Annotated in this window: 52 protein-coding genes; 20 read left to right on the top strand and 32 right to left on the bottom strand. The window is 72.4% G+C overall.

The genetic code is table 11. The annotated features are described in order from the left end of the window. Positions 1-5 precede the first annotated feature (5 nt). Together ACFV0Q_RS05270 and ACFV0Q_RS05265 are read left to right on the top strand one after the other, a co-directional pair. The gene (locus ACFV0Q_RS05270) at positions 6-1,130 is read left to right on the top strand and encodes an LLM class flavin-dependent oxidoreductase (RefSeq protein ID WP_385000672.1); all 1,125 of its coding nucleotides are present in this window, start codon (positions 6-8) and stop codon (positions 1,128-1,130) included. A gap of 88 nt (positions 1,131-1,218) precedes the next feature. Next, positions 1,219-1,515 (top strand): WhiB family transcriptional regulator, encoded by a 297-nt coding sequence (locus ACFV0Q_RS05265; protein ID WP_385000669.1) that lies wholly within the window; start codon positions 1,219-1,221, stop codon positions 1,513-1,515. A gap of 9 nt (positions 1,516-1,524) precedes the next feature. On the opposite strand, the gene ACFV0Q_RS05260 is transcribed toward ACFV0Q_RS05265, so the two are convergent. The 3 genes from ACFV0Q_RS05260 to ACFV0Q_RS05250 all read right to left on the bottom strand — a co-directional run bounded on the left by ACFV0Q_RS05260 (position 1,525) and on the right by ACFV0Q_RS05250 (position 8,201). Beyond that, entirely contained in the window at positions 1,525-6,216 is a 4,692-nt protein-coding gene (locus ACFV0Q_RS05260; protein ID WP_385000666.1) for a hypothetical protein, read from the bottom strand. Positions 6,217-6,277: 61 nt separating this feature from the next. Continuing rightward, positions 6,278-6,733 (bottom strand): Lrp/AsnC family transcriptional regulator, encoded by a 456-nt coding sequence (locus tag ACFV0Q_RS05255; RefSeq protein WP_007262967.1) that lies wholly within the window; start codon positions 6,731-6,733, stop codon positions 6,278-6,280. 10 nt (positions 6,734-6,743) lie between these two features. Then, positions 6,744-8,201: an amino acid transporter gene (locus tag ACFV0Q_RS05250; protein ID WP_385000663.1), complete on the bottom strand. Its 1,458-nt coding sequence runs from the start codon at positions 8,199-8,201 to the stop codon at positions 6,744-6,746. Between the two features lie 352 nt (positions 8,202-8,553). Here ACFV0Q_RS05250 and ACFV0Q_RS05245 point away from each other — a divergent pair, with 352 nt between their 5' ends. The 7 genes from ACFV0Q_RS05245 (at position 8,554) to ACFV0Q_RS05215 (ending at position 18,072) form a co-directional block, all read left to right on the top strand. Next, positions 8,554-9,576, top strand: coding sequence for a GDSL-type esterase/lipase family protein (locus ACFV0Q_RS05245; RefSeq protein WP_385000660.1), 1,023 nt, complete (start codon positions 8,554-8,556; stop codon positions 9,574-9,576). Between the two features lie 117 nt (positions 9,577-9,693). Continuing rightward, positions 9,694-10,635: an SCO0930 family lipoprotein gene (locus ACFV0Q_RS05240; protein WP_385000657.1), complete on the top strand. Its 942-nt coding sequence runs from the start codon at positions 9,694-9,696 to the stop codon at positions 10,633-10,635. Positions 10,636-10,738: 103 nt separating this feature from the next. Further along, entirely contained in the window at positions 10,739-11,620 is an 882-nt protein-coding gene (locus tag ACFV0Q_RS05235; protein WP_385000654.1) for a LytR/AlgR family response regulator transcription factor, read from the top strand. Between the two features lie 188 nt (positions 11,621-11,808). Next, the gene (locus tag ACFV0Q_RS05230; protein ID WP_385000651.1) at positions 11,809-12,084 is read left to right on the top strand and encodes a hypothetical protein; all 276 of its coding nucleotides are present in this window, start codon (positions 11,809-11,811) and stop codon (positions 12,082-12,084) included. A 113-nt stretch (positions 12,085-12,197) separates the two neighbouring features. Next, complete coding sequence (locus ACFV0Q_RS05225) at positions 12,198-13,925, top strand: cation acetate symporter (RefSeq protein ID WP_385000648.1); 1,728 nt, start codon at positions 12,198-12,200, stop codon at positions 13,923-13,925. Continuing rightward, the gene (locus ACFV0Q_RS05220; protein ID WP_385000645.1) at positions 13,922-15,196 is read left to right on the top strand and encodes a sensor histidine kinase; all 1,275 of its coding nucleotides are present in this window, start codon (positions 13,922-13,924) and stop codon (positions 15,194-15,196) included. The genes ACFV0Q_RS05225 and ACFV0Q_RS05220 overlap by 4 nt, the downstream gene beginning before the upstream one ends. After that, on the top strand, positions 15,193-18,072 hold the full coding sequence (locus ACFV0Q_RS05215) for a LuxR C-terminal-related transcriptional regulator (protein ID WP_385000642.1): 2,880 nt from the start codon (positions 15,193-15,195) through the stop codon (positions 18,070-18,072). The genes ACFV0Q_RS05220 and ACFV0Q_RS05215 overlap by 4 nt, the downstream gene beginning before the upstream one ends. On the opposite strand, the gene ACFV0Q_RS05210 is transcribed toward ACFV0Q_RS05215, so the two are convergent. After that, positions 18,048-18,599, bottom strand: coding sequence for a sigma-70 family RNA polymerase sigma factor (locus ACFV0Q_RS05210; protein ID WP_385000639.1), 552 nt, complete (start codon positions 18,597-18,599; stop codon positions 18,048-18,050). The genes ACFV0Q_RS05215 and ACFV0Q_RS05210 overlap by 25 nt on opposite strands. A gap of 260 nt (positions 18,600-18,859) precedes the next feature. Here ACFV0Q_RS05210 and ACFV0Q_RS05205 point away from each other — a divergent pair, with 260 nt between their 5' ends. From ACFV0Q_RS05205 to ACFV0Q_RS05180, 6 genes are all read left to right on the top strand, one after another. Further along, positions 18,860-19,126, top strand: coding sequence for a hypothetical protein (locus ACFV0Q_RS05205; protein WP_385000687.1), 267 nt, complete (start codon positions 18,860-18,862; stop codon positions 19,124-19,126). Continuing rightward, entirely contained in the window at positions 19,107-19,625 is a 519-nt protein-coding gene (locus ACFV0Q_RS05200) for a DUF6879 family protein (RefSeq protein WP_385000636.1), read from the top strand. The genes ACFV0Q_RS05205 and ACFV0Q_RS05200 overlap by 20 nt, the downstream gene beginning before the upstream one ends. Before the next feature lie 11 nt (positions 19,626-19,636). Continuing rightward, a complete protein-coding gene (locus tag ACFV0Q_RS05195) occupies positions 19,637-20,485 on the top strand; it encodes a helix-turn-helix domain-containing protein (RefSeq protein ID WP_385000633.1) in 849 nt (282 codons plus the stop codon). Between the two features lie 379 nt (positions 20,486-20,864). Further along, complete coding sequence (locus ACFV0Q_RS05190; RefSeq protein ID WP_385000630.1) at positions 20,865-21,074, top strand: DUF397 domain-containing protein; 210 nt, start codon at positions 20,865-20,867, stop codon at positions 21,072-21,074. A 518-nt stretch (positions 21,075-21,592) separates the two neighbouring features. Then, positions 21,593-22,006: a recombinase family protein gene (locus ACFV0Q_RS05185; RefSeq protein ID WP_385000627.1), complete on the top strand. Its 414-nt coding sequence runs from the start codon at positions 21,593-21,595 to the stop codon at positions 22,004-22,006. After that, positions 21,999-23,639, top strand: coding sequence for an IS200/IS605 family accessory protein TnpB-related protein (locus tag ACFV0Q_RS05180; RefSeq protein ID WP_385000624.1), 1,641 nt, complete (start codon positions 21,999-22,001; stop codon positions 23,637-23,639). The genes ACFV0Q_RS05185 and ACFV0Q_RS05180 overlap by 8 nt, the downstream gene beginning before the upstream one ends. Positions 23,640-23,645: 6 nt before the next feature. Here the strand turns inward: ACFV0Q_RS05180 and ACFV0Q_RS05175 are convergent, their stop codons facing one another. The 28 genes from ACFV0Q_RS05175 to ACFV0Q_RS05040 all read right to left on the bottom strand — a co-directional run bounded on the left by ACFV0Q_RS05175 (position 23,646) and on the right by ACFV0Q_RS05040 (position 52,172). Next, positions 23,646-25,088, bottom strand: coding sequence for a GuaB1 family IMP dehydrogenase-related protein (locus ACFV0Q_RS05175; RefSeq protein ID WP_385000621.1), 1,443 nt, complete (start codon positions 25,086-25,088; stop codon positions 23,646-23,648). Between the two features lie 137 nt (positions 25,089-25,225). Further along, complete coding sequence (locus tag ACFV0Q_RS05170; protein ID WP_385000618.1) at positions 25,226-26,383, bottom strand: XdhC family protein; 1,158 nt, start codon at positions 26,381-26,383, stop codon at positions 25,226-25,228. Then, on the bottom strand, positions 26,383-27,678 hold the full coding sequence (locus tag ACFV0Q_RS05165) for an IS701 family transposase (RefSeq protein ID WP_385000615.1): 1,296 nt from the start codon (positions 27,676-27,678) through the stop codon (positions 26,383-26,385). Before ACFV0Q_RS05165 ends, ACFV0Q_RS05170 begins: the two co-directional genes overlap by 1 nt. A gap of 72 nt (positions 27,679-27,750) precedes the next feature. After that, entirely contained in the window at positions 27,751-28,395 is a 645-nt protein-coding gene (locus ACFV0Q_RS05160) for a TMEM175 family protein (protein WP_385000612.1), read from the bottom strand. A gap of 92 nt (positions 28,396-28,487) precedes the next feature. Then, positions 28,488-28,829 carry a nuclear transport factor 2 family protein gene (locus ACFV0Q_RS05155; RefSeq protein WP_267090358.1) on the bottom strand — a complete coding sequence of 114 codons (342 nt, stop codon included), beginning with the start codon at positions 28,827-28,829 and terminating at the stop codon, positions 28,488-28,490. A gap of 88 nt (positions 28,830-28,917) precedes the next feature. Beyond that, a complete protein-coding gene (locus tag ACFV0Q_RS05150; protein WP_385000609.1) occupies positions 28,918-30,387 on the bottom strand; it encodes an ATP-binding protein in 1,470 nt (489 codons plus the stop codon). Continuing rightward, on the bottom strand, positions 30,384-31,658 hold the full coding sequence (locus ACFV0Q_RS05145) for an MFS transporter (RefSeq protein WP_385000606.1): 1,275 nt from the start codon (positions 31,656-31,658) through the stop codon (positions 30,384-30,386). Before ACFV0Q_RS05145 ends, ACFV0Q_RS05150 begins: the two co-directional genes overlap by 4 nt. Before the next feature lie 37 nt (positions 31,659-31,695). Further along, positions 31,696-32,517, bottom strand: a complete 822-nt coding sequence (locus ACFV0Q_RS05140) for an FAD binding domain-containing protein (protein WP_385000603.1) — start codon at positions 32,515-32,517, stop codon at positions 31,696-31,698. Next, positions 32,514-35,009 (bottom strand): xanthine dehydrogenase family protein molybdopterin-binding subunit, encoded by a 2,496-nt coding sequence (locus ACFV0Q_RS05135; RefSeq protein ID WP_385000599.1) that lies wholly within the window; start codon positions 35,007-35,009, stop codon positions 32,514-32,516. The genes ACFV0Q_RS05140 and ACFV0Q_RS05135 overlap by 4 nt, the downstream gene beginning before the upstream one ends. Before the next feature lie 5 nt (positions 35,010-35,014). Further along, on the bottom strand, positions 35,015-35,539 hold the full coding sequence (locus ACFV0Q_RS05130; RefSeq protein ID WP_385000596.1) for a (2Fe-2S)-binding protein: 525 nt from the start codon (positions 35,537-35,539) through the stop codon (positions 35,015-35,017). Next, positions 35,530-36,150, bottom strand: coding sequence for an NADPH-dependent F420 reductase (locus tag ACFV0Q_RS05125; RefSeq protein WP_385000593.1), 621 nt, complete (start codon positions 36,148-36,150; stop codon positions 35,530-35,532). Before ACFV0Q_RS05125 ends, ACFV0Q_RS05130 begins: the two co-directional genes overlap by 10 nt. Positions 36,151-36,186: 36 nt before the next feature. Continuing rightward, complete coding sequence (locus ACFV0Q_RS05120; RefSeq protein ID WP_385000590.1) at positions 36,187-37,671, bottom strand: aldehyde dehydrogenase family protein; 1,485 nt, start codon at positions 37,669-37,671, stop codon at positions 36,187-36,189. A 26-nt stretch (positions 37,672-37,697) separates the two neighbouring features. Further along, positions 37,698-38,438, bottom strand: coding sequence for a type 1 glutamine amidotransferase domain-containing protein (locus ACFV0Q_RS05115; RefSeq protein ID WP_385000588.1), 741 nt, complete (start codon positions 38,436-38,438; stop codon positions 37,698-37,700). A 69-nt stretch (positions 38,439-38,507) separates the two neighbouring features. Beyond that, complete coding sequence (locus tag ACFV0Q_RS05110; protein ID WP_385000585.1) at positions 38,508-39,254, bottom strand: MinD/ParA family protein; 747 nt, start codon at positions 39,252-39,254, stop codon at positions 38,508-38,510. Beyond that, positions 39,254-40,513, bottom strand: coding sequence for a PP2C family protein-serine/threonine phosphatase (locus ACFV0Q_RS05105; protein ID WP_385000582.1), 1,260 nt, complete (start codon positions 40,511-40,513; stop codon positions 39,254-39,256). The genes ACFV0Q_RS05110 and ACFV0Q_RS05105 overlap by 1 nt, the downstream gene beginning before the upstream one ends. Continuing rightward, positions 40,495-40,950, bottom strand: a complete 456-nt coding sequence (locus tag ACFV0Q_RS05100; RefSeq protein WP_385000684.1) for an ATP-binding protein — start codon at positions 40,948-40,950, stop codon at positions 40,495-40,497. The genes ACFV0Q_RS05105 and ACFV0Q_RS05100 overlap by 19 nt, the downstream gene beginning before the upstream one ends. Before the next feature lie 29 nt (positions 40,951-40,979). Further along, on the bottom strand, positions 40,980-41,291 hold the full coding sequence (locus ACFV0Q_RS05095) for an STAS domain-containing protein (protein WP_385000579.1): 312 nt from the start codon (positions 41,289-41,291) through the stop codon (positions 40,980-40,982). Positions 41,292-41,317: 26 nt separating this feature from the next. Next, positions 41,318-43,462, bottom strand: a complete 2,145-nt coding sequence (gene glgX / locus ACFV0Q_RS05090; RefSeq protein WP_385000576.1) for a glycogen debranching protein GlgX — start codon at positions 43,460-43,462, stop codon at positions 41,318-41,320. Beyond that, positions 43,459-43,803: an STAS domain-containing protein gene (locus ACFV0Q_RS05085; RefSeq protein ID WP_266578292.1), complete on the bottom strand. Its 345-nt coding sequence runs from the start codon at positions 43,801-43,803 to the stop codon at positions 43,459-43,461. Before ACFV0Q_RS05085 ends, glgX begins: the two co-directional genes overlap by 4 nt. Positions 43,804-43,840: 37 nt before the next feature. Further along, positions 43,841-45,664 carry an AGE family epimerase/isomerase gene (locus ACFV0Q_RS05080; protein ID WP_385000572.1) on the bottom strand — a complete coding sequence of 608 codons (1,824 nt, stop codon included), beginning with the start codon at positions 45,662-45,664 and terminating at the stop codon, positions 43,841-43,843. Between the two features lies 1 nt (position 45,665). Continuing rightward, the gene (locus tag ACFV0Q_RS05075; protein WP_385000569.1) at positions 45,666-46,088 is read right to left on the bottom strand and encodes a VOC family protein; all 423 of its coding nucleotides are present in this window, start codon (positions 46,086-46,088) and stop codon (positions 45,666-45,668) included. An 11-nt stretch (positions 46,089-46,099) separates the two neighbouring features. Further along, positions 46,100-46,711 (bottom strand): DJ-1/PfpI family protein, encoded by a 612-nt coding sequence (locus ACFV0Q_RS05070; RefSeq protein ID WP_385000566.1) that lies wholly within the window; start codon positions 46,709-46,711, stop codon positions 46,100-46,102. Beyond that, positions 46,704-48,323, bottom strand: a complete 1,620-nt coding sequence (locus ACFV0Q_RS05065) for a GMC family oxidoreductase (protein ID WP_385000563.1) — start codon at positions 48,321-48,323, stop codon at positions 46,704-46,706. Before ACFV0Q_RS05065 ends, ACFV0Q_RS05070 begins: the two co-directional genes overlap by 8 nt. Positions 48,324-48,339: 16 nt before the next feature. Further along, a complete protein-coding gene (locus tag ACFV0Q_RS05060; RefSeq protein WP_385000560.1) occupies positions 48,340-48,729 on the bottom strand; it encodes a nuclear transport factor 2 family protein in 390 nt (129 codons plus the stop codon). Between the two features lie 4 nt (positions 48,730-48,733). Further along, positions 48,734-49,189, bottom strand: coding sequence for a nuclear transport factor 2 family protein (locus ACFV0Q_RS05055; protein ID WP_385000557.1), 456 nt, complete (start codon positions 49,187-49,189; stop codon positions 48,734-48,736). 13 nt (positions 49,190-49,202) lie between these two features. Beyond that, a complete protein-coding gene (locus ACFV0Q_RS05050) occupies positions 49,203-49,634 on the bottom strand; it encodes a nuclear transport factor 2 family protein (RefSeq protein WP_385000554.1) in 432 nt (143 codons plus the stop codon). A 36-nt stretch (positions 49,635-49,670) separates the two neighbouring features. Then, entirely contained in the window at positions 49,671-51,314 is a 1,644-nt protein-coding gene (locus ACFV0Q_RS05045; RefSeq protein WP_385000551.1) for a thiamine pyrophosphate-binding protein, read from the bottom strand. A 33-nt stretch (positions 51,315-51,347) separates the two neighbouring features. Next, positions 51,348-52,172, bottom strand: coding sequence for a type 1 glutamine amidotransferase domain-containing protein (locus ACFV0Q_RS05040; protein WP_385000548.1), 825 nt, complete (start codon positions 52,170-52,172; stop codon positions 51,348-51,350). Positions 52,173-52,449: 277 nt separating this feature from the next. Between ACFV0Q_RS05040 and ACFV0Q_RS05035 the strand changes: the two genes are divergently transcribed. From ACFV0Q_RS05035 to ACFV0Q_RS05015, 5 genes are all read left to right on the top strand, one after another. After that, complete coding sequence (locus ACFV0Q_RS05035) at positions 52,450-52,722, top strand: UBP-type zinc finger domain-containing protein (protein ID WP_385000545.1); 273 nt, start codon at positions 52,450-52,452, stop codon at positions 52,720-52,722. A gap of 104 nt (positions 52,723-52,826) precedes the next feature. Further along, positions 52,827-54,476 carry an FAD-dependent oxidoreductase gene (locus ACFV0Q_RS05030; protein WP_385000681.1) on the top strand — a complete coding sequence of 550 codons (1,650 nt, stop codon included), beginning with the start codon at positions 52,827-52,829 and terminating at the stop codon, positions 54,474-54,476. 59 nt (positions 54,477-54,535) lie between these two features. Then, positions 54,536-55,027 carry a hypothetical protein gene (locus tag ACFV0Q_RS05025; protein ID WP_385000542.1) on the top strand — a complete coding sequence of 164 codons (492 nt, stop codon included), beginning with the start codon at positions 54,536-54,538 and terminating at the stop codon, positions 55,025-55,027. 77 nt (positions 55,028-55,104) lie between these two features. Continuing rightward, a complete protein-coding gene (locus ACFV0Q_RS05020) occupies positions 55,105-55,434 on the top strand; it encodes an antibiotic biosynthesis monooxygenase (protein ID WP_351827171.1) in 330 nt (109 codons plus the stop codon). Further along, positions 55,431-55,904 carry a group II truncated hemoglobin gene (locus tag ACFV0Q_RS05015; RefSeq protein ID WP_385000539.1) on the top strand — a complete coding sequence of 158 codons (474 nt, stop codon included), beginning with the start codon at positions 55,431-55,433 and terminating at the stop codon, positions 55,902-55,904. Before ACFV0Q_RS05020 ends, ACFV0Q_RS05015 begins: the two co-directional genes overlap by 4 nt. Positions 55,905-56,028 lie beyond the last annotated feature (124 nt).

Raw genomic sequence — 56,028 nt, 5'->3', positions numbered from 1 at the left:
GCACCGTGTCCCGCACACCCCTCGGGGTCCTCGACCTCGTCCCGGTCCCGTCCGGCTCGACCGCCGCCGAGGCCCTGCACCACAGCGTCGACCTGGCCCGGCGGACCGAGCGGTTCGGCTACGCCCGCTACTGGTTCGCCGAGCACCACCTGAACCCGGGGGTCGCCGGAACCTCCCCCGCCGTCCTGCTGGCCCTGACCGCCGCCGCCACCTCCACGATCCGCATCGGGTCGGGTGCGGTGCAGCTGGGCCACCGCACCGCGCTGTCCACGGTGGAGGAGTTCGGCCTGATCGACGCCCTGCACCCGGGCCGCCTCGACCTGGGCCTGGGCCGCTCGGCGGGCCGCCCGCCCGCCCGGACGGGGCCGCAGCCGCCGCCCTTCGAGGGGTGGACGGCGAACGGGCTGCGGATCCCGCCCCGGTTCTCCTTCGAGCACCTCCTGGGCCACCCGCGCCTCGCCCTCCAGCAGCGGCTGCTGAACCTGCCCGGGGCCCGCCCGCAGGACTACGCCGAGCAGGTCGCCGACGTCCTGGCCCTGCTGCGCGGGGAGTTCCGCTCCCCGGAGGGGGTGGAGGCGCACGCCGTCCCCGGTGAGGGCGCCGACGTACAGGTGTGGATCCTGGGCAGCAGCGGCGGGGTGAGCGCGGAGACGGCCGGCGCGAACGGGCTGCCCTTCGCCGCGAACTACCACGTCAGCCCGGCGAGCGTGCTGGAGGCGGCGGACGGCTACCGGGCCGCCTTCAAGCCGTCCGCCGTGCTGGACCGGCCGTACCTGACGGTGTCCGCGGACGTGGTGGTGGCCCCGGACGACGCCGGGGCCCGGGAGCTGGCCGCCGGGTACGCGCCCTGGGTGCGCAGCATCCGTACGGCCGAGGGCGCGATCCCGTTCCCCTCGCCCGGGGAGGCGCGCGAGCTGGTGGCCGGGTGGACGGCGGCCGATCACGCGCTGGTCGCCGACCGGGTGGAGACTCAGTTCGTCGGCTCGCCGGCCACCGTCGCCGACCATCTGGAGCGGCTGCGGGAGGCCACCGGGGCGGACGAGCTGCTGATCACGACGATCACGCACGCGCACGCCGACCGGGTGCGCTCGTACCGGCTGCTCGCCGAAGAGTGGGCGCGGCGGACGTAGCGGCAGGAGGCAGGCGGGTCCCGGGTTTCGGCGGGCCCTCCCCGGTCACACGCGGGAGGAGCCAGGGAACCTACCGAAGGGAACTGCCATGACCGACGTCTCCCGCCTGCCCGGCGCCGCGCACCACCACTGGCAGTGGCAGACACGGGCCGCCTGCCGGGGCCTGGGCCCCGGGCGGTTCTTCCACCCCGCCGGGGAGCGGGGCGAGGACCGCGAGGACCGGGACGAGGCCGCGAAGCGGGTCTGCGCGCACTGCCCGGTGCGGGCGGCCTGCCTGGAGCACGCGCTGCGCACCCGCGAGCCCTTCGGGGTGTGGGGCGGGCTGACGGAGGAGGAGCGGCGCCGGATGCTCTCCGGCGCCGCCCGCCGTCGCCTGGCGGTGTGACCCCCGTGGTTACGGCCGGGCGGCCTCCCAGGCCCGGGCGAACAGTTCGTGCGGGGGCAGCGGCGCCAGCAGCCTCAGCAGCGGGGAGTACAGGCTCTTGCCCGCGGCCCACGCCAGGTGGCCGTCCAGTTTGGCGGTCTCCAGCGGCAGGTGCGGGGCCTTCAGGTCGGTCCACTCCCCGGGGAGGAACGCGGTGCGGCCCGCCCGGGCCCGCTTGTCGCCCACCACGGCCCCGGCCGCCTCCAGTTCGGCCTGGGCCGCCTTGTGCCGGGCCGGCGTCCAGCCGTTCCAGCGGCGTACGTTGCGGTCGGTGGGCCGGGCCAGGGCGAGCAGCTGCAGGTGGAGCGCGGCGGCGTCGGCACCGACCCCGAGGGTGCCCGCGACCTGCGCGACCAGGTCGGGCGCGCTGAGCGAGGGGGCGGTCTCGTACCCGCCCGGGGGCACGGGGGTGCCGGCCGCCCGGGCCGCCATCCGGCCGAGCCCGTCCAGGAGCCGGACGGTGCGCAGCAGATCCCTGAGGATCCAGGGCCGGCCCCGGTCGGCGCACAGCCCGGCGGCCCGTTCCGGCCCGCCGGGGGCGGTCAGAACGGCCGCCCGGACGAAGGTGTCGCCCGAGGGCGCCGCCACGATGAATGCCCCGTCGTCGTGGACGGTGGCCGGTACGACGTCCGCCCCCAGCGGCTGCGGGCAGGGCAGCACCGTCCCCCGGTACGGGGTGAAGGCCGGGTCCTCGGCCACCGCCCGCCCCAGCTCGGGCAGGGTCCCTACGGGGATCAGCGCGCCGGGCCCCGCGAGCTGCTCCCGCAGCCGCCGGTGGAGGGCCAGGGCTCCCCGGGCGGCGAGGTCCCCGACGGGGCGCTCGGTCAGTGCCCAGGCGATCACGGTGGCGGCCGTGCGGTGGGCGGGCGCGGTGGAGGGCACCCACGGCCCGGCGGTGCCGTCCGGTGTGGCGTGCCGCAGTTGCAGGCCTCCGCTGCGGTCGCCGACGAGCACGAAGCCGTCCTCGCCGAGGGGTGCGGGGGCGCGTCCGGCGGGCAGGCTTCGGGCCCAGCTCTCGTCCAGCCCGAACTCGGCCTCCAGGGCGGCGGCGAGTTCCTCGTCGGTGTGCTCCTGGGCGCCGAGCAGCCCGTTCCAGGCGGCGGCCATCCGCTCGGCCGCCGCGGTCATGCCCGCGGGCTCCCACAGCTCGGCGGGGTCGTGCGGGAGCCCGGCGGCGAGGACGGCGCGCCGCCCGGCGGCGCCCAGCCGGCGGAAGTGCTCGTCGTACTGGGCCACCATGCCCTTGGTCGCCTTGTACGGGGCCTTGCCGAGCAGGCTCAGGTGCTCGCCGTAGTGGTCGCGGGCGGGGAACCCGGCCAGGACCAGGGCCGCGACGGGGCCGCGTACGCCGGTCAGCCGGGCGAAGGCGTCCCGGGCGGCGGGCGGTACGGCCAGCGGGCCCCGGTCGGCCAGCAGGTCCAGCAGCCGGGGCAGGCGCGCGGCGTCGTCCTCGGGGAGGGTGACGGTCGCGCAGTCCTCGGCGCCGGCGGGCGCGGGGCCGTCCGCCCGCTGGAGGAACCAGACCCGGCCGGCGTCGGCGGTGCCCGAGGCGAGGGCGTGTCCGGCGGCGCGGACGGCGGCCAGGGCGGCCGGTGCCGCCCGGCCGGTGCGCCAGGCGCCGCCCGGCTCGGCGAAGGGCTGCGCGCTCCAGGTCTCCAGCAGCGCCGCGAGGGCCGCCCGCTCCCCGTCGGCGGTGGTGGCCGCGCAGGCCCGCCAGGCGACGGCGCCGATCCGGCCCACCAGGGGCTGCCAGGGGGCGGGCTCGGCGGGCAGGGCCAGGACGCGGGTCTCCTCGTCGATCTCCCCGCGCAGGTGGCGTCCGTCGGCGGCGACGGCGGTGAGCACCGCGGGCTGCGGCTGCGGCACCGGCCCCTGGTAGCGGCGGTGGTCGGGGAGCAGTCCGTACAGGGCCGGGGTGAGCTCGGTGTCGGGCACCTCGGTGCGCAGCGACACCGCCGGTTCGGCGCGCATGACGGCGACGCGGCGCGACAGGGCGTGGCGGCGGCGCAGGACGTCGGCGGCGAGGCGGGCGGCGCGGGCGACCCCTGCGGCGATCCGGGGTTCGAGCGCCCCGGGCAGGCCCGGCTCCGGTTCGGCGCGCAGGGCGGCGTCGAGCAGGTCCCGTACGGCGGGGTCGCCGACGGTGCGCAGGGTCTTGGAGGAGGCCTCGTCGCGGGGGGTCAGGAAGTGCCAGAAGGCGGGCGGCGGGACGGGGCCCGCGCCGTCGCCGAAGCCGGGGGTGCGGCGGTTTCCGGAGCCGGGGAAGCCCTGGGCCTGCCAGAGCAGGGAGTTGTCCTCGGCGGAGTGGCAGCGGATGGTCTCCTGGCCGGCGAGGACCGCGTCCTCGCCGCCCTGGGGCATCCGCAGGACGGCCCAGGGCCGGCGCCCGAGGCGGCGGCTGCGGTAGGTGGCGCTGCGGCCGTCGGTGCCCTGGAGGAGGAACTCGCGGGGTGAGGGGCCGGGGTAGGGGGTGCGGTTGAGGACGCGGAAGCCGGTGAGGCGGCCGTCCTGGCCGAGCGGGGAGGCGGGTGCGTCCGGGGGCAGCGCGGCGAGGGTCTGTACGTCCCCGAACAGCTCGTAGCCGGGCGGGAGTCCGGCGGCGGTGTGGAAGGCGGGCGGGGTGCGGTCGGTGCCGGGCTCGCCGGTGGCGGGGTCGACGCGGGTCCAGCTGCCCCAGCGGCAGAAGGTGTCGGCGCTCCAGAAGCGGTGGCCGTCGCTCATCTGGACGTCGTGGGAGCCGATGCCGGTCTGGTCGCCGGGGCGCAGGACGCGCTGGCCGTCGTGGCGGCCGCCGCCGTCCGGGGTGGCGAAGTGGTAGCCGAGGCCGCCCTGGATCATGCCGCCGTAGCGGCGCATGCCGAGCTTCTCGTCGGGCTCGAAGACCTCGTCGGGGTTGCCGGTCCAGAAGGCGCGGTCCGGGAAGGTGTTCTTGGGGGCGGTGCTCCAGGCGACGAGGAACTGCCCGCCGACGTGGTGCACCGCGAGCGCGGGCGCCGCCGGGGGCGCCGTGTCGGGCGCCGCACCGGCAGCCGTCTCGCGCGTCGTGCCGGCCACCGTGCCGACTGCCGCACCGGCTGCGCCACTCCCTCCGGTCCCGGCGACGGGCACCTGGAAGGTGCGGGAGGCGACCACGCCCGCGTGGTCGACGGCGAAGGCGCGGTCGTGGCCGTACACGGTGAGGACGGGCCAGGTGCTGGTCACTCCGACGACCCGGTCGGGGCCGCCGAGGGCCGCCACGGCCTCTTCCAGGGCGGGCCAGGCCCATTCCTCGGGGAGTCCGGCGCGCAGGGCGCGGCCGAGGGGGCCGGTGAGGTCGAGGGCGGCGAGGGCTTCCTCGATGCCGTCCAGGGCGCGGGCGGTGGGGCGGTCGAGCAGGCCGTGGAGTTCGTCGACGGCTTCGTCGGCCGCGGCGAGGCCGCCGCCGCGCAGGGCGGCGAGGAGGCTCTCGACGCGGGCGTGCACCTCGGCGGCGATGCCCGCGTTGTGCGGGAGGCGGGTGATGGCGGTGCCGCCGCCGCGCAGGGCCCCGTGGACGGTGCCTTCCAGGCGGGGGCCGAAGACGGGGTCGGCGGCCAGGGCCTTGAGGTCGCGCCGGGAGCGGCCGTCCCAGAAGACGAGCTCCACGGCGGGTCCGGGGTCCTCGACGGCGATGCCCTCGGCGAGGCAGGCGTCGAGCAGGTCGGCGTCGAGCCCGGGGTAGCGGTAGCGGTCCTCGTGCAGCCGCAGCGGGGTGACGGTGGCCGCGGCGCGCAGTCGGGGGGCCCAGCGGGCCAGCAGCTCGAAGAGTTCGGCGGGCATGGGCTGGCGCATGACGCCGCTGCCGGAGCGGCCGTGCCCGAAGCGGTGGGTGTAGCGGGCGAACCAGCCGGCGGGGCCGCCTTCGGGGGCGATCCGCCCGGCCGCGGCGGCGTCGGCGGCGCCGCAGTTCAGGAGCAGCCGCAGCCAGGCGCTCGCGTCGCCGCGGCTCTCGGGGAACAGGTCGAGGAGCTGGGCGGCGGTGTCGTCGGCCGGGCGGTGTTCGGTGAGCAGCGGGGTGGCGGCGTCGAGGAGCCGGTCGGGGACGTCCTTGCCGTGGGCGGCGGCGAGCAGGGCGCCGAGCACCCGGGCCTCCTCGGCGGCGGCGAGTCCGGCGGCGCGGGCGGACAGCCGCAGGCGGCGGGCCAGGTCGGCGGGCGGTTCCCCGGGCGAGGCGGCCCAGGCCTCCAGGACCCGTACGTACTCCTCGTGCGCGGGGAGGGGGTCCAGGGTGGCGGCGAGCCAGGCCTGGTGGCCGCTGATCTCGGCGGCGGGGAGGGCTCCGGCGCGGGCGAAGAGCAGCAGGTTGGCCCGGTGCCAGTCGGGGTCGACGGGCAGTCCGTGGCCGCGCTCGGCCTTGCGGGCCAGGGTGTAGGCGCGGGCGGCGGAGCGCCGGTGCCAGGAGATGAGGCGGTGTCCGACGGTGTCCCAGAACCAGGGCAGGTGGGCGGGGTCCAGGGTCCGGGCGCGCCGCTCCAGGCCGTCCACGTAGCGGCCGGGCTTGTCGTAGGCGGTGTGGATGGTGGTGCGGGCCACCTCGAAGGCGGCGAGGGCGTCCGCCGCCCGGGCGGGATCGTGTGCGGCGGCCCAGTCCGGGTAGACGGTCGAGGCCTGCGGATCGGCCGGCGGCCGGATCTGGATCTTCATGCGACCGATCCTGACACGCCCCTCTGACAGCCCGTCGCCCGCTGGAGTGCCCCCGCGGGGGTCAGGCCGGGGCGCCGGAGGTGAAGCGGCGCAGGAGGGGCGAGAGGACCAGGACCGACTTGGTGCGTTCCACGAACGGCTCGCCCGCGATGCGTTCCAGGACTCGCTCGAAGTGGCGCATGTCGGAGGCGAAGACCTGGACGAGGGCGTCCGCGTCGCCGGTGACGGTCGACGCGGACACCACCTCGGGGTAGCGCTCCAGTCCTCGCCGGATGTCGTCCGGCGAGGTGTTGTGGCGACAGTAGATCTCGATGAAGCCCTCGGTCTCCCAGCCCATCGCGGCGGGGTCCACGCGGACCGTGAAGCCGGTGATGGCTCCTTCGGCGCGGAGCCGGTCGACGCGCCGCTTCACGGCGGGGGCGGAGAGTCCGACCTCGGAGCCGATGTCCGCGTAGGAGCGGCGGGCGTCCTCGGCGAGGGCGTGCACGATGCGTTCGTCGAGATCGTTCAGTCGCACTGCGGGTGGATCACTTCTCTGCTGTGGCCAATGTGGAGCGGCGGATGCCGTACAGGAAGTAGACCACGAGGCCGACGGCCATCCAGCCACCGAAAGCGACCCACGTGGCGACCGGCAGGCTGTACATCATGTAGCCGCAGGCGAGGAAGCCGAGGATGGGCGGGACCGGGAACCACGACACCTTGAAGGTGCGCGGCATGTCGGGCTTGGTGCGGCGCAGGATCACGACGGCGATGTTGACGAGGGCGAAGGCGAAGAGCGTGCCGATGCTGGTGGCGTTGGCCAGCTCGCCCAGGGGGATGAAGGCGGCGAGCGCGCCGCAGAAGAGGGAGACGATCACCACGTTGGCGCGGGGGGCGCCGGACTTCTCGTCGACCTTGGCGAAGACCTTGGGGACGAGGCCGTCGCGGGACATCGCGAAGAGGATGCGGGTCTGTCCGTAGAGGACGGCGAAGACGACGGAGGCGATGGCGACGACGGCGCCGGCGGCGAGGACGACGCCCCAGAAGCTGTGGCCGGTGACGTCGGTCATGATCTGGGCGAGCGCGGCCTCGGTGCCCTCGAAGTCCTGCCAGGGCATGGCGCCGACGGCGACGAAGGCGACGAGGACGTAGAGGACGGTGACGATGCCCAGCGAGAGCATGATCGCGCGGGGGAGGTCCTTCTTCGGGTTCTTGGCTTCCTCACCGGCGGTGGAGGCGGCGTCGAAGCCGATGTAGGAGAAGAAGAGGGTGGAGGCGGCGGCGCTGATGCCGGTGATGCCGAGCGGGGCGAGCGGGGCGTAGTTGCCGGACTTGATGCCCATGACGCCGATGCCGATGAAGAGCGCGAGGGTGACGATCTTCACCACGACCATGATCGTGTTGATCCGGGCGCTCTCCTTGGCGCCGCGCATCAGGAAGACCATGGCGAGCAGGACCACGACCAGCGACGGCAGGTTGATCCAGCCGCCCTCGCCCAGCGGGGCGGCGGAGAGCTTCTCGGGGAGCGTGACGCCTATGGTCCCGTCGAGCAGCTCGTTGAGGTACTGGCCCCAGCCGACGGCCACGGCCGAGACCGAGACGGCGTACTCCAGGACCAGGCACCAGCCGCAGATCCAGGCGATGAACTCGCCCATGGTCGCGTACGAGTACGAGTACGAGGAGCCGGAGACCGGCACGGAGCCGGCCAGCTCGGCGTAGGACAGGGCCGAGAACAGGGCGGTCAGGCCCGCGATGATGAAGGAGATCGTGACGGCCGGGCCCGCCTTGGGGGCGGCCTCGCCGAGGACGACGAAGATGCCGGTGCCCAGGGTGGCGCCGATGCTGATCATCGTCAGCTGCCACATGGTGAGCGAGCGGCGCAGCGAGCCGCCCTCGCCCTGGCCGCCCTCGGCGACCAGCTGCTCGACCGGCTTGCGGCGCAGCAGGGGGTGGGCGGGCTTGCGGGGCTCGGACGTGAGCGGTGGCGCCTGGCCGTGATCGAGCACGAAGGGACTCCTTTGACACTGCGGATGGGGACTGTCAGGCGTCGACCGCAGCGGTCCGGAGCAGTTCACAGGCAGGGGTGAACCCTGTCTGGGCATGGGGGGACCGCCGAGCAGGCGGTCCGCGCCACTCCACGTACAGCGAGTGAGCCTACGAGCTGAGTGATACCGCCCGTAATGCACCATCCTTGCACATTGGCGGACGATCGTTGCGCGGATCTGTCCGGGATGGCCGTTTGTTGCGCACGGATGATCGATCACTGCGCAGCCCTCCTCCGACCCCCTTTCTTGACAGCACGTCAGATCTGGCGCAGCGTGCCCCTGCGTTCCCGTACCCGACGAGCGGAGGCGACGCGTGCGACGAGTGATCCCGACGGAATCCGGCGAGCGGTGGCAGGATCCCGAACCGTTCCTGCGCGGGGTCGCCTGGCTGGACGGGGGCCGGCCCGTGCGCGCCGACCCGGCCGACACCATGCGGCTGCCCTGGGACACCGGCGAGCGCGCCACCCTCCCCATAGGCGTCCGGCTGGAGTTCACCACCGAGGCGGCGCACGCCGTGGAGATCCGCTACCGGGCCACCGTCCCCGGCCCCACCGACGCGCTGCGCGACCTCTCGCACGGCTTCGCCCTGTGGAACCGGCACGGACTGCTCACCGAGGTGTTCACCGAGCCCGCCGCGGAGTCCGTCGTACACCTCGGGCTGCCCCCGCGCGGCGGACCCTTCACCCTGCACCCGCCCGAGGCGCAGTCCCCGCTGATCCTGGGCCTGCGCGGGATAGGCGGCTCCCTGGCCCCCGCCCCCCGGGCCCCGCGCTGGGTGGTGCACGGCGACTCCATCACCGAGGGCTGGTGGTCCACCCGGCCCGCGCACGGCTGGCCCGCCGTCGCCGGGCGGGCGCTGGGCTGGGACACCGTGAACCTCGGCTACGCGGGAGCCGCCCGCGGGGAGCTCGCCACCGCCGAACAGCTCGCCACCCTGCCCGCCGACGTCCTGACCCTCGCCTTCGGCACCAACTGCTGGTCCCGCGTGCCCTTCACCGCCCCGCTGCTCTACGAGACCACCCGCACATTCCTCGACATCGTCCGCCAGGGCCACCCCCGCACCCCCCTGCTGCTCCTCTCCCCCGTGCTGCGCCCGGACGCGGAGCGCACCCCCAACCGCCTCGGCGCCACCCTGGGAACCCTGCGCGACGCCATGGAGCGGGCCACCCGCGACCGGATCTCCGCCGGGGACGGCCGCCTCGCCCTGCTGCCGGGCCGGGACCTGCTGGGACCCGAGCACCTCGCGGACGGACTGCACCCCGACGACACGGGACACCAGGTCCTCGGCCTCGCTGTGGTCACGGCCGCACGGCGGGCCGGGTTCGACGCGGGGTGAGTGAAACAGCTCATACCGGTCCCGCTGAACAGACCGCGCCCACGGCCCCGTGTTCTGCACAAGTTGCCGAGCTTCCGGCGACGGAAGCGGCACACACCACACGTGGGAGAGATCAACATGGGTATCAAGCGCGGAACTTCCCTGGCTGCGGTCGCGGTCGTCGTCGCTCTCGCGGCGACGGCCTGCGGCGGGGACGACAAGGCGGACGCGACCAAGCCCGCCGGGGCCGTCTCCGACGCCCAGGCTCCCGCCGCCGACCCCTACGGCAGCGACAAGCCCGCCCAGGACGCCGCGGCCACCGGCGCCAAGTCCGCCGGGCAGCTGACGATCGCCGCCACCGACCAGCTCGGCTCGGTCCTCACCGACGGCGCCGGCTTCACCCTCTACCGCTTCGACAAGGACACCGCCAAGCCGCCCACCTCGAACTGCGACGGCGACTGCGCGAAGACCTGGCCGGTGGTCCCGGCGGGCGACGCGACCGCGGCGGCGGGCATGGACCCGGCCCTGCTCGGCGAGGTGGTCCGCAAGGACGGCAGCAAGCAGCTGACGGTGGCCGGCTGGCCCGCGTACCGCTTCGCCAAGGACACCAAGGCGGGAGACCTGAACGGGCAGGGCGTCGGCGGCACTTGGTTCGCCCTCGCCCCCGACGGCAAGAAGGCCGCGAAGGCGGCCCCGGCCCCGGCCGGCGCCGGGCAGACCGCGGGCGCCCTGACCGTCGCCAAGGACGCCAAGCTCGGCGACCACATCGTCGACGGCAACGGGATGACCGTCTACCGGTTCAAGCCCGACACCGCCTGGCCGATGGTCTCCAAGTGCGAGGGCGACTGCGTGGCGAAGTGGCCGGTCGTACCGCCGGTGGACAAGGCCAACGCCAAGGGCATCATCGAGAAGAACTACCTGGTCCTCGACCGCCCGGACGGCAAGAAGCAGCAGACGGTGAACTGCTGGCCCGTCTACACCTTCACCGGCGACAAGAAGGCCGGTGACATCAACGGCCAGGGCGTGGGCGGCACCTGGTACGCCGTCGCCCCCGACGGCAAGCTCATCACCGTCCAGTAGGCCCTCCCCCGGCCCACCGGTCCGCGCGGCCCCCGCCCCCCTCCCCCCGGGCGGGGGCCGCGCACCGTTTCCCGGGACGGCGCCGTTGCCTACAGTGGCCCCCATGCTGCGCGTACTGGCCGTCGACGACGAGAAGCCGCTCCTGGAGGAACTCCTCTACCTGCTGCGCTCCGACCCCCGGGTGCGCAGCGCGGAGGGCGCCTCGGACGCGACCGAGGCGCTGCGCCGGATCACCCGGGCCCTGGAGAGCGGCCCCGACGGGCCCGACGGCATCGACGTGGTGTTCCTGGACATCCAGATGGCCGGGCTGACCGGCCTGGACATCGCCCGGCTGCTGGCCGGGTTCGCCCGGCCCCCGCTCATCGTGTTCGTCACCGCCCACGAGGGCTTCGCCGTCCAGGCGTTCGACCTCAAGGCGGTGGACTACGTCCTCAAGCCCGTACGCCCGGAGCGGCTGGCGGAGGCGGTCCGCCGGGCGCGCGCGCTGCTGGGACGGTCCGACGGGGCGGAGGCGGCGGAGCCCGCGATGGCGGCCGCCGGGCCCACCGTACCGGCGCGGCGCGGGCCCGTACCCGAGGCGGGCGCCGACCTGGGCGTCACCACCGGTGCCGGTGCCGCGGCCGGTGCCGCCGCCCGTTCCGGCGAGCGCGTACCGGAGCAGATCGCGGTCGAACTGGGCGGCGTCACCCGGTTCGTGGCCATCGCGGACATCGCGTACGTGGAGGCCCAGGGCGACTACGCCCGGCTGCACACCGACGAGGGCAGCCACCTGGTGCGGATCCCGCTGTCCACGCTGGAGGAACGATGGGCGGCCCGCGGGTTCGTCCGCATCCACCGGCGCCACCTGGTCGCGCTGGGCCGGATCGACGAACTGCGGATGGACGCGGGCGCCACGAGCGTGCGGGTGGGCTCGGCGGAACTCCAGGTCAGCCGCCGCCACGCGCGCGAACTGCGGGACCTGTTGATGCGTCAGGCCACCGGCTGAACCGTCCGGCGCCCCGGGACCGCCGGTCCGCCGCCGCGGCCGACCGCCCGGCGTACCGACGCGCCGTTCGTCGCGCCACAGCGGGCGTACGGCGATCCTTCGGGCCCGTCGGCCGCAGCGGCGGCGGATCCGCCCGCCCCGGGCCCGGGCCGCGCGTATCGTGGATCTTCCGGCCCGGGAGGAGCGAGATGTCCGAGATCCAGGCGCTGCTGGACGCGCTGACCGGACTGCCCCGGACCCGGGCCGCCGGGCCCGCCGAGGCCGAGGCCCTGCTCGCCCGGCTGCGCAGCGCGGCCGCCCGCTGGGCGGAGGTCCTGTACGAGGCCCGGGAGGGCACCCGCGAGCAGTTGCCGCCCCGCGCGGAGGCGGCCCTGACGCTGGCCTTCCGGCGCGCGGAGGAGTCGTACGTGGAGCTGGAGATCGCCCTGCGCGACTGCGCGGAACACCGCGACCCGGCCGTCTGACGGAGCGCTGACCGCCCGCTGAGCACCCCTGCGGGTGCCCGGTTCGCGCCTGTTGCCGGGGTGGGGGGCCTGCGTACACTCCGGAGACCCCACCCCCTGGCGAAGGACCCCCGGTGAACCAGACGTACGCGCTGACCGCGGTCACCGTCGTCGTCCTGGTCACCGTCCTCGTCGGGGCGCTCGGCCTGCGGATATCGCGGACCACCTCCGACTTCTACGTCGCCTCGCGGACCGTGGGCCCGCGCCTCAACGCGGCCGCCATCAGCGGGGAGTACCTCTCCGCCGCCTCCTTCCTGGGGGTCGCGGGACTGGTGCTGCTGCAGGGGCCGGAGATGCTCTGGTACCCGGTCGGATACACCGCCGGATATCTGGTGCTGCTGGTGCTGGTCGCGGCCCCGCTGCGGCGCTCGGGCGCGTACACGCTGCCCGACTTCGCGGAGGCCAGGCTCCAGTCGCGGGGGGTGCGGCGGATCGCGGTGCTGTTCGTGCTGGGCGTCGGCTGGCTGTACCTGCTCCCGCAGCTGCAGGGGGCCGGGCTGACGCTGGAGGTGCTGACGGGGGCCCCGCACTGGGTGGGCGGGGTGGTCGTGGCCTTCGTGGTCACGGCGGCCGTGGCTGCGGGCGGCATGCGCAGCATCACCTTCGTGCAGGCCTTCCAGTACTGGCTCAAGCTCACCGCCCTGCTCGTGCCCGCCTTCTTCCTGATCGCCGCCTGGACCGGGGACGGCGCGCCCCGGGCCTCCTTCGACGCCCCGGCCGTCTTCCGCGAGCACACCGCCGTCACCCTCGGCGAGGACGTACGGCTCACCGTGGACGCGCCGCTGACGGTGACGGTGACGGGCCGCGTCGACGGCGCCCCGTACGCCGGCGTCCCGCTGGCCCTGGAGCCCGGCCGGCACCACGTCGCGGCCCGCACCCGGCTGGAGTTCACCCCCGGCAGCGTCGTCCCGGACACCCACGCGCGCCCCGGCCCGGACGCGCCCGGCTGGTCGCGGCCGCTGTCCGGGGGCGAGCACCGGCTGTACGCCACGTACGGGCTGATCCTGGCCACCTTCCTCGGCACGATGGGCCTGCCGCACGTCGCGGTGCGCTTCTACACGAGCCCCAACGGCCCGGCCGCCCGCCGCACCACCCTGGTCGTCCTGGGCCTGCTCGGGGTGTTCTACCTGCTGCCGCAGGTGTACGGGGCCCTGGGCCGGATCTACGCGCCCGAACTGGCGCTCACCGGGGACGCGGACGCGGTGGTGCTGGTGCTGCCGAAGCGGATGGTGGGCGGCCTCCTCGGGGACCTGCTCGGGGCGCTGCTGGCCGGGGGCGCCTTCGCGGCGTTCCTGTCGACGGCCTCGGGGCTGACCATGGCGGTGGCCGGGGTGCTGCACCAGGACGTGCTGCCCCGGCGCGGGGTGGGGACGTTCCGGCTCGCGGTGGTGGTGGCCATGGCGGTGCCGCTGGCGGGCGGGGTCGTGGCCACCGAGGTGCCGGTCGCCGACGCGGTCGGGCTGGCCTTCGCGGTCTCGGCGTCCTCCTTCTGCCCGCTGCTGGTGCTGGGCATCTGGTGGCGCGGGCTGACCCCGCCGGGCGCGGTGGCCGGGCTGCTGACCGGCGGCGGGGCGGCGCTGGGCGCGGTGGTGACCACCCGCAGCGGGCTGGCTCCGGCGGGCTGGGCGCACGCGCTGCTGGCCTGGCCGGCGGTGTGGTCGGTGCCGCTGGGGTTCCTGACGATGGTGACGGTGTCGCTGGCGACCCGGTCCCGGATCCCGGCGGGGACGGCGGCGGCGCTGGCCCGGCTGCACCTGCCCGAGGACGTCACCGGGGAGCGGGCGGCGGGGGGCGCGCGGTGACCGGGGTCGCGCTGGCGATGCTGGCGGTGACGGGCGCGGCCCTGCTGCTGGGCCTGGGCTGGGCGGCGGGCCGCCGGCACGCCGGGCGCGGGGAGCGTTCCGCCGGGCTGGGCCTGGGCACCCCGGTGGAGCGGGCCACCTTCCACACCCTGCACACGGCTTCGCTGGCCGCTCCCCCGCTGCGGGCGGGGCTCACCGAGGACGCCGCCCGCAAGGCCGCCCGGCGGCTGCGCTCGCTGCTGGGTACGGAGGCGCTGTGCCTGACGGACCGGGAGTCGGTGCTGGCCTGGGACGGGCCGGGCGCCGACCACCACCAGCGGCGGGCGATGGCCCGGGTGGCGGTGATGCTGGAGTCGGGGCGCAGCCAGAGCGTGCGCACGGAGTGCCAGCGGCCCGGCTGCCCCTTGAAGTGGGCGGTGTTCGCCCCGCTGACGGGTGAGGACGGGCTGCTGGGGGCGCTGGTCGCCTACGGGTCGCGGGAGTCGGCGGTGCTGGTGCGGGCCGCGACGGAGGTGGCGCGCTGGGTCTCCGTACAGCTGGAGCTGTCGGAGCTGGACCGGGCGCGGACCCGGCTGATGGAGGCGGAGATCAAGGCGCTGCGGGCGCAGATCTCCCCGCACTTCATCTTCAACTCCCTCGCCGCCATCGCCTCGTTCGTGCGGACCGATCCGGAGCGGGCGCGGGAGCTGCTGCTGGAGTTCGCGGACTTCACCCGCTACTCCTTCCGGCGGCACGGCGAATTCACCACGCTGGCCGAGGAGTTGCGCTCCATCGAGCAGTATCTGGCGCTGGCCGGGGCCCGGTTCGGGGACCGGCTGAAGGTGACGTTGCAGGTGGCGCCGGAGGTGCTGCCGGTGGCGCTGCCGTTCCTGTGCCTCCAGCCGCTGGTGGAGAACGCCGTGAAGCACGGGGTGGAGGACTCCACCGAGGAGTGCCGGATCACCATCGCCGCCCGGGACGCGGGCTCGGAGGCGGTGCTGACCATCGAGGACAACGGCGTCGGGATGGATCCGGCGCTGCTGCGGCGGATCCTGGCCGGGGAGCGGCCGGGGGCCTCCTCGGGGATCGGGCTGCCGAACGTCGACGAGCGGATGCGGCAGGTCTACGGGGACGAGTACGGGCTCGTCATCGAAACGGGCGTCGGCGCCGGCATGAAGATCACCGTAAGGATTCCCAAATACCGGGCGGGCGTGCACACTTCGCCGCCCGGAAGCGGCAGAACAGCAGCCGGGCGGGCCGGGCCGTGGCATCCTGCGGGTGGCGCGGCTTGACCGGAGGGGCGGCCGACGTGCGGGTCGGGCGGGAAGTTCAGCGTGAGACGGTACGGGAGTGGGTGCGCGGGTCGGCCGTGGAGGGCGGCGGCCGGCTGATCGTGGAGGGCGAGCCGGGCTCGGGCCGGACCCTGCTGGTACGCGAGGCCCTGGCGGAGGCGGCCGCCCGCGGCATGACCGTCCGCTACGGCGCGGCCGAGGCCCTCGGCGTGAACCTGCCGCTGCGGGCGGTGCTGGACTGCCTGTACCCGCAGGAACCCGGGGACACCGCCGAGCCCGGGGACGCCGGGAAGCCCTTGCGGCCCGGGGACGGCGGGGTCACCGGTGCGCGGGGCGGGCGGGAGGCCGTGGTGCGGTTGCTGCGGGAGGCCGGGGCGAGCGAGCGGCCCGGCGGGGCGCTGCTCGCGGCGATGGACCTGCTGGTGGCCCAGGTCGAGCGGTGGTGCGAGCGGGGCCCGCTGCTGCTGGTGCTGGACGACCTGCACTGGGCGGACCCGGCCAGCCTCCTGGTGTGGCGGCGGCTCGGCCGGGCGGTGGCGGCGGGCCGGCTGCGGCTGCTGCTCGCGGCGACCCGGCAGCCGCTGCCGAAGCGGCCCGAGGTGGAGCTGCTGTGCGCGGAACTCGGGGCGGACGTCGTACGGCTCGGGCCGCTGTCGGCGGCGGAGACGGCCGGGCTGCTGCGGGAGCTGCTGGGGGCGCCGCCGGGGCCCCGGCTGCGGGAGGCGGCCGAGCGGGCCGGGGGCAACCCGCGGCTGCTGCGGGACCTGGCCGGGCAGTGGTCGGGGGTGATCCGGGTGGCCGCCGGGGTGGCCGAACTCGGACCCGGCCGGGGGGACTTGCCCCCGCCGCCCGCCTCCGTGAGCCGGGGGCTGGACTACCTGTCCCGGGCCGCCTTCGCCTGCCTGCGGCACGCGGCGCTGCTCGGCCCGCGTTTCACGCCGCGCGAGCTGGCCCTCGTACAGGGAAGGCCGGTGCGGGAGCTGCTCGGGGAGCTGGAGGAGCCGGTGCTGGCGGGGCTGCTGGAGGACACCGGCGAGGGGCTGCGCTTCCGCCATCCGGCGCTCCGCCAGGCCCTGTACCTGGACACGCCCGCCGCCGTGCGGGCCGCCCTGCACCAGGACGCCGCCCGGGCCTTCGCGGCGGCGGGCCTGGACCCGGCGCGGACCGCCGAGCAGCTGCTGGCGGGCGGGGTGCCGGACGCGTGGGCGGTGCGCTGGCTGGCGGACTCGGCGGGCAGCCTGCTCCAGGTGGCCCCGGACGCGGCGGCGGAGCTGCTGGAGCGGGCCCTGGCGCGCGGCCCGCGCGAGGACCCGGCGGCGCTGGACGCCCTGGAGGAGAACCTCGCGGACGCGGCGCTGCTGCTGCGGCGCCCGGAGGCGGTGGAGCTGCTGGACGCCCTGCGCGAGCGGGCCGCCGATCCGGGCCGGCGGGCGGCGCTGGCCTTCAAGCTGGTGTCGGCGCTGATGATCCAGGGCGACATGGAACGCTGCCTGGCCGTCACGGAACGGGCCCTGGCGGAACCTTTCCCCTCCCCCGCGTACCGGCTGCGCCTGGAGGCCTGCCGGGTCCTGGCCCTGGCCGACCTGCGACGGCCCCGGGAGGCGTACGCGCTGGCCGCGGCGGTGGTGGCGGAGGCGGCCCGGCTGGGCGATCCGCTGTGCGGGGCGGAGGCGCAGCACGCGATGGCGTTCACCCTGTTCCACCTCAACCGGGGGCGGGAGTCGCTGCGGCACGTCGCGGAGGGGATCGCGTACGCCCGGCGCAGCGCGGAGGCCAACGACATGCGGCTGCTGCTGCTCGCCAACCAGGCGGAGGGCCACGTCCGGTTCGACGAGCCGGAGGCGGCCCGGGAGGCGCTGCGCGAGGCCCGGCAGCTGGCGGTGCGGACGCGGTCGACGGGGCGGCTGGTGGTGACCGAGGCGCTGCTGGCGGAGTTCCACTACCGGCTCGGGGAGTGGGACGCGGCCCTGGAGGGGGTGGCCCGGGCGGACGGCCTGCCGGTGTCGGACGGCTGGCTGCCGGTGGTCGTACGGGGCCTGCGGGCGCTGGTGCTGGGCCACCGCGACGAGCGGGAGCGGGCCGGCGCGGAGCTGGCGGCGCTGCCCGGGGACGCGTTCGCCTCGGCGGCGGCCCGCCGGTACGCCGCCCACGTGCTGCTGGCCCGGGCGCTGCTCGCCGAGCGGGACGGGCGCCCCGCGGACGCGCTGGAGGCGTTGCTGCCGGCGCTGGAGCGGGGGGACGCGGAGGACACCGTGTACGACCGGCCGTGGGTGCTGTCGGAGCTGGTCCGCCTCGCCCTGGAGTGCGGGGACACGGCGACGGCCCGGGCGGCGGTGGCGGCGTGCGAGCGGGCGGCGGCGCAGCTGCCCGAGTACCCGGGGCCGGAGCTGGCCCTGCTGCGCTGCCGGGGGCTGTTCGCGCAGGACCCGGAGCTGCTGGAGCGGGCGGTGGCGCGGGCCGGGCGGGGCGGATGGCCGCTGGTGCGGGGCCACACCCTGGAGGACCTCGCGGTGGCGCGGGCCTGGCACGGGGACCTCGCCGGCGCGCGGGAGGCGCTGACCCTCGCGGTGGCCGCGTACGAGGACCTGGGCGCCCGGTGGGACGTGGCGCGGGCCGACGCCCGGCTGCGGAGCCTCGGCGTGCGCCGGGGCAGCCGCTCGGCGCGGCGGCGCGCGGGCAGCGGCTGGGAGGCGCTGACCCCGGCCGAGCTGAAGGTGGCGCTGCTGGTGGCGCAGGGGCGGTCGAACCCGGAGATCGCGAACGCGCTGTTCCTGTCGCCGCGGACGGTGCAGACGCACGTGTCGCACATCCTGGCCAAGCTCCAGGTGCGCTCCCGGGCGGCGGTGGCCGCTCAGGCGGCGGAGCGGCGGCCGTAGCCGGGGAGCAGCGCGCGCAGGGCCCGTATCGCGTAGTAGGCCCTGGACTTGACGGTTCCGGGGGGCACCCCGAGGGCGTCGGCGGCCTCCCGGACGGACGCCCCCCGGAAGTAGAGCTGGACCAGCACGTCCCGGTGCTCGGGGCTGAGCAGGCGCAGCGCCTCGTGCAGGTCGAGGGCGGCGACGGCCTGCTCGGTGCGGTCCTCGGCGGCCGGGGACTGCTCCAGGGCGTCGGCCCCCACCTCGGCGGGCCGCGCCAGGCGGGCCCGGCGGGCGTCGATGGCCAGGCGCCGGGCGACGGTGTACAGCCAGGGCCGCAGGGAGGCGTGGTCCCCGCTCTCCAGGGCCTCGGGGTTCTTCCAGGCCCGGAAGAGGGTCTCCTGCACCAGGTCCTCGGCGCGGTGCCGGTCGCCGTAGGTGAGGCCGAGGAGGAATCCGAGCAGGGCCTTGCCGTGTTCGCGGTGGAGCCGTGCGAGGGCCTGCTCGTCGGTGGTGCGGCGCACGAGGGTGCTGGTCACCGGGATCACCCCTTCCGGTCGGTTGTCCCGAGCGTGACCGAACCGCACCGCGGAGTTATCCGCCGCCTGGCGTATCCCCCGGCCCGTGGCGCCGACCGGTCGAACGGCCACGCCGAACGGTCGAACGGCCCCCGCTGCGCGGAGCCGGCCCCTGTTTCGTGCATCTGACCTCTCTTGAGTCATGGCGTCTGGAGGCCCTCTTGCGCTGACCAGCCGGAGGGATGAGGCTCGTGCACGTCGATGCAATCGATTCAGCAGACGAGTGCTCAATGACCCTAAAGTTCCTGGGGATTTGGCCGAACACCCCGGACGACGGATCGCCCACGATCTGGCTGGACGACACGACCGGCGACCTGATCATCCAGTCGTGGAAAGCCGACGAGCAGACCATTCGGCAGGCGCAGGAAGTCGGCTCGGTGCCTGGCCACTCCACAGATGTACCGGACCACGAAACCGTGATCCGGCTGCCTGCGAACATGCTCCAGTTCATCCCCCGCCCGGACAGTGAGGACAACGGTGGCAACAGCGGTACGTGAAGCTCTCGCCAAGGCGCAGCGGTCAGCTCTGCACCTTGAGATGCGAGACAGCTACATGCGGGATGACCCCGAGTTCATCCGCTGGCAGGGGGGACACCGATGGGACCCTGCCGACCGCGAGTCGTGGTGGCGGTCCTGGCTGGATGTCGTGGCCGAGACGACCGGTCGCGGTGTGGTCATGCGTCGCCTGCGCGTCGTCTCCGAGCCGCTGAGTGACTACGTGCGGTACGAGTACGACGGCACGTTCACGAACGTAGCAGCCGGCGAGGATGTGCGCTGGCTGCCTCGTGCTCGGGCGCGGGGGCTGTTGCTCCCTGCGCTGGACGGATGGGTCATGGATGAGGAGACCGTAATCCTTCACCACTTCAGTGGCGAAGGTCAGTGGACCGGTCCGCGCATGGAGGTCCACCACGACCCGGCGTTGGCCACGCAGTACACGACGGCGTACGAGGCGGCGTGGAAGCAGGCCATCCCGCACTCGGAGTACCGGCCGGTCTGACGCATACGCACATGGCTCTTTCTGCATCCTCCAGTGCCCAGCAGGCCCGGCAGGCTCTCGCGGATCGTCTCGCTGAGCTGTGCCGGGATGCCGGTCTGTCCGGCCGCGATATCGCTGAGCGCTGCGAGTGGCATCCGTCGAAGTCCTCTCGGATCATGAATGCCCGTACGCCCCCGTCCGCTGATGACATCCGGGCATGGTGCCGCGCGTGTGGCGCGGACGATCAGATCGACGACCTGATTGCCTCGCTGCGCACCGCGGAAGGGATGTGGGTCGGGTGGCGGCGCATGGAGCGGGCCGGGCTCAAGCAGGCGCAGGAGGCTCGCCTGCCGCTGTACCAGCGAACGCGCCGATTCCGCTCTTACTCCTCGTGGCTCGTACCTGGCATGGTTCAGACACGGCCCTACACGACCTCTGCGCTGCAAGCGATCCAGCGACGGCGCGGGCTGGTGGACGACGTGGCCGATGCGGTGGCCGCCCGTATGGAGCGACAGCGGGTACTGTACGAGGGTGACCGGCGGTTCGCCTTCCTGGTGGAAGAGTCCGTATTGCGGTCCGGCATCGGAGGCTCTGAGGTTATGACCGGGCAGCTTGGTCACCTCATTTCGATTGCCTCTCTTCCCAATGTGAGCTTGGGAGTTGTGCCCATGCGGCCGGATCGCGAGCGCTGGCCGGCGGAAGGTTTCTGGATCTACGACGCGGCACAGGTCAACGTCGAATTGATCTCCGGCTACCTCACTCTGACGCAGCCCAGTGAGGTAGCCATGTACGCCGAGGCGTTCACTGAACTGGCAGAGCTGGCTGTGTACGGCGCACAAGCCCGCGCCCTCATCACCTCTGCCGTGAGCGCCCTCGGGTAATTGGCGTGCAACCTTATGCAATCGCCTGTCAGTTGAGGTTGTCGTCTCCCTAGCGTGGTTGTCGTCCGACGGACAACACGGAGGGTTGCGACATGTCGACGTCAGCACAGCAGGAAGCGGTACGGGTCAGCCCGCTCGAACCGGTGCCCGTGAGCGGGTGCGGGGTCTGCGCAGCGCTGGCCGAGACCCGAAAGCTCGCCTGGTTGGTCGGGAACATGAGCGCTGTGGCAGCGCAGAACGCGGAGCTGCGCAACCACCCTCACGACCCGAGTGCGACATGAAAGAAGAGACGGCGCTCGCCGAGGGGCAGTACCGCCTGGCGGGCCGTGGAACGGCGCGGGGACCGCTTCCCCGCAGTGATGAGGAGAGGGAAGGCACGATGGCCGCGAGTCCCGAGTACGAGTTCCGCACGTCGAGTGCGTGCACCTACGAGAACAACAACCCGCGCTGTGTCGAGGTGGCCACGAACGTCCCCGGCAGGGTGGTCGTGCGCAGCTCCGTGAGCGGACGGGCGGTCGAGTTCACCCCCGCGGAATGGGCCGACTTCCTCAGTGGTGCCAAGCTGGGCGAGTTCGACCTGTCCGCGTAGGAGGCGTCATGCAGGAGTGTCCGCACTGCGGCGGGAACGCCCAACCCGACCCGGAGCACTCACGGGCATGGTGGTGCCTGTCCTGCTGGCGCGCATGGACCCTTCCGGCGCATGCCGGCTGCTCCGGCACCATCCGCCCGCTGGCCCCTGGGCTCCGCCTTCTCGCCGAGTCCCGGGATCTGAACCGCTGAGGCCCTGTAATGCCCCGCTTGTCCGCCCCAGTGGCAGACGGGCGGGGCTTCCGCGGTTTCCCCCGCAGGCCGCTACCCCTCGTCGGCGGGCTCACTCCGCAGTCCGGTTCCGCCCGGCCGAAATCCAGCCCCGCCGGCGATTGAGGCGCGGGGGCCGGGGGCTGGTCTCCGGCAACGGCGCGGGGGCCGGGCATGCCGGTGGCCCCGGGCCACGTCCGGGGGGACGGGGGCCGGGGCCACCGGAAGAGGGGGTTGGGAGCTGTTGCTTCGTTAGCTCACTCTTGGGAGTGATAGTGCTATTTGGTGAGTGTCATTACGGTCGTGTGTATGAATCTCAGGGAGTGGGTGAAGGCGCGGGGTATGCATCCGCAGACCGCGCATCGCTGGTTCCATGAGGGTGACTTGCCGGCTCCGGTTGAGCGTGTCGGGCCGCGCACGATTGTGGTGAACGTGGACGCTCGCGCGGTGCTGGGAATCGTTGGAGATGTCGGCCTGTATGCCTGTGTGTCCTCTCACGGCCAGAAGTCGGACCTGGTACGTCGGACGGCGCGGTTTTCGGCGTGGGCGGCCACGTTCGCAGCGGGCCGCCTCATGGTGGTGCTGGATAACGGGGAGGCCCGAGACGACCTGGTCCGGGACGCACTGGAGCTCCCGACCTGGTTCTGTGCCCGCTTATATGGACGCCGATCCGCGAAGAGGCGGGCGCGGAAGGCTATGGACGCGGCGGCCGAGGATGGCTGATCCGTCCAGGAAGTTACGCACCATCGTCCCGTCGTTCGTGGTGCTCGGTCCGTCCGGTGTGGCGGTGCGCGACCGTCTCAAGGGCCTGAGCGTCGAGGACGAGAGGGTTCTGTGCCTGGTGGGTGAGCATCAGGGCAGGCTCGCGTCCCGTGACCTCAAGCGGCGTTGTGCGGACGGTCCTGAGCACAGCTCCGACACCTGGGCGGGACGCAAGCGGGAGCTGACGAAGGAGTCGTCGTCGCGGATCGCCGGGGCGATCACGAAGGCCAGCCACGATCAGTGGGCGCTCGCCCGCCGCTGTCAGGCCGCGCACATCCAGAACCTGGACGCCGGCATCCGCACGCTGCGCCACCGCCTGTCCCTCCCGATCGGGGAGAAGAGCAGCAAGCGGGCTGCGGGCGGCTACCGTTCCAAGAGCGAGTGGTTTCACAAGTCCCGCCGTCTGGCCACCCTGGAGTCCCGGCACGCGCAAGCGGTGGAGGACTCCAAGTCCTATCGCGTGCGTGTGGTGCGGGGCGGAAAACGGCTCCTGAGCACCCGCCACAACCTCGAAGCGGCACAGCTCACCGAGGGGCAGTGGCGCGCCCGCTGGGAAGCCGAACGCTGGTTCATCGCCGCCGACGGCGAGTCCGGGAAGCGGTTCGGGAACGAGACCATTCGCGTCACCCCCGGCGGCGAGGTGTCGATCAAACTGCCCGCCCCGCTCGCACACCTTGCGAACACCGGGCACGGACGGTACATCCTGGCCTCCCGTATCGCTTTCGCGCACCGGGGCGAGGAATGGGCCGACCGCATCACGCTGAACCGGGCCGTCGCCTACCGCATCCACCTGCATGCGGAACGCGGGCGCTGGTACCTGACCGCCTCCTGGCAACGCCCGCCGGTCAGGACGATTCCACTCGCCACCGCCCGGGCGAACGGCGTGATCGGCGTCGATACCAATGCGGACCATTTCGCCGCCTACCGGCTCGACCCGCACGGCAATCCGATCGGCCGGCCGCACCGCTTCCCCTACGACCTCAGCGGATCGGCCGACCGCCGCGACGCCCAGATCCGCCACGCGCTCACCCGGCTGCTGCACTGGACGAAGAGCGTCGGCGTCAAGGCCATCGCGATCGAAGACCTCGACTTCACCACCGAGAAGACCCGTGAGAAGCACGGCCGCGGAAAACGGTTCCGGCAACTGATCTCCGGCATCCCGACCGGCAGACTCAAAGCCCGCCTCGTGTCGATGGCAGCCGAGCAGGGGCTGTCGGTCATCGCGGTCGATCCCGCCTACACCTCCCAGTGGGGAGGCCAGCACTGGCAGAAACCGCTGGTCACCCCACGCCGCACACTGTCCCGTCACGATGCCGCCGGCATCGCGATCGGACGACGCGCCCTCGGACACCCGATCCGGCGTCGGACGACACCGCCCCGTAACGACCAGAGCGATCGTTACGGGCATCGGACCGTCCAGGCCGCACCGGGCACCCGAAGGCGCGACGGAAACCGCCCACCCGCAACGGACCACGCCCCTGGAGACGTACCGCCGAGCGGGAAGAGAAAGCGGAGACCCAGCGCATCCAAAACCGTTCGGGATGCGCCCAGCACGCAACAGTGGGTCCAAGAGCCACTGCTGCGTACTGGCTAGGAACGGTTAGCTCCAGCTGGCGTGCAAGGGCTTGCCCTCGGCGTAGCCCGCCGCGGACTGGATGCCGACGACGGCCTTCTCCTCGAACTCCGCCAGGGAGGCCGCACCCGCGTACGTGCAGGAGGAGCGGACGCCCGCGATGATCGAGTCGATCAGGTCCTCGACGCCCGGCCGCGCCGGGTCGAGGAACATGCGCGAGGTGGAGATGCCCTCCTCGAACAGCCCCTTCCGGGCCCGGTCGTACGCCGACTCCTCCGACGTGCGGTTCTGCACGGCGCGCGCCGACGCCATGCCGAAGGACTCCTTGTACAGGCGCCCGTCGGCCGACTGCTGCAGGTCGCCCGGGGACTCGTACGTCCCGGCGAACCAGGAGCCGATCATGACGTTGGACGCACCGGCGGCCAGCGCCATCGCCACGTCACGCGGGTGGCGGACGCCACCGTCGGCCCAGACGTGCTTGCCGTACTTCTTCGCCTCGGCCGCGCACTCCAGCACCGCGGAGAACTGCGGGCGGCCCACGCCGGTCATCATGCGGGTGGTGCACATGGCGCCGGGGCCCACGCCGACCTTGATGATGTCGGCGCCGGCGTCGATGAGGTCCTTGACGCCCTCGGCGGCGACGATGTTGCCCGCGACGATCGGGACCTTCGGGTCCAGCGCGCGGACCGCCTTGATCGCGTTGATCATCGATTCCTGGTGGCCGTGCGCGGTGTCGATGACGAGCGTGTCCACGCCCGCGTCGAGCAGCTGCTTGGCCTTCTGCACGAAGTCGCCGTTGATGCCGACGGCCGCGGCGACGCGCAGCTTGCCGTTGGCGTCGGTGGCCGGCGTGTAGAGGGTCGCGCGCAGGGCGGCCTTGCGGGTGAGGATGCCGACGAGCTTGCCGTCCGCGTCGACCGCGGGGGCCAGCTTGCGGTGGCCGGCGTCGAGCTTGTTGAAGGCCTCGCGGGGGTCGATGTCGGCGTCGAGGAGCAGCAGCTCCTTCGACATGACCTCGGAGAGCTGGGTGAAGCGGTCCACGCCGGTCAGGTCGTGCTCGGTGACGACGCCGACCGGGCGGCCCCCGCCGTCGACGACGACGCCGGCGCCGTGGGCGCGCTTGGGCAGCAGGGAGAGCGCGTCGGCGACGGTCTGGGTGGGCGCCAGCGTGATCGGGGTGTCGAGCACGAGGTGGCGGGTCTTCACCCAGGAGATGACGTCGGTGACGACCTCGATCGGAATGTCCTGGGGGATGACGACGATTCCACCGCGGCGGGCCACGGTCTCGGCCATCCGGCGGCCCGCGATGGCGGTCATGTTCGCCACGACGAGCGGAATGGTGGTGCCGGTGCCGTCGGGCGCGGACAGGTCGACGCCCTGGCGGGAGCCGACCGCGGAGCGGCTCGGCACCATGAACACATCGTCGTACGTCAGGTCGTACGGCGGCTTCAGGTCATTGAGGAAACGCACGTGCTGAACATCCCAGTCGATCGGAGGTACCCCGACTAGGGCAGCCGAGGAAACGCACGTACTTCATTCTCCCATGACCCGGGGTTTACGCCGCCCGGGCCGATCGTCCAGGACATACCGGGCCCGTTGGTCCGTTCCTACGGGACCTTGGTCCCGCGCCGGGCGGAAACGACCGGGCGGTGCAGCGGCAGGAGGCCTCCGGTGAGGGGGGTCGCCGGGGCCTCGTGGCGGACGGCGGTGAACTCGGCGGCGATGGAGAGGGCGGTCTCCTCGGGGGTGCGTCCGCCCAGGTCGAGGCCGATGGGGGATCTGAGCCGGGCCAGTTCGGCCTCGGTCACCCCCTCGGCGCGCAGCCGGTCCGCCCGTTCGGCGTGGGTGCGGCGCGACCCCATGGCTCCGACGTAGGCCAGCGGCAGGCGCAGGGCCAGCGCGAGGACGGGTACGTCGAACTTGGCGTCGTGGGTCAGTACGCACACGGCCGTACGGGTGTCCAGGCGTCCGGCGTCGTGTTCCGCGGCGAGGTGGCGGTGCGGCCAGTCCACGATCACCTCGTCGGCGCCGGGGAAGCGCTGCGGGGTCGCGAAGACGGGCCGGGCGTCGCACACGGTGACCCGGTGCCCGAGGAAGGCCCCCATGCGGGCCAGGGCGGAGGCGAAGTCGATGGCTCCGTAGACGATCAGCCGGGGCGGTTCGGCGGCGGATTCGACGAGCAGGGTCAGCGGCTGCCCGCACAGCCCGCCCGCGGTGCCGAGCTCGGCGGTGCCGGTGCGTCCGGCGAGGAGCAGGGCGCGGACCCGTTCGACGGCGGCCCGGTCCAGGGCCGCGCCGCCGCTCAGGCCGCCCTCGTAGGAGCCGTCGGCGTGGACGGCCAGGGCCTGGCCGAGCTGCCCGGGCGGGCCGCTGACCACGCGGGCGAGCGCGGCCCGGGCCCCGCCGGCGGCGGCGTCGAGCACGGAGCCGATCACGGGCCGTACGGGGTCCTGTCCGCGCACCGGGGTGACCAGCACGTCCAGGATCCCGCCGCAGGTCAGCCCCACCGCGAAGGCGTCGTCGTCGCTGTATCCGAAGCGGTGCACGCCGCCTTCGCCGGAGGCGATGGCCTCCAGGCACAGCTCGTGCACGGCGGACTCCACGCAGCCGCCGGAGAGGGAGCCGAGCGCGGTGCCGGCGGCGTCGACGGCGAGCGAGGCGCCCGGTCCGCGGGGCGCGCTGCCGCTGACGGCGACGACGGTGGCGAGCGCGAACTCCCGCCGCTCCGCGCACCAGGTCCGCAGGGCCCCGGCGATGTCGAGCATCAGCGGATGAATTCGCGGCGCGGGGACTGCCCGGGGATGAGCGGTCGCGGGGGCAGCACGGCGGGCGGTCTGGCGGCGCCGGTGCCCGGGTAGCGGGCGGGGGCGGCGGCCGCCAGGGCCACGGGGTCGGGGTGGCGTCCTCCGGTGCTGAGCAGCCGGGCGGCGTGGGCGACGCTCGCGAGGGTGGCGTGGTGGTGCCAGCCGCGGAAGGAGCGGCCCTCGAAGTCGCGGATGCCGACGGGTTCGCAGGTCTCGGCGAAGTCCAGGGAGACCCGGTCGGTGAGCTTGGCCAGCAGGAAGAGCTGGGCCAGCGGCCGGTCCCCGATGTTGGTGATCCAGAACTCGGAGGGCAGCAGGGCCGCTTCGGTCCAGGCGCCGACCAGCAGCAGCGGGGTGGGCGGTGCGGGCAGGGGCCGGTCCTCGCTGGGGGTGGCGAGGATGGGCGCCGAGGTGAGCAGGGTCACCGCTCCCTCGGCGCGGCCGTGCCGGGTCCATTCGACGACGCGGCGCTGGGAGCGCAGCGAGTCGATCAGCTCGCGGGCGGGCGCGGTGTGCGGCCCGGGTTTGTGGCGGCCGGCGCCGCCGAAGGAGACGGGCAGCGACCCGTCGACCTTGAGGACGAAGGGGATGTCCTGGAGGGCGAAGGCCTCGATGGTCTGCGGGAGGTCGGTGTTGGAGACCTCCATGACGACCGGGCGGCGCTGGAGCTGCCAGGTCGCGGCCATGCGCTGGACGGCGTGCACGGCGTCCTGCGCGGGGGTCAGGGAGCGGGCGGTGTCGGGGATGCCGGCCCGCCGGCGGCGCAGCAGTTCACTGGTCCAGGGCCCGGGGAGGGTGAGGGTCCATTCGACGGGGAAGCTGGCCTCGCTGGAGGCGAGCCAGATCCCGCCCGCCTGCTGACAGTTGGCGGTGCGGCCGAGCTGGGGGACGAACTGGCGGCCGACCCCGACGGAGCGGTCGCCGGCCTTCTCTATGACCATGGGCTGCACGACCCAGGCCAGGGGGCGCTGCGCCGTGCGTTCCAGGTGCTGGGCGAGGGAGCGGCGTACGGGGGTCCAGTCCCAGGGCGACTTGCTGATGAACTGCTGGAGGCTCTGCTCGACGGAACTGGCCCCTGTTCCGGCGATGTTACGGATTGTTTTCTTCCCGTTGGTCCGCACGAGGCCGTTCAGATAAACGCGGGCCCAGTTTCGCTGGTCCCGCCGGGGTAATGATTCGAAGAAAAGCGAGATCAGAACGTCGATCAAATCGGAGATTTCCTTGGTGGATTCCTCCGGCAGGACTACGCGAGCCATCTGGGCCTCCCCCGCGACCAGCTAGATCCTTTACCCTACTTGACCGCGAAGAACGGCCGTAGGCCCAAGCGGCTACTTCCTGAGGTCGCTGGCAGATTCGAGCCGCTCTTCCTCTACCACGAGCGGGATGGGGATCTGGTTCGCCGCATAGTAGAGCGCGATCAGAAAGTGTGCGACGAGAGTGAGAGGTGCCGAGAAGAAGGACAGGAGGACGGTCAAGGGGTAGGCGACCGCGCCCAGTCCGAAGCGCACCCGGGTGGCCCGGGCACCGTCCTTGTCCACCTTTTCGTGGAAGAGGTGACCGACCTGGGTGACGTACCACCAGAAGCCCAGGAAGGCGAGAGCGTACACGACGGTCCACGAACTGTAGAGGATCGCGGCCACGTTGGCCGATTCCTCGTCCGTGAGGTGCTCGGCGAGCACGTTGGTCGTGTAGGGAATCACCGATACCACCATCAGCACCAGGAGATTCAGGAACAACAGCGGTCGGTCAACCCGCTTGAGGTGGCTGAAGATCGTGTGGTGGTTCACCCACATCACACCGATGATGAGGAAACTCACCAGATACGCGGCATAGTGCGGCCATTGTTCCCACAGCCCGTGCCACAGCGCCGTTCCCTCTTCATCCGGAACCTTTAACTCCAGCACCAGAATCGTGATCACGATGGCGAATACGCCGTCGCTGAACGCCTCCACCCGGTTGGTTTCCTGCTCCATGATCCCCGGCCTCCCCTTCACCGAATCATTCACGTGTGCGGGGAGGGCGTACGCCCCCGCCCTCCCCGCACACGCTACCCAGGAAAGGGCCCTCAGCCGCCGAATCCGGCGGTCTGGCGCCAGATTCGGCCATCGCGGACGACGAGTGTCCCGAACGCGTGCTCCGGCTCGCCGTTCAGGTTCATGATCGCCCGGTAGAAGATGGTGTCCTCGGTCTCGATGTACTCCTGCAGTTCGACCAGGGTGGGCTTCACCGTGAGGTAGCCGGTGAACGTCTCGCGAACAGCCTCGATGCCCACCGAGACGCCCTCGAAGCGCAGCAGGACGGCGTCGTCCGTGTAGTTCTTCATCACCGCCTCGATGTCCAGGGCGGCGAGCGCCTCCATCTGGCGGACGAAGACCGGGTGCAGCTTGGCGATGTCGTACTTGGCCATGATTCGACTCCTCTTCCTGGGGTGACGGGCTGTGCTGGGCTGACGTACGGAACCGGCCGCGATGCCCGCCGGAACCGGCCGTGACGGGTCAGCCGGTGGCGGCCGGCGCCAGGGGCAGCCGGACGACCATCCGGGTCTCGCCGGGACGGGAGCGGGCCGTGATCGACCCGTGGTGGCGCTGGGTCACGATCCGGTAGCTGAGGTGCAGTCCCAGACCCGTGCCCTTCCCGACGTCCTTGGTCGTGTAGAAGGGTTCGAAGATGCGGGGCAGGACGTCCTCGGGGATGCCCCGGCCGGTGTCGGTGATCTCCACGACCATGCAGACGCCCTCGGCGCGGGCCCGCAGGGTGAGCGTGCCCGAACCCTCCATGGCCTCGGCGGCGTTGTCGACCAGGTTGGTCCACACCTGGTTCAACTCCCCCGGGTATCCGGTGAGATCGGGCAGCTCCGGGTCGTAGGCGCGCACGATGGTGATGCCGGCCAGCTTGGAGCGCAGCACGACGAGGGTGTTCTCCAGGCCGTCGGTGACGGCGAAGCGCTGCTCGGGCGCCCGGTCGAGGTTCGCGTAGTCCCGGGTGGCGGCGACCAGCTGGGAGATCCTGGGGCCCGCCGCGCGCAGCTCGGCGGCCAGCGAGCGGGCCTCCAGCAGCGCCGCGAGGTGGTCCAGGGCGGCCGGCAGGGAGGCCTCGCCGACCCCTTCCAGCCGTTCCAGCAGCCACCCCAGCTCCAGCCCGAGGTCGGAGGCCCCGGAGCCGAGCAGCCCCGGGCGTTCGGCGCCGGCCTCCTCGGCCCAGTCGGCGATCTCCTCCTCGGCGTCCGCCTGGGCGAGCGGGTCGGTGGTCTCGGGCGGCGGGAGCTTGTCCAGCTCCTCGGCGAGCCGGTCCAGTACGGAGCGCTCCGCGCCCGTGGCGGCCGCGCCCCACGCGTACGCGGTGCCGGTCAGCCGGTCCAGGGCGGGCGCCAGTTCCTGCGCGGCGCGCGCCACGGCGGCGGCCGGGTTGTTCAGTTCGTGCGCGAGCCCGGCGGCGAGGGTGCCGAGGGCCTCGACGGTGGCCCGCTTGCGGGCCTGCACCTCGGAGGACTTGATCCGCCAGGCCAGTACGGGCAGCAGGACGGCCGCGACCCCGTGGCAGCGGGTCAGCATCTCGAAGAAGACCGGCTTCGCGTACGCGACGACGGTGGTGGCCGGGCCGCTCGCGGCCGCGGTGGCCACGTAGGAGCCCTCCGTGAGCAGGGGCAGCTCCCCGGTGAAGCGGTGGGCGGCCGTGGGCTTGCCGTCGTGCTCCTCGGCGGCCGCGCCCCCCTCCTCGGTGGAGTGCCGGGTCAGGACCTCCTCGCGGCCGTCGACGACCTTGGTGACGACGAGCCCGCCGGAGAGCAGGACGTGGAAGCCGGTGGCCTCCTCGCCGTCGCGGAAGAGGACCTCCCCGTCGGCGAGGACCCGCGGCTCGGACACCGAGACCAGCCAGTCCAGCTGCTCCCCGGTGAGCCCGGCGAAGATCTCCAGCCCGTGCAGGGCGGCCCTCAGTCCGTCCCTGTCCATCGCGGCGGCGCTCACGCCGTCCTCCCTTCGGCCCTGGTGCGCGCGGCCAGCCGCAGGGTCGTGAACAGGGCCAGCGCGCACACTCCGGCGACGGCGGCCATGAAGCCGACCGAGGTGCGCTGCAGGCCGTGGATGTTGGTCAGCAGTCCGGCGAGGACCGCCGGGACGCTCATGGCGAGGTACGCGAACACGTAGACGGCGGCGGTCAGTTCCCCGCGGTGCGCGGGCTCGGCGAGCGAGCTCAGCGCGCGGAACGAGCCGAGGAACGCGGCGCCCCAGCCGCTGCCGAGGACGGCGGTGGCGACGAGGAACACGGCCGCCGAGCCCAGCCCCAGCGCGAGCAGCACCAGGGCGAGCCCCATGAGCAGCCCGAGCAGGCCCAGCACGGCGGTGCGCAGCGGCTCGGTGCGGCCCAGCAGCAGCTGGGCGACGGTGGCGGCGCCCGCGAGCAGGGCCACCGTGGCCCCGCCGACCAGGTAGTTGGTGCTGTGGAGCAGGGACAGGACCAGGTGCGGGCCGAGCGAGAGGTAGAAGCCGCCGACGGTCCAGACGGCGACCACGGTCAGCACCAGCACGGCGAACCGCCCGCGTGCGGCGGCCGGCACCCGGATCCGGTGCGGGACCACCCGCAGCCGTCCACCGGCCCCGGGAGCGCTCTCGCCCATGCGCGCCACCCCGATCAGGGTGACCGCGAAGGCCCCGACCAGCAGCAGGTAACTGAGCACGGTGGGCGCGGGGGCGTACTGGACGAGGAGTCCCGCGCCGAGCCCGCCGAGGCCGATGCCGACGGTCGGTCCCGCGCTGTTGACCTGGGCGCCGAGCGCGGGCCGCGAGCGCGGGCTGAGTTCGAGCAGGGCGGCGCCCATCGCCCCGGTGGCCAGGCCCACCGCCAGCCCCTGTACGGCGCGGGCGGCGAGCAGCAGGCCGAGCCCCTGGGCGCCGGCGAACAGGCCCATGGAGACGATCGCCAGGACCAGTCCGGCGCCGAGGACGGGCCGGCGCCCCAGGGTGTCCGAGAGGGAGCCGAACAGCAGGAGGCCGACGAGCACGGTGACGGCGTAGACGGCGAAGACCACCGTGACGGTCCCCGAGGACAGGCCCCATTTCTGCTGGTAGAGCACGTAGAGGGCGGAGGGCACCGAGGAGGAGAGCATCAGCAGGACGAGGACCGCGCCCACCACCCAGAAGCCGGACGGTCTGTCGGCGGCGGCCGCGCGGGCGGCTGCGGGCTGGTGCACGGGGTGCACGGCGTCTCCCGTGGTCGTCGTCTCGGTCGGTTCGGCCACTACGTCAACTCCCCTCCTCCTGAAGCCCGGTGGGCGGTCAGGTGCTGATCCGGGCCGCCCTCGCCAGCGCGCGTGCGGTGAGTACGCCCGCGAGGTGGCCGAGGTATTCGGCCGAGGTGCCGCGCCCGGGGACGAACAGTTCCCGGGGCTCGGCGCGGAAGGCCGCGAGCACCGCCTCCGTGGTGTACGGGCCGCCGCGCAGCCGGTCCTCGACCCCGCGCAGGCGCAGGGCGCGGGGGGTGGCTCCGGTGACGGCGATCCGCGGCCCGTCGGGGGTGATCCGTACGGCCGCGGCGCACAGCGGGTAGCGGCTGGCCCGGTCGGCGGTCTTCTCGAAGGCGGCGGCCGGCCCGGCGGCGGGCACCAGCAGGGCGGTGAGCACCGAGCCGGCGGGCAGGCCGGTGGCGGCGAACTCCTCGGCGGCCACCGTCGTGCGCCCGCCGGGGCCGGCCAGTTCCACCACCGCGTCGGCGGCCAGGGCGGCGACCGGCAGGTCGGTGGGCCGGCCCGCCACGGCCAGGTTGCCGCCGGTGGTGCCGAGGTTGCGGACCTGGGGGTCGCCGTTGGCGCGGGCCGCGGCGGCCAGTTCGGGCGCCCCGGCGAGCACCAGGGGGTGCGCGGCGAGTTCGGCGAGGGTGGTCAGGGCCCCGATGCGCAGGGTCCCGTCGCCGGACTCGACGCCCCGCAGCTCCTCCAGGTGCCGTACGTCGACCAGCAGGCGGGCCGTGTCGGACCCGATGCGCAGGCCGGGCAGCAGGCTCTGGCCGCCGGCCAGGGCCCGGGCGCCGGGCGCGGAGAGCAGGGCCAGGGCCTCGTCGAGGCCGACGGGCCGTACGTAGTCGAACTCGGTGAGGATCACTGCGTCTCTCCCTGCAGGCGGCGCCAGACCTTCTCGGGGGTCAGCGGCATGTCGATGTGCTGCACGCCCAGGTCGGAGAGGGCGTCGACGACCGCGTTGACCACAGCGGCGGCGGGCGGCACGGTGGCGATCTCGCCGGCCCCCTTGGCGCCGAGCGGGTTGTGCGGGGAGGGCGTGACGGTCTTGTCGAGGTCGAAGAAGGGCACGTCGGCGGCGCGCGGCAGGGCGTAGTGGTTGAGGTCGGAGCTGATCAGGAGGCCGTTCTCGTCGTACTCGGCGGCTTCCATCAGGGCCTGGCCGAGGCCGTGCACGATGCTGCCCTCGATCTGGCCGTGGACGATCTTCGGGTTGCCGATGTTCCCGGCGTCGTCGACGGCGGTGTAGGCCACCACCTGGGTCTCGCCGGTCAGTTCGTCGACCTCGACGACCGCGACGTGCGTGCCGAAGGGGTAGTTGAAGTCCGGCGGGTCGAAGTGCGTGGTCTCGTCGAGGGCCGGTTCGATCTCGGGGGGCAGTCCCCAGCCGTACCACATGGCCATGGCCAGCTCGGCGAAGGTCTTGGTGTTCTCCGGGTTGCCGTCCTCGTGGACCGCTCCGCCCCGGTAGACGACCTTGTCCTCGGGGACGTTCAGGAAGACGGCCCCGGCCTTGACCAGCTTGGCCTTGATCTTGCGGGCGGTGAGGGCGACGGCGGGCGCGGCCATGCTGTAGGAGCGGGAGCCGTAGGTGCCCTGCCCGTACGGGGCCTTCTGGGTGTCCCCCTCGTACACCTGGACCAGGGCCGGGTCGATGCCGAGCTCGTCGGCGGCGACCATCGCGAAGACCGTGTGGTGGCTCTGGCCGGTGGAGGCGGAGCCGACGGTGACGGTGACCTCGCCGGTGGGGTGGACGCGGATGTTCGCGCTCTCCCAGGTGCCGCCGAGCATGCCCTCCTTGGACATCCGGGTGGAGGGGCCGACCCCGCAGATCGCGACGTACGTGGCGATGCCGACGCCGAGCCGCTTGCCGCGGGCGCGGGCCTCGGTCTTGCGGGCGGTCATGTCGGCGTAGCCGGACAGCGCGATGGCCTTGTCGAAGTTCAGCTGGTAGTTCCCGGAGTCGTAGGTCCAGCCCAGACCGTTGTCGTACGGGAACTTCTCCTTCGGCACCAGGTTCATGCGCCGCACCGCCGCCGGGTCCATGCCGATCTCGGAGGCGTAGCGGTCGACGATGCGTTCCATCAGGAAGGCGGCCTCGGCGCGCCCGCTGCCGCGCTGGGCGCCGAGCGAGACGGTGTTGGTGAAGGCGGCGTAGACCTCGCAGAAGGCCGCGTCGATGTCGTACATGCCGCTGATGGAGCGGCCCATCAGGGCGGTGGCGACACCGGGGCCGATGGTGGAGGGGTACGCGCCGAGGTTGGCGTAGCTGGTGCAGCGCACGGCGGTGATGCGGCCGTCGCGGGTGCCGGCGAGGGTGACGTGCTGGCGGTGGTCGCGGCCCTGGACGGTGGAGTTCATCAGCCCGGTGCGGGTGTCGACCCATTTGACGGGGCGGCGCAGGGCCTTGGACAGGAGCAGGACCAGCGCCATGTCGGGGTACAGGTAGCCCTTGGTGCCGAAGCTGCCGCCGACGGTGGGGGCGATCACCCGGAGCTTGTTGAAGGGGATACCGAGGACCAGCGCGGCGAGCAGGAAGCGGTGGTTGTGCGGGCCCTGCGTGGAGGCGTAGAGGGTGTACTCGTCGGTGGCGGCGTTGTAGTCGCCGACCGCGCCGCGGGGCTCGATGGGGCTGTTGATGGTGCGCTGGTTGACCAGGTCGAGCTCGACGGTCACTTCCGCTCCGGCGATGGCCGCGTCGGTGCGGTCCTTGTCGCCGCAGGTCCAGTACGCGTTCAGGTTGCCGGGGACGGCCTCGTGCAGCTGGGGCGCGCCCTCCGCGAGGGCGTCGTCGGCGCGGGTGACCACGGGCAGCGGCTCGTACTCGACGGAGATGGCGGCGAGCGCGGCGGTGGCCTGGCGCGGGGTCTCGGCGACGACCACGGCGATCGGGTCGCCGACGTGCCGGACGGCGTCGCCGGTCAGCACGGGGCGCGCACCGGGAAGTCCGTAGGGGTGGGGCGGGAAGTGGCTCTCGACCCCGCCGGGGATCCAGATGCAGGGCAGCGGCATCACGTCGGTGAAGTCCGCGGCCGTGGCCACCTTCAGGACGCCCGGCATCTGCTCGGCGGCCTTGGTGTCGATGGAGAGGATCTTCGCGTGGGCCACCGTGCTGCCCAGGATCGCCATGTGCGCGGTGCCCGGCAGATCGATGTCCGCCACGTACGTCGCCTCGCCGCGCAGCAGCTGCGGATCCTCGCGGGCGTCCATCGGCTTGCCGAGGACGGTGTGTTCCTCAGGTGTGGCAGCCTCCTCGGGCGCCGCGGTCTCCGCGGGCGCCGCGGTCTCCGCGGGCGCGGCATCTTCCAACACCTGGGCCCCGCCATTCACAGCGGTCTCCCCCGTCACTGCGGTCATCTCCCTCAGCCCTCCCGTCCGGACGCTCCGGCCGCGGCCGGGGCCTCGGCCCCGTCGGGGGCGGCGGGGGCGCAGGCGCGCTGCACTCCCCGGACGACGCTGTGGTAGCCGGTGCAGCGGCACAGGTTGCCGGTGAGCCACTCGCGGATCTCGGGCTCGGTGGGGGCCTCGCCCCCGGATGTGTTCTCGACGAGCTCGCCCAGCGCCATGACCATGCCGGGGGTGCAGAAGCCGCACTGGGTGCCGTGCTCCTGGCGCAGGGCCTCCTGGAGGCCGGTCAGCTCGCCGCCCCGGACGCCTATGCCCTCGATGGTGGTGACCTCGGAGCCGGCGGCCGCGGCGGTGAGGATCAGGCAGCTCTTGACGGACCTGCCGTCGAGCCGGACCACGCAGGTCCCGCACTGGCCGGTGTCGCAGCCGACCTTCGTGCCGGTCAGTCCGAGTCCGTCGCGGAGCCGTTCCACGAGGAGTTCGTTGGGCTGCGCAGCGAACTGCTCCGGTCTTCCATTCACGTTCAGGGTCAGATCCATGCGAGCGCCTGCGCTTCCGTGAGCGGCCGGTTGAAGAGGGGACCGCCTGGCTGCTGGAGAATTCCTCCGGAGTGCAGCGGGCCGGTGTCGACGGGCACGAATCCGAGGTCCGTGATGATTCCCGCCACGATTTCCTTCGCCTTCGTGTCGTCGCCCGCCGTGAAATGCGCCAGGCGCTGTGACGGCTCCCGCCCGGAGGCGTTGCCGGCGACGGCGAGGGTTTCGAAGTGCATGGTGTTCAGGGATTTCACGACCCGGGCGCCGGGGTACCACTCGGCGACCAGTTCGCTCGATCCGCGTCCGCCGAGGTCGGCGGCGACCCCGGGGCCGTTGAAGGCGTTGGTGGCGTCCACCAGCACCTTGTCCTGCACGACGTGCGGGGGCAGCAGCCCCCGCACGGTGTCGAACGGCACCATCAGCACCAGGAGGTCGGCCTGGCCGGCCGCCTCCACGGGTCCCGCCGCCGCGGCGTCGGGTCCGAGCGAGGCCAGCAGCGGGCCGAGGGACTTCGGTCCGCGCGCGTTGGCGAGGACCACCGGGTGGCCTGCCGCCACCAGGATCCGGGCGAGGGTCGAGCCGATCCGCCCGGTGCCGATGATGCCTGTCCGCATGGGGGCTCCTCCAAAGATGGGTCCGGCGGCCGGACCTCAGTCCATGCCGATCCAGACCGACTTGGTCTGGGTGTAGCTCTCCAGGGATTCCGGTCCGCACTCGCGTCCGTAGCCGGAGGCCTTGTAGCCGCCGTAGGGCACGGAGGGGTCGTACTGGTTGTAGCAATTCACCCAGACCGTGCCCGCCTTGATCTGCGAGGCGACCCGGTGGGCCCGGCGCAGGTCCTTGGTGTGGACCCCGGCGGCGAGGCCGTACGCGCTGTCGTTGGCGATGCGTACGGCGTCCTCCTCGGTGTCGAAGGGGATGATCGACAGGACGGGTCCGAAGATCTCCTCCTGGGCGATCCGCATCCCGTTGTCGACGCCGGTGAAGACGGTCGGCAGGAAGTACAGGCCCTGGCTGGAGGCGCCCTCGGGGGTCCAGCCGGTGCCTCCGGTGCGCAGGATCGCGCCTTCCTTCTCGCCGACCTCGATGTAGGAGCTGACCTTGTCGAACTGGCCCCGGTGGGCCAGCGGCCCGAAGAGGGTGGCCGGGTCGCGCGGGTCCCCGGGCCGCAGGGCCGCGGCCCGGCTCACCAGGCGTTCGACCATCTCGTCGTGGATGGGGCGGTGCAGCAGCAGCCGGGAGCCGGCGGTGCAGATCTCGCCCTTGTTGTAGTAGATGCCGAAGAAGGCGAGTTCCTCGGCGGCGTCGAGGTCGGCGTCGGCGAAGACGATGTTGGCGGACTTGCCGCCGAGCTCCATCGTGACCTTCTTCAGGGTGCCGGCCGACTTGCGGATGATCGTCTGGCCGACCGCGGTGGAGCCGGTGAAGGCGATCTTGTCGATGCCGGGGTGGCCGGTGAGGGTCTCACCGAGCTCCACGCCCGGACCGGTGATCACGTTCAGCACCCCGTCCGGGATCTCCGCCTCCTGGAAGAGTTCGGCGATCTTCAGAGCGGTGAGCGGGGTGGCCGGGGAGGGCTTGTGGACGACCGTGTTCCCCGCCGCGAGGGCCGGGGCGATCTTGGTCATCGACAGCAGCAGCGGGAAGTTGAAGGGGGTGATGGCGCAGACCACGCCCAGCGGTTCGCGCAGGGTGTACGCGAGCTGTCCGCCGGCCGGGGCCCGGGAGGAGCCGTCGACCCGGGTGACCGCGCCCGCGTAGTAGTGCATGAGCTGGGCGGCCATGGGGGCGTCGACGGTGCTGGAGAAGGCGAACGGCTTGCCCATGTCCACCGTCTCCAGCAGGGCGATCTCCTCCAGGTCCCGCTCGATCAGCTCACCGACCCGGTTGAGCCGCAGCGCGCGTTCCTGGGCGGACAGCCGGCTCCAGGGACCTTCCTCGTACGCCGTACGGGCCGCCGTGACGGCGGCGTCCGCGTCGGCCGCGGCGGCCTGGGCCACCGGCACGATCTCCTGTCCGTCGATCGGGCTGACGTCCGGTTCGGTGCGGCCGTCCCGGGCGGGCACCCATCTGCCGCCGATGAACAGCTTCCCGGGATTGGCCAGGGGTCGGTCGCTGAGCACGCGCTGGGTCATGGCTGCACCTTCCGGTGTCGCGGGGGCTAGCCCTGTTCGAGCTGCTTCAGGAACGTCTCGGCGAGGGCCTTGGAGGAATACGGGTTCTGGCCGGTCGTGAGCTTGCGGTCCACGACCACGTGCGAGTCCCAGATCGCTTCGGCCTTCTCGTAGCGGGCGCCGAGTCTGGTGAGCTCGGCCTCCAGGATCAGCGGGAGCCGGCCGGCCATGTTGGTGACCAGTTCCTCGCTGTGCGAGAAGGCGGTCATCCGGTAGCCCTCGAACGGCCAGCGTCCTTCGCCGTCGCGCAGGGCCAGGAGCGAGGTGTGGCCGTGGCAGACGGTGGCCAGCGGCTTGTCCTGGGCGATGGCCCAGCGCAGCAGCTGCGCCAGTTCATCGGACTTGGGGAGGTCGCCGATGGCCCCGTGGCCGCCGCTGATGTAGATGCCGTCGTAGCCGGCGATGTCCTTCTCGCCCAGGGATTCCAGGGCGAGGGGGTGCTGGAGCTGGGGGGTCTGGCCGATGACGCGGACGTACTCGGCGGCGTTCGCCGCGTCCTCGTCCGGGGAGCCCTCGGGCCGGACCCACCGCAGGAACGCGGGGTCGATGCTGGTCTGGTCGACCGTCGGCGCCTCGCCCCCGATCGTCGCCACGTCCACGGCGTGGCCGGCGGCCCGGAAGAGCGTATAAGGAACGACGAATTCCTCGGCCCAGAATCCCGAGGGGTGCTGTTCCCCGTCCAGCAGATGGAGCGTGGCCTTTGCCGTCATGACGACGAGAATCTTCATGACTCTCTCCTTGTTCTGGATTCGCTGCCGATTCAACACGCCCCCTTCCAGGGGCGTAAGGGGTGGACGTCAGGCCCGCGATACTTCGTCACGTGCGTCCAACGCCGTCAGGATGGTGCGGAATTCACCGACCAGGGGGTGGTCGGGAAGGGCTTCCGCGAATATGCGCTCCCCGTACAGGGCCGCCATTTCCGGCACGTACGGGAGTATTCCGGCCAGCGGAGACCCGTAGACCTCCTCGGCCCGGCGGCGGACCGCGTCCCGGTCGATGCCCTCGGGTGCCATGCTCAGCACCAGGGCCCGCCGGCAGGCCAGCTTTCCGGCGAGGGCGATGGTCTCCTCGACCCCGGAGAGGTCGATGCGGTCCGCCCGCGCCATGATCAGTACGACGTCGGCGCTGCCCATGGCCGTCACCGACTCGTTGTTGAGCCCCGCGTGCGTGTCGAGCAGCAGCACGTCGAGCGCGAACTGCTGCGCCAGCCGGTCGAAGCCCTCCGGCAGCAGTCCCACGTCGTACCCGGTGGTCATCAGCTCGCGCAGGGCCGCCGTCCCGGACCGGGCCGGTACGACGTACAGCCCGGGGACGGCGGTCGTGCGGGCCGCGGCCTCGATCTCGCAGCGGCCGAGCAGGTAGTCGGCCAGCGAGCCCGTGCCGGGCCCGAGCCCGAACAGCAGGTCCAGGGTGGGCGACTGGAGGTCGGTGTCGACCGCCCCCACCCGCAGTCCCCCGGTCGCCATCAGCACCGCCAGGTTGGCCAGCACCGAGGACTTCCCCGTGCCGCCGCGGTGCGAGTGCACCACGATGGTCCGGGTCATCACGCGACCACCCGGTAGCCGCTGCCGTCCCCGTGCGGCCCCCGCGCCGCACGTGGCCGGTGCAGGGCCAGCATGGTGACGTCGTCGTGCTGTTCGGCGGTCCCGGTGTGCTCGCGCACGGCCAGGTCCATCCGGTCCACCACGTCCCGCCCGCTCGCCGGGGGGCCGGCGAGCAGTTCCAGCATCCGTTCGTCACCGAGGAAGCTGCCTTCCGGGCAGCGCGCCTCGGGCACTCCGTCGGTGAAGACGAAGAGGGTGTCGCCCGGGTTCAACTGGGCGTACCCCAGGGTGTAGACGCAGTCGGGCAGGACCCCGACGGCCGGTCCCGTCACCTCCAGCGGCCTCGGCACGGCGCCGTCCCCGGAGAGCAGCAGGGGCGGGTTGTGGCCCCCGTTGATGTAGACGAGGCTCCCGGTGAGCGGGTCCAGGACGCCGAAGAACAGGGTGGCGAAGTAGCCCTGCCGCAGGTGGTTGCGGGTGAGGTAGCCGTTGGTGGCGGTGACCGCGTTGAGCAGCGGCGTGGCGCCGACGACCGGCGTGCGGCGGCTGCCCCCGGTACGGGTGGCGGCCATCAGGTGCTGCAGTCCGCTGTTCTCGGCGGTGTGGCGCAGCAGGGAGCGGATGAGGGCCATGAAGAGGGCGGCGCCGACGCCCTTGTCGCAGACGTCGGCGACGACGACCGCGAGGCGCCGGCCCCGGGAGAGTTCGAAGACGTCGTAGAAGTCCCCGGCGACCTGCCGTGCCGGGCGGAAGCGCACGTCGATCTCCCAGCCCGTCGGGACGGGCAGTGATTCGGGCAGGAAGCCGGCCTGTATCTCGCGGCCGATCTCCAGTTCCTTCTCGTAGCCCATGAGTTCGGCGCGGGCGTCGGCCTCGCGCAGGGTGCGGCCGAGTCCGGCGCGCTCCGAGCAGCTGTGCAGCCGGGCTCCGACGAGGGCGGGCAGGAAGGGCGGGACGAGGTAGTCGTGGCCGAGGCGCACGTGCCGCTCCAGGGCGGCGAACTCCTCGACGGTCCAGACGACCACGATGGGGGCCCCGGCCCAGCGGCGCAGCCGGCGTACGGCGGTCCGTACGGCTTCCCCGTCGGCTTCGGCGGGGGCCAGCAGCACGTCAGCGACGGGCAGCGTCTCCAGCCGGCCGCCCAGCAGGTCGGACAGCGTGCGGGTGACGAGTTCCGCGTCCATCAGCCGGAGCGCATCGACCAGTTCGGCCGGTGGGGGCGGGTACACGTCAAGGATGATCACGGTCGTGGAGGGCATGGGTCCGTCCCCTCAGCCTTCACAGTCAGCGTGCTGATGTTGCGGCCGTCCCTGTGGGTGTACCTGTACGCGTCCACGCTGGTCAGGGCCAGGTGGATGCCGAGGCCGCCGACCCTCCGCCGTTCCGGGGGGACCCCGGGGGCGGGGGGCAGGCAGCCTGCGACGGGGTCGAAGGCGGGGGCGGAGTCCTCGAGGACGATCCGCACCCCGCCGGGGCCGGAGCAGCCGCGGACGGTGATCCGTCCGTCGGCGCCCCGGTACCCGTGCATCACGATGTTCGTGGCCAGTTCGTCCACCGCCAGCCGGATCCGGTAGGTGGCCCCTTTCCCGAGGCCCGCCCGGCCGGCCAGCAGCAGGACGAACGCGGCGATCTCGCCCAGTGCCCCCACCGTCGCGGGCACCTCCAGTACGGCGGGCTTCCTCGCCAGTCCGACCATCTCACTCACCGCGCGGCCGGTCGTCGTGCTCAGCCGTCGGACAGCTGGATGCTGCGGTCGAGCCCGGCCGTGCGGATGGTCCGGGAGACGGGCTCGATGGCGCCGACCACCTTGATGGTGACCCCGGAGCCCACCTTCTGCTGGGCGAAGACCAGCGAGCGGAGCCCGGCGCTGGCCATGTAGCCGACGCCGGCCATCCGGATCTCGACGGTGCTGGTGCCGTGCCCGGCGGCCTTCTCGATGGTCTGGTGGAAGTCCGGTGCGGTCTTGGCGTCCAGCTCGCCCGTCAGTTCGATCACGGTGGTGTCGCCCTCGATGCTCAGGGACACGGAAAGCGGCATGTCAGGTCTCCTTCGGTCGGGGCGTCTCAGTCGCCTCGGGGATCGGGGTCGTTCGCGCGGCCCACCAGGATCACCACCGACCGCGGGCCGATCAGGTACTTCCCGGCGTTGTCCAGCTCCTGTTCCGTCCCCGGGGTGCGGATGTCGTGCGGCGCCTCGGCGCCGGTGTCCGCGAACAGGTGCCAGCTGCGGCCGCCGGGCAGGGCGGGCAGTTCCAGGTCGTGCGGCTCCCAGTGGGAGTTCATGGCCACGTACACCACGTCCTCGTCGCCGACGCCGCAGCGCGCCACCGCCAGCAGCCTGCTCTCCGCCGACCAGTCGGGCTGCCAGGCCCGCTCCCCGTGCCAGCTGATGTCCGGCAGGCCCAGGCTGTCGCGCAGCCGGCCGGTGGGGTGGGCGGTGGAGCGCAGCTCGCGGTGGTGCTTGCGGAAGGCGATCATCTCCCGCGTGAACCGGAGCAGTTCGGCGTTTTCGTCGACCTGGTCCCAGTCGAACCAGGACAGCTCGTTGTCCTGGCAGTACGTGTTGTTGTTGCCCTGCTGGGTCCGCGCGACCTCGTCCCCGGACAGCAGCATCGGGATGCCCTGACTGGTGAAGAGGATGGCCAGGGCGTTCTTCATCTGCCGCAGCCGCAGCGCGTTGACCTCGGGGTCGTCGGTCGGCCCCTCGGCGCCGCAGTTCCAGCTGGCGTTGTCGTTGCCGCCGTCGTTGTTGCCCTCGCCGTTGGCGTCGTTGTGCTTGTCGTTGTACGAGACCAGGTCGGCCAGGGTGAAACCGTCGTGCGCCGTCAGGAAGTTGACGGAGGCCGAGGTCCCGCGGGTGGAGTAGAGGTCCGGCGAGCCCGCGATCCGGGTCGCGAGCTCCCCGGTGACCCCGGGGTCGCCCTTGAGGAAGCTGCGCACCGTGTCGCGGTACTTTCCGTTCCACTCCGCCCAGCGGCCGTAGGCCGGGAAGTTGCCGACCTCGTAGAGGCCGCCCGCGTCCCAGGCTTCGGCGATGAGCTTGGTGTGCCGCAGGACCGGGTCGAAGGCGAGCAGCTCCAGCAGCGGCGGGTTGGGCAGCGGGGTGCCGTCCAGGGCCCGGCCGAGGATGGCCGCGAGGTCGAAGCGGAAGCCGTCGATGTGGTAGTCGGCGACCCAGTGGCGCAGGCAGTCGAGCACGAAGTTGCGCACGACGGGGTGGTTGCAGTTGACCGTGTTGCCCGTGCCGCTGAAGTTGAAGTAGTACCCCTCCGGCGTGAGCATGTAGTACGTGGCGTTGTCGAGCCCCTTGAAGGAGATCGTCGGGCCCTGCTCGTTGCCCTCGGCGGTGTGGTTGAAGACGACGTCGAGGATGACCTCGATGCCGGCCGCGTGCAGGTCCTTGATCAGGGTGCGGAACTCGTCGCCCTGCATCCCGTAGCGTCCGGTGGCCGCGTAGCCGGCCTTCGGCGCGAAGAACGAGACGGTGTTGTAGCCCCAGTAGTCGAAGAGGTGCTCGCCCGTCTCCGGGTTGGAGCGCATGTTGTCGCTCTCGTCGAACTCGAACACCGGGAGCAGTTCGATGCAGTTGACCCCGAGTTCCTTCAGGTACGGGATCTTCTCGCGCAGCCCCGCGAAGGTGCCGGGGGCGGTGACCTGCGAGGAGGGGTGGCGGGTGAAGCCGCGCACGTGGGCCTCGTAGACGACGAGGTCCTCGGCGGGCAGCCGCAGCGGGGTGTCGTCGCCCCAGTCGAAGTCCTGCAGGCAGACCCGCGAGCGGTACTGGTAGCCGCGGCTGCGGTCCGGCTCCACGCCCCACACGTCGCGGCCGGCGATCAGCCGGGCGTAGGGGTCGGAGAGGACCTGCCGGGCGTCGAAGCGGTGGCCGGAGGCCGGGTCGAAGGGGCCGTCGGCCCGGTACCCGTACTCGATGTTCTCGTGGTCGAGGCCGAACACCGTCATGGCGAAGACGCTGCCGGTGCGGAACTCCTCGGGGAATTCCAGCTCGGCCATCGGCTCGGGCTCTCCGCGCTTGAAGATGACCAGGGTCATGGAGGTCGCCTGGTCGGAGAAGACGGAGAAGCTGACCCCGCCGGGGACCACGTTGGCCCCGAACGGGAACGGTTTGCCGGCGCGGACGCGGTACCCGCCCACTTCGTGGGTCGGGTACGCGTCCACCCGCAGGACCTGCTCGGAGGCGGTCTCGCTCATCGCGCGACCTTGGCCCTGGCCGCGGCCGCCGCGGCCTCGCCGGTCTCGAAGAAGTCGAGGAAGCCGGTGGCCGACATGACGAACCGGACTTCCTCGCTCACCCCGTACAGGGTGACGGCGACGCCGACGTGCTGCGCCTCCCGGTAGACGACGAGCAGCGTGCGCAGCCCGGCGCTGGAGACGTAGCTGACGGCGGTGAGGTCGATGCGCAGCGGCCGGCCCTCGCGGACCAGCGGCAGGAGTGCCTGGAGCAGGGCACCTGAGGTCTCACTGTTGATCTCGCCGGTGGCGACGAGCACGGTGCCCGACTTGTTCCGGCGTTCCTTCACGGTCAGAGTCATTGCTTTCCCCTCTAGTTGGGGCGCCCCCCGTTGAGCGCTACTTCTGGGTCACCGGCCGGAGCCGGACCTTGACCTTGACCCGCCCCTGGACGTCGGGGAGGTGGACGGTCAGCCCTTCGGCGTCGAACTCCTCGTACGGCTTCTCGTCGATCTCCACGGACGCGATCCGCACCGAGCCCGCGGGCAGCAGGTCGGGCGAGACCCGCAGGGTCCGGTCGGGCAGGCTGGTCGGGTCGGGCTGGAAGTGGAAGTCCATTTCCCGGCCGTTGACGAGCAGGTTGTTGTACACGGCGGCGAGGTAGCAGAGCTCCGCCGAGTGGTACATGGACATCGAGTGGCTGCCCTTGAGCCGCTCCGTGCCGAGCAGGTACGGCGTACCGCTGGCGAGCACGTTGAAGTAGACGGCTCCCTCGTCGTGGTCGAGGAAGAAGGTGTTGTAGAAGGCCTGCGCCTGCCGGGCCTCGCGCAGGTTCGCGTCGCCGCCGACCGTGCCGTTCAGGATGAGGTAGGCGAGGATCGCCTGCTCCTGCTGCCACCAGGCCTTGCGGTCGTGCCAGGCGAAACGATACGTCTCCTCGTCCCCCTGCTTCACCCGCTCCACCACGTCGTACCAGCCGCCGCGCTGGACGTCGCTGCCGACGGCCGGCATGATCTCGCCGATCCTGCGGGCGAGCTCCTCGTACGCCGGCTTGGCCTTCAGCGAGTTCATCCGCATCAGGTTCCAGGCGATCTTGAGGTTGTGCCCGACGACCGCGCGGTTCTGCTGCCAGCTGTGGGCGGTGTCGTGCGACCAGTCGCGGAAGAAGCGCTCCTGGACGAACGGGCTGTTCTTGTAGTCCGGGAACTTGTCCGCGATGGTGTCGAAGGTGTACTCGAGGAAATCGGCGTACTTCTGGTCGCCGGTCGCCAGGTACAGGTTGATCAGGTACGCGGGCGCGTGGTCGCCGACCGAGTTCCAGTTCTTGCGCTCGGCGTTCTCGCCCAGCGACTCGTGGTCGGGGCTGAAGAGGATCGGGTCGATGTGCGAGTAGTAGCCGCCCTGCTCCTCGTCCTTGAAGAACTTGTCGAACAGCCGGATGGTGGCGTCCGCGTCGTTCTTGATCCGGACGTCACCGGTGACCCGGTAGGTCTGGATGGGGCCGGCCAGCGCGTAGATCTGCTCGTACATCGGGATCGCGTCGTAGTCGTCGGAGAACTCCGAGGTGAACAGCTTGCGCTCGCTGTCCCCGTCGACGCTGATGCCGTGGTACCAGAAGACCACGTCCTCCTCGCTGTCCACGACCCGCATGTGCTTGCGCAGGTACTCGGTGCCGCGCTCGGCGACCTCCAGGTACTCGTCCTTGCCGGTCAGCAGGTAGGCCGAGGCCATGCCGTAGACCAGGCGGGAGATCGTGTCGGTCTCCTGGACGTGGCTGGCGGTCTTGTCGCCGCCGAGGCGGATCTCGGTGCGGTACTCGGTGAAGTCCACCGGGCCGTCGCCGAACTGCGCCCGCTTGTAGAAGTCGGCCAGCGACTCGATCTGCTTGACCCACCAGCTCGTCTCCTCGAACCGGTAGTCCTCCGCCCCGCGGCCCAGGAACACCAGGCGCTTGGCCTCGAACCGGCCGTCCCGCTCGGGGTAGTGCACCCCGTAGACGAAGAGGAAGCGGCCCGGGGAGAGCATCTCGTCGATGTGCCCGGAGGCGTCGATGTACGGCTCGTCCAGGTTGCGCACCAGCTCGGCGCTGGGGTCCCCGGCGAGCGAGACCTCGAACTCGCGCTCGTCCGAGGTCTTCAGCCGCAGCAGCCGCGACCCGGAGTCGAAGCGGACGACGTAGCCCGCGATCGTGTCGGAGAAGGAGAAGCTCAACGAGCCCGCCATGTCATGCACCGTCCTTGTCGTGTGAGCGGTCGTCCTCGAATCCCTGGCTGATCTCGACGATCACCCCGTCGGGGTCGCGGACCCAGACGGTCCGCCATCCGCAGATGAAGTCGTCGAAGTCCAGCGGCCCCAGGGTCACTTCGGCGGCGTCGCCCAGTTCCGCGAGGAACGCGTCGACGCTGTCGGTCTGGAAGGCCAGGTGCCGTACGCGGCCCGGGGCCGGCGGCCCGTCCTCCTGCGCGGCGCGGGCCGGGCCGGTGGCCGCCGCGAAGAGCTCCAGGTACGCGTCCCCCTTGCGCAGGAACACGATCCGGCTCTCCCCGAGGTCGACCACCCGGGCCCGGGCGAAACCGAAGTACCGGGTGTAGAACTCCTCGGTGGTCTTCTGGTCCGCGCAGTTGAGGCCCACGTGCGACCAGACCATCGGGCCCGGCATCAGCCGGCCCCCCGGCCCCGCCCCGCCGCGACCAGCTCGATGATCCGGCGGGCGAAGAGGTGGTGGTGGGCGCCGGTGCGGCCGGTGACCAGGTCGCCGTCGACCACCACGTCCTCGTCGACGTACTGGGCGCCCATGTTGCGCACGTCACCGATGAGGTTGTTGTGGCAGACCACCTTGCGGCCGCGCACCTTGCCCGGAATCGAGGACGCCAGCCACATGCCGTGGCAGATGATCCCCTTGAGGACCGTCGGCTCCTCGAAGGCCCGGCGCAGCAGCTCCGTGGCCGGAGCCAGTACGTCCACGTCCTCGGTGTAGCGCAGCCGGTCGGCCACCATGCCCGAGGGCACGATGATCGCCGCGTACCGGCGCAGCTCCTCGTCGCTGAGCCCCTCCAGGGACTTGTCGGCGGTAAACGGCGCCCGGTACTCGTGCCCGGAGAAGGTGATGGAGTCGTTGCCCCACAGCCGGGTCAGGAAGTCGACCTCGGCGCCCTCCTCGGCGAACCGGTGCTGGTAGTAGAAGATCTCGGGCTCGTAGAAGTCGCTCTCGACCAGGACCGCGATGCGCGTCCCGGACAGCGCGCCCTCGCGCAGGACCACATCAGGCACGGGACACCCCCTTCAGGAAGTCCGCCGCGCGCTCGGCGATCATCGCGATGGCGGTGTGGCAGTTGCCCGACGGGACGGCGGGCATCACGCTGGCGTCGACGACGCGCAGGTTCCGTACGCCGTGCACCCGCAGCTCGGGGTCGACCACCGCGAGGTCGTCGATGCCCATGCGGCAGGAGCCGGCCTGGTGGTGGTAGCTCTCCGACTTCTGCTTCACGAAGGTCCGCAGGTCGTCGTCGGACACGTAGCCGGGCCCCGGCTGGAGCTCCTGCTTGTACCAGGGCGAGAAGGCCGAGGTGGCGAAGAGCTCCCGGGCGGTCTTGACGCCCTGCACCATCCGCTCCAGGTCCCACCGGTCGCCCAGGTAGTTCGGGTGGATCAGCGGGTGGGCCAGCGGATCGGCGCTCGCCAGCCGGATCCAGCCGCGCGAGACCGGACGGACGACGCCCGGCAGGATCGAGACCGTGTTCGGGTGATCCTGGCCGACGATCACGTCGAACGGGACGTGGACGAAGGCGATCTGCAGGTCGGGGGCCGGCAGCCCGGGCCGCGAGGACAGGAACAGAGCGCTCTCGGAGAGGTTCTGCGCCGGCGCCGGGAGCTCCTGGTTGACCTCGGCCATCAGCCCGGTCAGGACGTGGTTGTGGAAGTTCTCGCCGACCCCGGGCAGGGCCGCGGTGACCTCGATGCCGTGCTCGCGCAGCTGCTCCGGATGCCCGATCCCGGAGAGCAGCAGCAGCTTCGGGGACTCGATCGCCCCGGCCGCCACGATCACCTCGCGCCGGGCCCGTACGGTGTGCGTCCCGGGGGCCGCGCCGCGGCTGTGCCCGTCGCGCACGGTCCGGCCCGGGACGTCGCTGTCCGAAAGCGTGGCCGGGGCCTCCAGCTGGGCGTACTCGACGCCGGTGCAGGTGTCGCCGTCGAAGAGCAGCCGGGTGGACTGGGCGTTGGTGCGCAGCGTCAGGTTGGACCGGCCGAGGGCGGGCTCCAGGTAGGCGGCCAGGACGCCCTGGCGGCGGCCGTCGGCCACGTCGATGTGGTGCCAGCCCGTGCCGAAGAGGCCGCGCCGGGGACCGTCCGTGTTGAAGTCGGCGATCTCCTGGTGGCCCAGCTCCACGGCCGCGTCGATGAAGGCGCGGGAGACCGGGTTCGGGCGGTGCCGGCCGGCGTGGGTGATCCGCTGCGGGCCGTCGGTGCCGGTGGTGGGGGCGGTGGCGTCCTCCTGGCCCTCCAGCAGGGCGAAGTACGGGAGCACGTCCTCGTACGCCCAGCCGGCCGCGCCCTGGTACGCCCAGTTGTCGAAGTCCGAGGCGTGGCCCCGGATGTGCATCATGATGTAGAGGTTGCTGCTGCCGCCGGGGGCCTTGCCGCGCGGTTCGTACGTACGGCGGCCGCCCAGGCCCGGCTGCGGGACGCTGGTGTAGCCCCAGTCCACGGGCCCGCCCAGCAGCTTGTACCAGGAGGACGGGTCGTCCACCTCGGGCGGGATCCGGGAGCCGCCCGCCTCCAGGACGAGGACCGAGACGTCCGGGTCCTCGGAGAGCCGGTTGGCCAGGACGCTGCCGGCGGTACCGGAACCGACGATCACGTAGTCGTACTGCTCTGTGGCCACGAGTCCCGTCCTCCCCTCAGCCCTGGCCCAGCACCTGGAAGGGGACGGTGTCGTGGTAGTTCGCCATGTAGGCGATGCGTCCGTCCACGATCCGGAAGAAGTTCATGACCTCGGCCTCGATGGCCTCGCCGGACGGGCTGACGGCGGTGATGTGGGAGACGGCTGCGGCCTTCTCCCCGTCGACGAGGAAGTGCACGGGCTCGTTGCGGAAGGCCCGGTACATGGTCCCCATGCCCTTCATCATCGAGCGCAGGGTGTCCAGGCCCTCGATGTGTCCGGCGAGCTGCTCGTCCATGACCTGGTCGTCGGCGAACAGGTCGCACCAGCGGTCCCAGTCGCCGGCGTTGGCGTACTCGTAGTACTTCGTCAGTACCTCTCGGGCGTCCATCGCGCTCACTGCTGTCATCCCCCTATCGGTCCCTGCGGGTTCCGTCCGGCGCGAAGGGCGCCCAGAACTGGCTGAAGGCGGAGGCGTCGTCGCCGAAGAGCCCGTCGTGGCCCTCGACGATCCGGCCGTCCCGCCAGCGCATGAAGTGGAAGACCGGGTAGTCCATCCGCTCGTACGGGCTGGTGCTCGCCGGGTCGGCGCCGTCCCGCAGGGCGACGTTGCGGCAGACGTCGGCGCTGCAGTCCGCGCCGACCATGACCGCCTCCAGGTCCATCCGGAAGGTGCCGCCCGTGAGCTTGTGGGTCTGCCCCATCAGCTCCAGGAAGGCGTCCAGGCTCTCGTACCGGCCGGCGAGGGGGTGGTTGCCCGGGACCAGCCAGCGCAGGTCCTCGGAGTAGTACTCCAGGATCCGCGCGCGGTCGCCCGAGCCGAGGGCCCGGTAGGCCGCCTCGACCCGCTCGCGTGTCACTTCGGTCATGGTCGCCGCCTTCTCAGAGCGAGCCGGAACCGGGCATCGGCGCCAGTTCGTTGACGGTGTACTGCTTGATCAGCGGTCCGTCCGGGCCGGCCACCACGGTCCAGGTCTGGTCGGCGTCGAAGCCCAGCCACTGGCTGCGCGCGGCCGGCGGGTCCCAGATCTTGGCCTGCCAGTTGACGAGGACCCGGACGATCGCCCGGTCGCCCTCGATGACGGGCTCCACCTTGGTGACGGTGTGCACCTCGTCGAAGAACCGGTTGGTCACGGCGGCGTACCAGCGGCCGAAGCCCTGGTGTCCGAGGAAGGTGTCCTCGGGGACCTTGAACTCCAGGTCCTCGGTGATCAGGGCGAGCACCTGGTCCAGCGGAAGGTGCCGGTCCAGGGCCACGTACCAGTTCTCGGTGAAGGTGCGGATCGCGTCCTCGGTCAGCCGCTCGGCGGGCATGCGGTCTCCTCCTGTCCGTCGGTGTGTCAGCGCTGGTCAGATCTGGATGTCTACGAGGTACGGGCCGGGGTGCGCGAGCATCCGCGCCGCGGCCGCCACCGCCTCGTCCGGCTTCTCCACGCGGGTGCCGTCGGCGCCCAGCGCCCGGGCCAGGCCCGCGAAGTCGATCTCGGGGTGCGAGAGGTCGAAGGAGCCCGGGAAGGGGTGCTCGGCGATGTCCCGCTCGCGCCAGTACTGGGCGATGTTGTCGTCGAGGAGCCGGTACTTGCGGTTGTTGCAGACCACGAACTTGGCGTCGATCCCGTGCCGGACCGCCGTCCACAGCGCCTGGTAGGTGTACATCGACCCGCCGTCGCCCGCGAAGCCGACGACGAGCCGGTCCGGGTGGGCGAGCTTCGCGCCGACCGCCCCCGGGAAGCCGACGCCCAGCGAGCCGCCCCGGGTGAGGTGGTAGTCGCCCGGCCGCTCCGGCGGCAGGTACCGGGTCACCAGCGGCGAGGTGGTCAGCGCCTCGTCGAAGACGATCAGGTCCCGGCCCGTGCGCTCGGCCAGCGTCCGCAGGAAGACGGCCATCGGCGTGTCGTCGTCCACCGCCGCCGCGGCCTCGCCGGCCCGCTCCCGGGTCCGTACGTCGAGCCGGGCCGCGGCCGCCGCCCGGCGCTCCGGGGTCAGCCGCTGTTCCAGTACGCCGGCCAGCGCGCGCAGCGCCTGCCGGGGATCGGCGGCCAGCCCCAGGTCCACGGGGTGGTTCTTGGCGATCTCGTAGGCGTTGAGGTCGATGTGCACGACCTTCGCGCCCGGCCGGAAGGGGCTCTCCAGTTCGGGGAACACCTCCGGGAAGACGTAGGTGCCCACGATCAGCACCCCGTCCGCTCCGGCGACCAGCTCCTTGCTGTGCGGGCCGAACATGTGCCCCGTCTGGCCGCGCCGCAGCGGGTGCGAGGCCGCGATGTTCACCTCGGAGGAGTCGACCTCGTAGACGTCGGCGCCCAACAGCTCGGCGACGGCCACGAGTTCGGCCTGCGCCCCGGAGAGCGCCACCCCGTCCCCGACGAGGACGACCGGCCGTTTGGCAGCGGCGAGCAGCTCGGCCGCCCGCCCCACCGAGGCCGGCGAGGGGGCCACGTCGGTGAGCGGCACCGTGGTGGGCAGCACGGGCTCGGAGTTGAGCTCGTCCAGCACGTCCATGGGCAGCGCCACGAAGACGGGGCCGCGCGGCGGGGTGAGGGCGATCTTCACGGCCCGCCGGATGGTGCGGAGCACGGAGTGCCGGTCGGTGACCCGGGTCGCGTACTTGGTGACGGGCCTGGCCATGGCCACCAGGTCGCTGGCCATCTGGGCGTCCATGGCGTCGTAGCGGACGCCGGCGTCACCGGCGACCACGACGAGCGGGGTGTGGCCGCGCAGCGACTGGTACAGCATGCCTATGCCGTTGCCCAGCCCCACGCCGGAGTGCAGCTGGAGCAGGGCCGCACCGCCGGTGGCACGGGCGTAGCCGTCGGCGATGCCCGCCGCCACCGTCTCCTGGAGCGCGAGGACGTAGGAGAAGTCCGCCGCCGCGTCCACCGCGTCGAGGAATCCCTGTTCCACCGTTCCCGGATTTCCGAACATCACCTTCAGGCCGTCGGCCTTGAACTGCTCAATCAGCCTTTCCCGGCCGGGAGTGGCTTCGGCGTTCATGGGATTCCCCCTTTTCTCCCGCGGATCGCAGAATTACCAGCCGTAGCGGGTGAGACCGTTTTCCAGGACTTCCACGATCTTCTGCCCCGTGAGGTAGGAGTCGGGGGTGGAACGGCCGGTCACGAACGGGAAGTCGACGATCACCGAAAGGGGGTGGCCGAAATTCCCGTGGTACGCCCCGCGCGGGCCGGTCGCATCGCGCAGGATGTACTCCAGCGGGTACGGCGGCGGCCCCATGTTGAAATCGGTGCCGAGGAATCCGGTGCCGTCCTTGTAGTCGTACTCCTTGCAGTGGCCGGTCACGTGCTTGCCCCAGATGATGCTCTTGCGGTCACCCCAGTCCCGGGCGAAGGCCAGGCAGGCGACGCCGTAGCACTCGGCGGCCACCACCTTGCCGGCGTTCTTGAAGGCCAGGATGAGGGCGTGTACGCGCTCGTTGTTGGCGAGGTCGGCGATCGGGCCGCTGCCGCCGACGATGAGGATCGCGTCGAAGTCCGCGATGTCGGCCTGGAGCTTGTCCAGATCGCGGTGGTACTGCTCCAGCTTGGGCAGATAGGCCGAGTCGCTCGTGTACGGGCGCTCGGGCGCCCACGCCTCGATGTCGAGCGGCGAGTCGAGCCGGCTCGACTGCTCGAACTCGCGGCCCAGCCGGGCGTTCTCCTCGGTGGTCACCGAGCGGCCCAGCGGGGGGTCGATGTAGTTCGCGTCGAGGCTCGGCGGAAGTGCGTGCGCGCGCTTTCCGGTCGGCGTGGCGAATACGATCTCATAGCCACGCTCATCGAACTTCGATACGGGACCGATCAGTTCTTCGGCCCAGTAACCGTGTTCGGAGACAATGACCAGAATCTTTCTGCTCACAGATTCCTCCAGGCGCCGCCTGTTGTCGTTGGCGTCCCCCACACTGCGTGCGGCCAGGGCCTGCGTCAAAGGGCGTGAATGCGACTTCGTGAGGTAGCGGGCAAGGTGGTCGGGGCACCTCACCTAGTCGTCCCGCGAGGTCATGAAGTAGCCGCCGGACTTCCTGACCTCGGCCGGATCGATGAACCTTTCCCGGATCTCCGTCCTATGGTCTGGACGCGCCGTGAACCACGGGCGGGCCGGGGAGCACGAATGCGCGAGGAGAGGGACGGGGACGATGACGATGGACCTGTTGTGCACACACATCGACCAGATACGTCCGGTGAAGGCCACCACCGAGGGCTGCGAGGAGTGCCTCATGTCCGGTGACAGCTGGGTGCACCTGAGGATGTGCCTGAGCTGCGGCCACGTCGGCTGCTGCGACTCGTCCAAGAACCGTCACGCCACACGGCACTTCCGGATCACCGAACACCCGATCGCGGCCTCGCACGAGCCCGGTGAGGACTGGGCCTGGTGCTACGCCGACAAGCTGATGCTGGACCCGGCGTGAGCGCCGCCCGGGAGCGCGCGACCGCGCCCACGAGCCCCGCCGCCACCGCTGCCGCCACCACCGCCTCCGGTGCCGCGGCCGAGCGCGCGGAGAGCCGCAAGCCCGTGATCCTGGCCGTGGACGACGACCCGCAGGTGCTGCGCGCCGTCCGCCGGGACCTGCGCAGCGCCTACGGCGACCGCTACCGGGTGCTCGGCGCGTCCTCGGCCGCCGACGCCCTGAAGATCCTGGACTCCCTCGACGAGCGCGGCCACGACCCGGCCCTCTTCCTCGTCGACCAGCGGATGCCCGACGTCACCGGCGTGGAGTTCCTCCTGGAGGCGGTCAGCCGCTTCCCGGACGCCCGCCGGGTCCTGCTGACCGCGTACGCGGAGACGGACGCGGCGATCACCGCCATCAACCGCGTGCGGCTGGACTACTACCTGCTCAAGCCCTGGGACCCGCCGCACGAGCGGCTCTTCCCGGTCCTGGACGACCTGCTCTCCGACTGGCTGGCCACCTACCGGCCGGCCTACGACGGGATCATCGTCGCGGGCCACCTGGTCTCCCCCGGCACCCACGCCGTCCGGGACTTCTTCACCCGCAACGGGCAGCCGTTCCGCTTCCTGAACGTCGAGCGGGACCCCGAGGCGCTGACCGTGATCGCCGCCGCGCAGGCCGACGCGGCGCTCCCGCTGGTGCGCTTCCCGGACGGATCGGTGCTCTCCGCCCCGACCGACACGGAGCTCGCCCGGCGCCTGGGCCTGGCCACCACCGCCTCCCGGCCCCACTACGAGTGCGTCATCGTCGGCGCCGGGCCCGCGGGGCTCGCCGCCGGGGTCTACTCGGCCTCCGAGGGCCTGTCCACGCTGATGCTGGACTCCCGGGCCCCGGGCGGCCAGGCGGGCACGTCCAGCCTGATCGAGAACTACCTGGGCTTCCCCTCGGGCCTCTCGGGCGGCGACCTCACCCGCCGGGCCACCATCCAGGCCTCCCGGTTCGGCGCCGAGATCCTGCACCCGGTCGAGGTGGTCTCCCTGACCCGGGACGACCCGGCGAAGATCCTGACCCTGGCGGACGGTACGGAGATCAGCGCCGAGACGGTGCTGCTGGCGACCGGGGTCTCGTACAACCGGCTCGACGCCCCCGGCGCGGACCGCTTCGAGGGCGCGGGCCTGTACTACGGCGCGGCCACGACGGAGAGCTCGGCCTGCATCTCGCAGCACGTGTTCATCGTGGGCGGCGCCAACTCGGCCGGCCAGGCGGCGGTGCACTTCGCCAAGTACGCGGCCCGGGTGACGATCCTGGTGCGGGCGGCCTCCCTGGACGCGAGCATGTCCCGCTACCTGATCGACGAGATCGACCGCACCCCGAACATCGAGGTGCGGGTGCGCACCACCGTGGTCTGCCTCGACGGCGAAGAGCACCTGGAGAGCATCACCCTGCACGACGCCGACACCGGCGAGGACACCGAGACCCCGGCCCGCTTCATGTTCACCTTCATCGGGGCCCGTCCGCACACCGACTGGCTGGCCGGGGTGGTGGAGCGGGACGAGTACGGCTTCGTCCTCACCGGCTCCGACCTGATCTCCAACGGCGGTGAGCTCCCGGCGGAGTGGAGCCTGGAACGCGCCCCCTACCCGCTGGAGACCAGCGTCCCCGGCGTCTTCGCGGCGGGCGACGTACGGGCCCACTCGGTCAAACGGGTCGCCTCGGGCGTCGGCGAGGGCGCGATGGCGGTCTCCCTGATCCACCGCTACCGCTCGATGGGCTGAGAGCGAACACCCGGCCCGCCCCTTGCGATCACGGGGCGGGCGGATGCAACGTTGATTACATGATTACAGCCGAACAGAGCGAGAAGCTCCGCACGTGGTTCGCCGAGCGCCTGCCGGTGGACGTCTACACATCACTCGTCTCGGTCACGGTCGACCGGGAGGAGATCACGGTCGTCGGCACGGTCCCGGCGGCCGAGTCGGCCAAGGAGTTCCGCGAGCGCACCCGCGAGCAGCGCATCGAGGTCGCCCGTGAGGCGGAAGAGCTCTACCGCCGCAAGGTCGCCTGGGGCGTGCGGTCGGGTGAGGAGACCACCCTCTTCACCCACCTCGCCGTCCCCGTCATGACCCGGCTGCGCCAGTCCGAGCGCCAGGTGCTCGACACCCTGGTCGCCGGCGGCGTGGCGCGCAGCCGGGCCGACGCGCTCGCCTGGTGCGTCCGCCTCGTCGGGAAGAACACCGACACCTGGCTCACCGAACTGCGGGAGTCCCTCGACAAGGTGCAGCAGGTACGCGCCGAAGGCCCCGACATCCAGAAGTCGGAGTCCGAGTAGGGGAAACCCTCGCCGGGCAAGCATGATCCCGGAAGGGTAGCCGGGACCACCTGATCCCAGGGAGAGGCACGCACACCATGACCACCACCGTCGAGTACATCCGCTACCGGATCGCCTCGCAGGACCAGCAGGCGTTCGAGGAGGCGTACGCGAGGGCCGCCGAGGCCCTGGCCGCCTCGCCCGAGTGCATCGACTACGAGCTGGCCCGCTGCGAGGAGGAGAAGGAGCGCTACATCCTCCGCATCCGCTGGACCTCGATCGACGCCCACCTGAACGGCTTCCGCAAGGGTGAGCACTTCCCGGCGTTCTTCAGCGCGATCCGCCCGTACGTGACGGCCATCGAGGAGATGCAGCACTACCTCGTGACCGGTGTGGCGGGTCCGGGAAAGGCCGCCGGTCAGTCATGAGCACGACGCCCACGATCTACGAGTGGATGGGCGGCGCGGAGGCCATGCGGCGCCTCACCGACGTCTTCTACGCGCACGCCCTGCAGGACGAGATCCTGGCCCCCGTCTTCGCGGGCATGGACTCCGAACACCCGCAGCACGTCGCGGTCTGGCTGTCGGAGGTCTTCGGCGGCCCGGCGGACTACTCGGCGCACCACGGCGGCCACCAGCACATGGCGACCAAGCACCTGGGGCGCGGCATCACGGAGCAGCAGCGCCGCCGCTGGGTGGAACTCCTCCTGGACACGGCCGACGAGGTGGACCTCCCGACGGACCCGGAGTTCCGCGCGGTGTTCGTCTACTACATCGAATGGGGCACCCGCATGGCCCTGATCTACTCGGGCCCGAACCCCCCACCGGTCGACGCGGCCAAAATCCCGGTCTGGTCCTGGGGCCAGACCCCTCCGTGGGTCCCGAAGACCTCCGAGTAACCCCTGTGGGGGCGGCTACAGCCGCCCCCACAGTCACGTCCAGCCCACGCCGGCCAAATCCAGCCCCGCCCGGGGGCACCTCCCGGCGGTAGCTGGGGGAGATTGAGGCGCGGGGGTCCGGGGG

The sequence above is a fragment of the Streptomyces sp. NPDC059564 genome (assembly GCF_042735575.1).
Lineage (GTDB): Bacteria > Actinomycetota > Actinomycetes > Streptomycetales > Streptomycetaceae > Streptomyces.
This window is presented reverse-complemented; position numbering and strand designations above follow the sequence as displayed.

Bases quoted from the DNA above. Each gene is read 5' to 3' on its own strand.
- ACFV0Q_RS05265 (WP_385000669.1), top strand. From the start codon at position 1,219: ATGACCGACGTCTCCCGCCTGCCCGGCGCCGCGCACCACCACTGGCAG.
- ACFV0Q_RS05260 (WP_385000666.1), bottom strand. From the start codon at position 6,216: ATGAAGATCCAGATCCGGCCGCCGGCCGATCCGCAGGCCTCGACCGTC.
- ACFV0Q_RS05240 (WP_385000657.1), top strand. From the start codon at position 9,694: ATGGGTATCAAGCGCGGAACTTCCCTGGCTGCGGTCGCGGTCGTCGTC.
- ACFV0Q_RS05235 (WP_385000654.1), top strand. From the start codon at position 10,739: ATGCTGCGCGTACTGGCCGTCGACGACGAGAAGCCGCTCCTGGAGGAA.
- ACFV0Q_RS05230 (WP_385000651.1), top strand. From the start codon at position 11,809: ATGTCCGAGATCCAGGCGCTGCTGGACGCGCTGACCGGACTGCCCCGG.
- ACFV0Q_RS05205 (WP_385000687.1), top strand. From the start codon at position 18,860: ATGACCCTAAAGTTCCTGGGGATTTGGCCGAACACCCCGGACGACGGA.
- ACFV0Q_RS05195 (WP_385000633.1), top strand. From the start codon at position 19,637: ATGGCTCTTTCTGCATCCTCCAGTGCCCAGCAGGCCCGGCAGGCTCTC.
- ACFV0Q_RS05190 (WP_385000630.1), top strand. From the start codon at position 20,865: ATGGCCGCGAGTCCCGAGTACGAGTTCCGCACGTCGAGTGCGTGCACC.
- ACFV0Q_RS05185 (WP_385000627.1), top strand. From the start codon at position 21,593: ATGAATCTCAGGGAGTGGGTGAAGGCGCGGGGTATGCATCCGCAGACC.
- ACFV0Q_RS05180 (WP_385000624.1), top strand. From the start codon at position 21,999: ATGGCTGATCCGTCCAGGAAGTTACGCACCATCGTCCCGTCGTTCGTG.
- ACFV0Q_RS05170 (WP_385000618.1), bottom strand. From the start codon at position 26,383: ATGCTCGACATCGCCGGGGCCCTGCGGACCTGGTGCGCGGAGCGGCGG.
- ACFV0Q_RS05165 (WP_385000615.1), bottom strand. From the start codon at position 27,678: ATGGCTCGCGTAGTCCTGCCGGAGGAATCCACCAAGGAAATCTCCGAT.
- ACFV0Q_RS05160 (WP_385000612.1), bottom strand. From the start codon at position 28,395: ATGGAGCAGGAAACCAACCGGGTGGAGGCGTTCAGCGACGGCGTATTC.
- ACFV0Q_RS05155 (WP_267090358.1), bottom strand. From the start codon at position 28,829: ATGGCCAAGTACGACATCGCCAAGCTGCACCCGGTCTTCGTCCGCCAG.
- ACFV0Q_RS05135 (WP_385000599.1), bottom strand. From the start codon at position 35,009: ATGACCGCAGTGACGGGGGAGACCGCTGTGAATGGCGGGGCCCAGGTG.
- ACFV0Q_RS05130 (WP_385000596.1), bottom strand. From the start codon at position 35,539: ATGGATCTGACCCTGAACGTGAATGGAAGACCGGAGCAGTTCGCTGCG.
- ACFV0Q_RS05125 (WP_385000593.1), bottom strand. From the start codon at position 36,150: ATGCGGACAGGCATCATCGGCACCGGGCGGATCGGCTCGACCCTCGCC.
- ACFV0Q_RS05120 (WP_385000590.1), bottom strand. From the start codon at position 37,671: ATGACCCAGCGCGTGCTCAGCGACCGACCCCTGGCCAATCCCGGGAAG.
- ACFV0Q_RS05115 (WP_385000588.1), bottom strand. From the start codon at position 38,438: ATGAAGATTCTCGTCGTCATGACGGCAAAGGCCACGCTCCATCTGCTG.
- ACFV0Q_RS05110 (WP_385000585.1), bottom strand. From the start codon at position 39,254: ATGACCCGGACCATCGTGGTGCACTCGCACCGCGGCGGCACGGGGAAG.
- ACFV0Q_RS05105 (WP_385000582.1), bottom strand. From the start codon at position 40,513: ATGCCCTCCACGACCGTGATCATCCTTGACGTGTACCCGCCCCCACCG.
- ACFV0Q_RS05100 (WP_385000684.1), bottom strand. From the start codon at position 40,950: ATGGTCGGACTGGCGAGGAAGCCCGCCGTACTGGAGGTGCCCGCGACG.
- ACFV0Q_RS05095 (WP_385000579.1), bottom strand. From the start codon at position 41,291: ATGCCGCTTTCCGTGTCCCTGAGCATCGAGGGCGACACCACCGTGATC.
- glgX (WP_385000576.1), bottom strand. From the start codon at position 43,462: ATGAGCGAGACCGCCTCCGAGCAGGTCCTGCGGGTGGACGCGTACCCG.
- ACFV0Q_RS05085 (WP_266578292.1), bottom strand. From the start codon at position 43,803: ATGACTCTGACCGTGAAGGAACGCCGGAACAAGTCGGGCACCGTGCTC.
- ACFV0Q_RS05080 (WP_385000572.1), bottom strand. From the start codon at position 45,664: ATGGCGGGCTCGTTGAGCTTCTCCTTCTCCGACACGATCGCGGGCTAC.
- ACFV0Q_RS05075 (WP_385000569.1), bottom strand. From the start codon at position 46,088: ATGGTCTGGTCGCACGTGGGCCTCAACTGCGCGGACCAGAAGACCACC.
- ACFV0Q_RS05060 (WP_385000560.1), bottom strand. From the start codon at position 48,729: ATGACAGCAGTGAGCGCGATGGACGCCCGAGAGGTACTGACGAAGTAC.
- ACFV0Q_RS05055 (WP_385000557.1), bottom strand. From the start codon at position 49,189: ATGACCGAAGTGACACGCGAGCGGGTCGAGGCGGCCTACCGGGCCCTC.
- ACFV0Q_RS05050 (WP_385000554.1), bottom strand. From the start codon at position 49,634: ATGCCCGCCGAGCGGCTGACCGAGGACGCGATCCGCACCTTCACCGAG.
- ACFV0Q_RS05045 (WP_385000551.1), bottom strand. From the start codon at position 51,314: ATGAACGCCGAAGCCACTCCCGGCCGGGAAAGGCTGATTGAGCAGTTC.
- ACFV0Q_RS05035 (WP_385000545.1), top strand. From the start codon at position 52,450: ATGACGATGGACCTGTTGTGCACACACATCGACCAGATACGTCCGGTG.
- ACFV0Q_RS05025 (WP_385000542.1), top strand. From the start codon at position 54,536: ATGATTACAGCCGAACAGAGCGAGAAGCTCCGCACGTGGTTCGCCGAG.
- ACFV0Q_RS05020 (WP_351827171.1), top strand. From the start codon at position 55,105: ATGACCACCACCGTCGAGTACATCCGCTACCGGATCGCCTCGCAGGAC.
- ACFV0Q_RS05015 (WP_385000539.1), top strand. From the start codon at position 55,431: ATGAGCACGACGCCCACGATCTACGAGTGGATGGGCGGCGCGGAGGCC.